Below are 55,113 nucleotides of genomic sequence, written 5' to 3'. Positions count from 1 at the left end.
CAGCTTGCGGGCGCGGCGCACGGCCTCGGCTTTTTCACGAGCTTTCTTGACCGACGGTTTCTCGAAATGCTGCTTGAGCTTCATTTCACGAAAAACCCCCTCGCGCTGAAGTTTTTTCTTCAGGGCGCGAAGTGCCTGTTCGACGTTGTTGTCGCGAACACTTACCTGCATGTGGTTGTCACCACCTTCCTAGGTTAGAGTTAAGCTGAATTGCAGGACGCGGCCTTCTAGCAAGGCGATTTGCATTTGTCCAGAAATTCCGGCACCTGCCGACATGAAGGAGGAGCAGAGCCATGGAAACAGAACGCGACCGCCTGATCGATGCCGCGCTGAACCACGCCACGTTCGAAGGGATGAGCCAGACGGCCATCGCCGAAGGGGCGCGCGACATCGGCATCAGCCCGGCCATGGCGCGGGTCCACCTGCCCGGAGGCGGGGCCGATCTGGCCGCCGCCTACCACCGCCGCAAGGATGCCGAGTTGCGCGAATGGCTGAAGGCCACGCCGCCGCAGGGCCGTTTTCGCGAAAAGGTGACGCAGGCGGTGATGCACCGGCTGCTGCTCTCGGACCGGCAGATGGCGCGCGCGGGCGCGGTGGTGCTGGCCCTGCCGCAGAACGCGGCGCTGGGCACGCGCCTTGTCTGGGACACGGTCGATGCGATCTGGAACGGGCTGGGCGACACCTCAAGCGACGTCAACTGGTACTCGAAACGCGCGACACTGGCGGCGGTCTATGGCGCGACGGTGCTTTACTGGCTGGGCGACGATTCGCCCGATCTGGCCGATACCCGCGCCTTCCTCGATCGCCGCATCGAGGGCGTCATGCGGTTCGAGACGCTCAAGGGCAGGCTGCGCGCCATCCCGGGCGTCGCGCCGCTGACCGATATTGCCACCGGCTGGATCCGCAAGCCCCAGCCCAGACCGGCCCCCGGCCGGACCGAGACAGCCACGAACGGAGACCAGGCATGATCCCAGACACCATGCGCGCAGTCGAAATCACTGCCCCCGGCAGCGCCGATGTCCTGAAAGTCGCCACGCGCGCCGTTCCGGTCGCAGGCCATGGCCAGATCCTGATTCGCACCGCTTGGGCGGGGGTCAACCGGCCGGACGTCCTGCAGCGCGCCGGATCCTACGCGCCGCCTGCCGGAGCATCCGACCTGCCGGGTCTGGAATGCTCGGGCACGGTCGCAGCCGTGGGGCCGGGTGTCACGCGCTGGAAACAGGGGGACGAGGTCTGTGCGCTCTTGCCCGGCGGCGGCTACGCAGAATATGTGATCTGCCCCGCCGAGCATGCCCTGCCGATCCCGGCGGGCCTCGACCTGCGTCAGGCAGCCGCGCTGCCCGAGACCGCCTATACCGTCTGGTCCAACGTCGTCATGCGCGGCGGGTTGAAGGCGGGTGAGCGGTTTTTGGTCCATGGCGGCTCCTCGGGCATCGGCACGATGGCCATCCAGATCGCGCATGCTCTGGGGGCCAAGGTCTGGGCGACCGCCGGCTCGGACGAAAAATGCGCGGCCTGCGCCGATCTGGGGGCGATCCCGATCAACTACCGCGAGACCGATTTCGTGGAAGTGCTCAAGAAAGCCGGGGGCGCCAACCTGATTCTCGATATGGTGGGAGGCGATTACATCGCGCGCAACATCCGAACCCTGACCGAGGAAGGCCGTCTGGTGATGATCGCTTTCCTTGCCGGTCCCAAGGCCGAGATCAACTTCGCCCAGATCATGACGCGCCGTCTGGTGGTGACAGGCTCGACCCTGAGGCCTCAATCCGACCTCGCCAAAGCCGGGATCGCGCAGGAGTTGATGACGCATCTATGGCCGCTGGTCGAAAAAGGCCGAGTGCGGCCGCTGATCGACAGCGAATTCGATCTGGCGAATGCGGCCGATGCGCATCGTCACATGGAAGGCGGCGATCATATCGGCAAGATCCTGTTGCGCGTCGCACCCTAGTCGGCGCGCGAAGCGCAGATGTCGCGGCCGGTGCCTCCGGCGGGGATATTTAAGCATGAAAGAAACAAGCGCACACCCCGACTGAGCGAACCCGGAACGGGGTGTGGCTTCTTCCATGACGGCCATCGGCGTCCCCGCCTGTTCCGTACTGCCATCAATGCCGCAGAAAGATTGCGATTCTCTTAATGCGCTTCTTTCATGTTTAAATATCCCCGCCGGAGGCACCGGCAGTGCCGTCAGCGAGGCGCTGGAACCAGGAAGTTGCCGCTGCAATCGCGGCGCACGTCAGGCTCACACCGGCGCGGCTCCAGATCTCGGGTCAAGCAAATGCGCACCTCTTGCAGGGCGCGGTCACGGCAGGTGACGGTGATGCCGTCGCGATGAAGCGCCGGGTTCAATTCGATGAAGGCATCCTCGATCACGCGGGCGGCCAGCGTGACGTCGCGGGGAAGCTCCTCCAGCACTTCCGGCATGGCGATGCTGTCGAAGGCCCGGCGCGTCGTGTCGAAATAGGCGCGGGCGCTGAGGCCCGAGCAGCGGCCATGCTTGCGCCATTGGTACCAAGCGAGGCCACTTGAGCCCATGATATCGCTGATTTCGCGTGTGTCGCGCCGCTCTGGTCCGGGCAGGTGCGTCGGGCAATCAGAAGGGAAGCCCCGCATGTTCTGGGGCCAGAGGCCATGCACGACGAAGGCCTTTTTGCGCCCGGGGCGGCATTGGTCGTCACCCGGGTCACCTTCGGACCGGCACCAGCTGGGCGACCAGCTGAGCGAGAGGACGTAATAGTCGAAGCGACCTGCGACACCCTGTGCGGAGGCGGGCCATGCGGCGGCCAGCGCCAGCAGAAGGGAAAGGGCAAATCTCATGCCGGTCAGACTAGATGTCACTGTTACTTCCTGCCACGAGATTCACACTTTATTTCGACCTCTTTTGCCCTTATATAATCCGCCAATCCCCCTGAAAATGGAATGGCAACCGCCTCCCGCCGTTTTCCCGGCCGGGAAAGATATTGTTAAGGAGTACGTCATGAACAAGCCACTGATGGCCAAGGCCACTGCTGTCTGGCTGGTCGACAACACGACTCTGAGCTTCAAGCAGATCGCTGATTTCTGCGGCATGCATGAACTGGAAGTGCAGGGGATCGCGGATGGCGATGTCGCGGTGGGGGTCAAGGGCTTTGACCCGGTCGCCTCGAACCAGCTTGACCCGGCAGAGATCGAGAAGGGTCAGAAGGACCCGGTCTACAAGCTGAAGCTGAAGCACAACCCCGCCGCCGAAGGCGAAGAGAAACGTCGCGGGCCGCGCTATACGCCGCTGTCGAAGCGTCAGGACCGTCCGGCCGCCATCCTGTGGCTGGTCAAGTTCCACCCGGAATTGGCGGATGCGCAGATCTCGAAGCTGGTGGGGACGACGAAGCCGACCATCGCCTCGATCCGCGACCGGACGCATTGGAACATCCAGAACATCCAGCCGATCGACCCGGTTGCACTGGGCCTCTGCCGCCAGTCGGAACTAGACGCGGCCGTGCAGAAGGCCGCCAAGCGCAAGGCCTCGGAAGGCGGCGTGATGACGGATGATGAGCGTCGCAAGCTGGTCTCGACCGAGACGTCGCTCGCGATGAGCGGAGATGAGCCGCGCATGCCGTCGAACATTGCCGGGCTTGAGAACTTCACGCTGGGCGGCAATGACGACAAGGCGGATGCGCCCGAGCCCGATCTGGATGCCGACAGCTTCTTCAACCTCCCCGATGCGGATGATGAGGATGAAGACGAGGATGATCGCCGCTGATCCTTTGATCCGGCAGATGAACAGGCCCGCCATTGGCGGGCCTTTTTTGTTGGATCAGCCAGTTTTGACCAGTTTTCTGCCTGTCAAGAGATCGTGAAGAACTTTTCTGCCGCTGTGGCGTTGTTGTCGTATCGTCAGATTTTCCCTCTTGGCGTGTTCTGACTTGGGCGGCGTCTCTCTCGCCGCCCATTTTTTCTGCCGCGTTCAGCCCGGGCGACGGGCGTCGGACCAGCAGGGCTGCAGATCGCCGGGGCGCGGCGTGGCCGCAAAGACGCCGCGTGCGATGGCACGGGCCAGCACGCTGGCGGCCGCATGGCCAAGCGCAAAGGGCGTCAGGTCAGGGTCGGGCAGGGGCTTCGCGCCGGTCGAGACGGCAAAGACCAGATCGCCGTCGAAGGGCGTGTGGCTGGGGACGATGGCGCGCGCCATGCCGTCCTGAGCAGCCGTCGCCAGCCGCGCCAGCGCCGCCTTGTCGAGCGCGGCATCCGTCGCGACGATGGCGATGGTCGTGGCCTCGCCCAATCGCTTGCCAAGGGCGGGCTCGGCCCCGCCCGGCAAGTTGCCGCCCTGGCCGAGGCCGCCGAATTCGCCCTCAAGCTCCCATGGCGCGGCCCAGAAATGCGCTGATGGGCCATGCGTGACCGAGCCGAGCGCGTTCACCGCGACCAGCGCGCCAATGGTGATCCCGCAGTCGAGCACCGCCGAGGCCGAACCAAGCCCGCCCTTCAGGTCATGCGTGGCGGCCCCTGTGCCCGCACCCGCTGTCCCCAGCAGGAAATCCGGGGCGGCTGCTTCCAGCGCCGCGCGGCCAAGCGCGGGATAGGGGCTCTGGTCCCAATCCTTGTCGCCACCGTTCAACAGATCGAAGATGATCGCGCCGGGCACGATGGGCACGCGGATCGGCCCGACCTGAAACCCGCGTCCCACTGCCCTCAGGCCCGCAGCCACGCCGTCGCAGGCCGCCAGCCCGAAGGCCGAGCCGCCCGACAGCACCAGCGCATCCACCCCCTGCACCAGCTTGTCGGGGGCCAGCAGATCGGTCTCTCGCGTGCCGGGCGCGCCGCCCATCACATTGTAGGCGCAGGCAAAAGCCCGGTCCGAGGTCAGCACGCTGACGCCCGAGCGCAGGCGGTCGTCCTGCGCGTTCCCGACCCGCAGCCCGGCGACATCTGTGATAAGGTTCAGTGGTCCGGGTTTCATCCTGCCCATCCTGCGGCGAAAATTTCATCGCAGTTTCGCAGAACGGCCCGCAGGATCAACCACATGTGGGAAACCCGAGGGCCGCTTGCGCGTTGCACCCGACCGGCTGGCTACCTACCTAGATACCCGAACGGATCGAAAGGATGCGAAATGACGGCTCCGATGCACAGGATTTTTGACCGGCCCCTGGATGCGCCGGTTCCCGCAGGCTTTGATCAGGCCATTTTCGGCATGGGGTGCTATTGGGGGGTCGAGCGGCTGTTCTGGCAGCTGGAAGGCGTCTGGCTGACCGAGGTGGGCTTTGCGGGCGGCCATGTCGACAACCCGACCTATAAGCAGGTCTGTACTACCGACACCGGTCATGCCGAGGTGGTGCGGCTGATCTATGACAGCTCGCGCATCAGCTATGAGCGGCTGCTGCAGATCTTCTGGGAAAGCCACAACCCCTCGCAGGGGAACCGTCAGGGCAATGACGTGGGTTCGCAGTACCGCTCGCTGATCATGTATTTCAACGATCACCAGAAGGCGGCGGCGATCGCCTCGAAGGCGGATTACAACAACCGGCTGGCCGTGGACGGCTTTCCGGCGATCACCACCGAGGTCCTGCCGGCCTCGACCTTCTGGCCTGCGGAAGAGGATCACCAGCAATATCTGGACCGTTATCCTGACGGCTATTGCGGCTTGCGCGGAACCGGGGTCAAAGCGTCTCTGGTAGAACCACATGAGCCGATCTGATGCCCACCTGGACCGCACTTACCAATGTCGTCGGCCGTGATGCCGCCGAAGCCCTTGCCGAACTTGGCGAAGACCTGATCCCGGAACCCGTCGGCAGCGGCGTGTTCGAGATCGAGGACGGATCGAACCGCTGGGAAGTCGGCTTGTATTTCACCGAAGCGCCGGACGAGATCGCGCTGGCGCTGATGGCCGCCGCCTGGGGGGCGCAGCCCTTCGTCATCTCGGAACTGCCCGAGGTCGACTGGGTCGCCCATGTGCGCCGCGAGCTGTCCCCGGTCGAGGCGGGGCGCTTCTTCGTCTATGGCAGCCATGATGCCGACAAGATCCCCGAAGATTCCGAGGGGCTGCTGATCGAGGCTGCGATGGCCTTCGGCACCGGCCATCACGCGACGACCAAGGGTTGCCTTCTGGCGCTGGACCGGCTGATCGCGCAGGGCTTCACGCCCGAACGCATCGTCGATGTCGGCTGCGGCACGGCGGTTCTGGCGATGGCGGCGGCGCGGGTCTTTCCGCAGATCGTTCTGGCGGGCGACATCGACCCGGTGGCGGTTGATACCGCCAAGGCAAACGTCATGGCCAATGGTCTGGACGGGCGCGTCGAATGCGTCGAGGCGGTGGGCTTTGACCATCCGCTGATCGAGGGCGCCGCGCCCTTCGATCTGGTGTTTGCAAACATCCTGAAACAGCCACTGATCGATCTGGCCCCGGACATGGCGCGCTATGTCGCGCATGGCGGCAAGGCGATCCTGTCGGGCATTCTGGTCCAGCAGGCCGATGAGGTCACCCGCGCCTATGCCGATCACGGGCTGGCGCTGGAGCGGCGCGATGATTTCGGCGACTGGTCGACGCTGGTGGTGGCGCGGGCTTAAGGGCGCGCGTCATCTTTTCAGCATCGGCAAAAGAAAAAGGCCCGGACGAGGATCGTCTGGGCCAAATTCGCATCAGTAGTTCCGCTTTATCAGGCGGCGCGAGCGATCCGGTCGATGTCGCCGCGGCTGAGACCGATGTCATCCAGCTCACGATCCGACAGACGGTTGAGCGCATTTTTCGTAACGCGCATATCATTCCAAGCAGTCATCGCTGCCCAGATCTTCGAGCCAAAACCGATAGAGCGCGTCCCGCTATGGACGCGGTTCGTGTCAATCGCTGACATTTCTTCACCTGTCTATAAAATGCCCATTCCGTGGGCGTCCGATCGATGAGCATGATATAGGCCGGGCAGTTTGCAAAAGCAATGAACCGGGCCGCAAGCCCGTTATGCTGGCGCTGCATAAGTGCCCGGTTTCACTAAACTTTTACGGCCCTGCGACCAAATGCTGCATCGCGGCATCAAGGTGGAAATATCCTTTCGGTTCCGGGTCGGATTCCGCAACCGAATTTCACGCGACGCGGCGGAACGGGATATTACCAGTCGCCCAGCTGTGCCTGCCACAGGGCAAGGGCTGCGACGGCGGCGGTGTCCGCCCGCAGGATTCGCGGCCCCAGACCCACACGGGTGACGAAATCGTGTGCGGAAAGGCGCTTCCGCTCTGATTCGGACCAGCCGCCTTCGGGACCGATCAGAATCGCCCAAGGCCCGCGCGCCAGCCCGGCCAGCGTCTGCGCCGGACCCGCCAGCGCCTCATCCGCCCATAGAATTCGGCGCTGGCCGTCCCAGCCGTCCAGCAGGCGAGAGAGCGGCTGCAGATCGCCCACCTCGGGCACGAAGGTGCCGCCGCATTGCTCGGCCGCCTCGACGGCATGGGCCTGCAGGCGGTCCTGACGGATGCGCTCGGAATTCGTGTGATCGGTCTGCACGGGCAGGATGCGGGAGGCCCCCATCTCGGCCGCCTTTTCGACGATGAAGTCAGTGCGGGCCTTCTTGATCGGCGCGAAGATCAGCCACAGGTCGGGCGGGTTCATCTGCGGCGCGGTCTGCGCTTGCGCCAGCAGGCTGCCGCCGCGCTTGCCCACTTGCTCGATCCGCGCCAGCCACTCGCCGTCGCGACCGTTGAAGACGGCGATTTCGTCGCCAGGGGACTGGCGCATGACGCCGGACAGGTAATGCGCCTGATCGGGCCCCAGCGGGACGGCTTGTCCCTGGGCCAGCGGGTGATCTATGAAAAGTCTGATTTTTGCCATGACAAGGCGCAGAATAATGCAGACCCACCAAGCTAGGCCAGAGGCCATCAACCGCACGGTCGCCGATGCGCCGCCCGACAACTGGGTGGACCTCTATGCGCCCGAGGCGTGGAGGCCGTGGCTGCGCCTGTCCCGCGCCGACCGCCCGATCGGGACCTGGCTGCTGCTGCTGCCCTGCTGGTGGGGGATCGGGCTGGCGATGATCGCTGACCACGCCCGCTGGTTCGACCTGTGGATCGCGCTGGCCTGCACGCTGGGGGCTCTCCTCATGCGCGGCGCGGGCTGCACCTGGAACGACATCACCGACCGCCACATCGACGGCAGCGTCGCGCGCACGCGCCTCAGGCCCATCCCCTCGGGGCAGGTGACGGTCAGGGGCGCGGTGATCTGGATGGCCGCGCAATCGCTGGCGGGGCTGGTGATCCTCTTGACGCTGGGCAAGGCCGCCATCGTGCTGGGGGTGCTGTCGCTCAGCATCGTGGCCATCTATCCCTTCGCCAAGCGCTTCACCTGGTGGCCTCAGGTCTTTCTGGGGCTCGCCTTCAACTGGGGCATGCTGCTGGCCTGGGCCGCGCATATTGGCAATCTGGCCCCGGCACCGCTGCTGGCCTATGTGGCGGGGATCTGCTGGACGGTCTTCTATGACACGATCTATGCCCATCAGGATGCCGAGGATGACGCGCTGATCGGCGTCAAATCGACGGCCCGGCTTTTTGCTGAAAATTCTCCGAAATATCTGCTGGGGTTCGCGGTCCTGACGGTGCTGCTGCTGCTGGCATCGGTCGCGGCGGCAGGTCCGCAGGGGTTTGCGGCGCTTTTGGCCTATGCAGGCGTGCTGGCCTTTGCGGCCCATCTGGCCTGGCAGTTGATGAATTTTGACCAGCATGACGGCGCGAAATGCCTGCGTCTTTTCCGGTCGAACCGCGATGCGGGACTGATCGTGGCGCTGACCTGGGCTGTTGCCGGGATCGTGTAATTGCAGATTGGGCCGATTGGCGCTAAATCCGGCAGGTCGGAAACAGCGCCAAGGTTGCCTGATGGCCAATTCCAAGACACGCCCGAAAGGGCGGTCGTCGCGCCGCAAGGGTGTGATGTTCTTGTCCAGCGTGCTTGCGCTGGCCGCTGCCGGGGCGCTGTCGCTGGCCGGTGCCTATACTGCGGCGGATTATATCGAGCGGGAATCGCTGGCCGATCTTCAGGCCGCCTTGCCCGCCGAGGATTATGGCTGGCTTGACCTCAAGGTCGACGGGCTGCAGGTCCATCTGGGCGGAACCGCCCCGAATGAGGTCCAGCGCTTCCGCGCCATCGCCCGCGCCGGGACCGAGGTTGATCCGGGCCGCATCGTCGACGACATGCAGGTCGCCGTTCAGGAACCCATCAAGACCCCCGATTTCGAAATTGAGCTGCTGCGCAACGACAATGGCATTTCCGTCATTGGCCTCGTGCCCGCCTCGGTCGACCGGGCGGCGATGATCGAGGGGCTGCGCAAGCGCACCGATACCGAGAATATCTCGGACCTGACCGAGACCGCCGATTATCCCGTGCCCGAGGGCTGGGACGATGCCTTCACCTTCGGCATGAAGGCGGCGGAACTGGCCAAGCGCGCCAAGATCTCGATCTCGGTCGGCAAGGTCGCGGTCACCGCGATCACTGACAGCGCGCGCGAAAAGGTCGCGCTGACCACCGATCTGCAACGCGCCAAGCCCGCCACGGTCGAGCTGGTGGCCGACATCACCGCCCCCCGGCCCGTGATCGCACCCTTCACCCTGCGCTTTGTGATGGACGAGCAGGGCGCCCGCTTCAACGCTTGCGCCGCCGATACCGAGGCCGCGCGCGACCGCATTCTGCGCGCCGGGCAGGCGGCGGGCATCCCCGGCACCCCGGCCTGCACGCTGGGCCTGGGCGTTCCCACGCCGCAATGGGCCGATGCTGCCGTTCCCGCAATCGAGGCGGTGGCGGCGATGGGCTCGGGCTCGGTGACGATCTCGGATACGGATGTGGCGCTGATCGCCCCCGCGACCATTCCGGCGGATACGTTTGACGAGGCGGTCGGCCGCCTTCAGACCGCGCTTCCGGGCGTCTTCACCCTGGCCGCCCAGCATGAGAAGGCCAGCGAGGCCAACACCGGCCCCGTCGAGTTTTCCGCCGTGGCGCGCGATGGTGGCGTGGTGCTGCGTGGCCGCGTCACGGATGAGCGGATGCGGGCCGCCGTCGAAAGCATCGCCCGGGCGCGTTTCGGGCATGTCGACAGCGCATTGCGCACCGATGACACCGTGCCCTCAGGCTGGACGGTCAAGGTCATCGCCGCCATCGAGGCGATGGAGGGGCTGGACACCGGCATGGCCATGGTGACGCCCGATCTGATCCGCATCACCGGCATCTCGGGCAGCCAGACCGCCTCGGATGAGGCGGCGACGCAACTGGCCGACCGGCTGGGCGCGGGCGCGCGCTATGAGATGTCGATCCGCTATGACCGCCGCAAGGATGCGCTGCTGGCGCTGCCCTCGGGCGTGGATTGCGTCGACGGGCTGAACCGGACGATGAAGGAATCCGAAATCGGGTTCGAACCGGCGAAATCGGTGATCGCGGGCGATCCTTCCCCCACGCTGACGAAACTGGCCGAGGGCATGGCCGAATGCGGTGATTTCCGCATCGAACTGGGCGGCCATACCGATTCGCAGGGTTCGGAAGGGTTCAACGCCGAACTGTCGCAGAAGCGCGCCGAAGCGGTGCTGGCGGCGATGTCCGGCCATGGCATCCCGGTCAAGCATATGACCGCCAAAGGCTATGGCGAAAGCCAGCCGATTGCGGACAATGACACCGATGCCGGGCGCGAGGCCAATCGCCGCATCGAATTCACCCTGCTGTCGGATGAGCCGGTCGATGACGGCTCCACCCCCACGGCGCAGATGGTGACCGGCGTGACCGCCGCCCCTGCCGAAGGTGAGGCCGCAGCCGAAGAAACGCCCGAAGCCGCCGAGGACGCCGCCCAAAAGCAGGCAGAGGTGCTGGCCGTCGCGACCTCGGGCGCGCATCTGGTGCTGGACCGTCATCAGGAAGGTACGCCTGCCGCGCCCCCCGCTGACAGCGAGGCCGTGACGGCGGCGGAGGCCGCCACCCGTCCCGCTGCTGCCGTGCTGTCGGGTGAGGGGCTGGAAACTCTGGCCCTGCCCGCCACGACCATCAGCGCCGAGGTGGTCGAGGGCGACGACCTGCCGCCCGAAGGCCTTGAGCACACTGAGTTTCTGGAAACCGTCTCGGCCTATGCCGCGCTTGGTGCCGAGAAAATGCCGCAGCTTCCCGATGACCTGCTTGCGCGCATCACAGGCGCAGGCAACATTGGCGGGCGGAACGACACCCCGCGACCCGCACCGCGGCCCGGACAATAGGCGACCCGCATGAGCAGAAACGAATTCATCGTCACGACGGCGGTCATCCTGTTCGCGGCCTTCCTGCTGGGATGGTTCGCAAGCTGGCTGATCAACCGCCTGACCCGGGTGACACGCGCTGACCTGAATGAGCTGGAAGCCATGGCCCAGCAGCTGCACGATTCAGAGGAAGCGCGGGAAAAAGCCATCCAGCAGCTTGAGGATCGCGAATCCGAACTGGTGGCGAAATTGTCATCGACCCGCTCGGAGCTGGATGCGACGCGCGAACAACTGACCGAAAGCCAGACCGAAATCGAAGAGCTGCGGGACTATATCAACCGCAAGCTCGCGCGGCAGAAATAGGCCGCGCATGCTGGGACGTGTCCTTGCCGCAGTCCTGACCCTGATCGCCGCGCCCGCTTGGGCCAATGACAGCGCCGCCGAACTGCCCGCAGGCGGGCTGCGGCTGGAATTGCGTCAGGACGACCAGATCCAGATGAAATCCGAGGATCTCTATCTCTCGCAGGGTCTGGTCAAGGTCGACTATGTCTTCCTGAACCGCTCGGACCGGGATCGCCGCATCATTGTGGCCTTCCCGATGCCTCCGGTGAAGGGCGCGGGGGCCATTGATCCCGAGCCGGTCGATTTCGCCTATTCATGGGACATGCTGCCCGACAATTTTCTGGATTTCAGCGTGCAGGTCGATGGCGTTGATGTCCCGGCAAAGCTTGAGCTGCGGGCCGAGCTGGAAGGTCAGGACGTCACCGAGGCGCTGACGGCGGCCGGGGTGCCCCTGAACCCGCTGAACCAGCGCACGCTGGACCGGATCAAGGCGCTGAGTGCTGGGGACAGAGCGCGGGTTGAGCCCTATCTGGGCCCGGACGGCGATCCTGCCTGGCAGATGCGCGCGACCTTTCACTGGCAGCAGATGTTCCCTGCCGGGCGCGAATTGCGCATCAGCCATCGCTATGCCCCCGTTCTGGGCGGCACCTTCATGACGCCCGAACAGTTCAACGCGCCGGAGGAGTGGATGCAGAGCTACTGCCCGGACGCTGCCTTCCTGGCCGGAGCGGCGCGGGTGACCGGGGAGACGAATGACTACGGAATGGCCCGCTGGATGAGCTATATCCTGCACACCGGCGCGAACTGGAACGGCCCGATCGAGCGGTTTTCGCTGACGGTCGCCAAGCCGGGCATCAATACGGTGGTGTCATTCTGCGGTCAGGGCGTTACCAAGATCTCACCCACCGAGTTTCGCATGGAAGCCCGGGACTTCAAGCCCCGGGACGACCTGCATGTGCTGTGGGTGGGGCCTGCGCCCCTTCCCCGCTAGGGCTCAGACGCCGGCGTCGATGATCGCGCGAGCCAGAATCGGCACGCTTTCGTCATTCAGACCCGCGATGTTCAGGCGCGAATCGCCGACCAGATAGATCGCGAACTCATCCTTGATCTTCTTGACCTGCTCGGGCGTGGCACCCAGACGCGAGAACATGCCGCGATGCTCTTCAATGAAGTCGAAGCGGTTCGAGCCCGAAAGCGTGCGCAGTTCCGACGCAAGGTTCGCGCGCAGACGCAGCATGCCGCCGCGCACTTCCTCCAACTCGGCCTTCCAGTCGGCGCGCAGGGCGTCGTCGGTCAGGATGGTGGTGACGATGCGTGCGCCGTGATCGGGCGGGAAGGAATAGGTCTGGCGGTTCAGGAAGGCCATCGCGCCCTGCGCCAGATCGCGTGCCGCCGGGTCGCTGGTCAGCGCCAGCAGAATGCCCGAACGCTCGCGGTAGATGCCGAAATTCTTCGAGCACGAGGCCGCGATCAGCACTTCCGGGATGCGCTTGACGATGATGCGGGTGCCCTCGGCGTCTTCCTCCAGCCCGTCGCCGAAGCCCTGATAGGCCAGGTCGATCATCGGGGTCGCGCCGGTCCTTTCGACGATATCGGCGACCTCGTTCCACTGCGCGACGGTCAGGTTCGCGCCAGTCGGGTTGTGGCAGCAGCCGTGCAGCAGGATGACGTCACCCTTTTTCGCCTGCGCCAGATCCGCCTTCATGCCCTCGAAATCGACACCGCGCGTCGCGTCGTCGAAATAGCGGTAGGGGACGGTTTCCACGCCCATCCATTTCAGGATCGAGGTGTGGTTGGGCCAGGTCGGGTTCGAATAGAAGACGCGCATGTCGGGGCTGGCCATGCGGGCCAGTTCAAAGCCCTGACGCAGCGCGCCGGTGCCGCCGACGGTGGCCAGCGTGGCGATGCGTTCGGGCGCGTAAAGATCGCCCAGGATCATCTTGGCCATCGCGTCGCGATAGGCAGGCTCGCCCACCAGAACGGTGTAGCTTTTCGAGGTCTCGTTTTCCTGCAGGCGCTTTTCGGCGGCCTTGACCGCCCGCATGATCGGCGTATGGCCGGTCGCGTCCTTGTACACCCCCACGCCAAGGTCGATCTTGCCCTGACGGGTATCGGCCTTGAACTCGCCCATGAGGGCAAGAATTTTATCAGGATCCTGGGGTTTGAGGTTCGACAGCATCACGCGTCTCCGGTTGCGATTTTAAGGTCCGGGAAGCTGCCCCATTCGGCCCAGCTTCCGTCATAAAGGGAATGGTTGCGGTGCCCGATCCGGTCGAGCGCCAGAAACAGCGTCGCCGCTGTCACGCCCGAGCCGCAGGTGGTGATCACCGGGCGGGTCAGATCGACCCCGGCCTCGGTGAAGGCGGCCTGAAGTTCGGCCACGGGCTTCATCGTGCCATCGGCATTGTAAAGCTTGCCGAAGGGTAGATTCTTCGAGCCGGGAATATGGCCCGCGCGCAGGCCGGGGCGCGGCTCGGCGACCTCGCCACGGAAACGCTCGGCCCCGCGGGCATCGACGATCTCGTGGTCAGCCAGTTTGCTGGCGGCGGCGACCTGCGTCACGTCGCGCACCAGCGCCGCCTGACGCTGCACGGTGATGTGGCGGTCGCGCATGACAGGGGGCATGTCTTCGGTCGGACGGTTCTCGGCCCTCCATTTCTGGAAACCACCGTCCAGCACCGCGACATCGGTCTTGCCCATCAGGCGGAACAGCCACCACACGCGTGCGGCCGAGCGGACGTCGGAATTGTCATAGATGACGACCTGATGACCATCACCGATGCCCATGGCGCGCATGCGGCTGACGAACATCTCGACCTGCGGGGCCATATGCGGCAGGGCGCTACGCTTGTCGGAAATCGCGTCGAGGTCAAAGAAGCGCGCGCCCGGAATATGCGCGGCGTCATATTCGGCGCGTCCGTCGCGGCTGGCGTCCAGATGCCAGCTTGCGTCGATCACGCGCAGATCGGGGTCGTTCAGATGCGCGGCCAGCCATTCGGTCGAGACGAGCGTTTTCGGATCATCGGTCATGCGCATTCCCCCACATTGCAGGCTGCCCCGATGTAACCCCAGCGGCGAAGTCCTGCAATGGCCGAACGCGGTCTAGCCCTGCTTCAGCAGGCGCTGTTTCTGGCGATTCCAGTCACGTTTGGCGTCGGTTTCGCGCTTGTCGTGGTTCTTCTTGCCCTTGGCGACGCCGATTTTCAGCTTCACCATGCCGCGATGGTTGAAATACATCACCAGCGGAACCAGCGTCATCCCCTCGCGCCCGATGGCCTGCCACAGCCGCGCCAACTCCTTGCGCGAGACCAGAAGCTTGCGCTTGCGCCGTTCCTCATGACCGAAAACGCCTGCCTGCTTGTAGGCGGCGATATAGCCGTTGATCAGCCACAGTTCTCCGTTTTCGACCGAGGCATAGGATTCGGCGATGTTCGACTGGCCGGTGCGCAGGCTTTTCACCTCGGAACCGGTCAGGACGATGCCGACCTCAAGATCGCTTTCGATGAAGTAATCGAAACGCGCCCGGCGGTTCTCGGCGATGACTTTGTAGTTGGGATCAGATTTCTCGGCCATGATCGGGCAGAGATAGGCGCGAGGCCCGCCCCTGTAAAGATGGGACAGCGTGGCAAGGCCCTGCAGGCAGTGTTGCGCAAGGCTCAACACCTCATGCAGAAAAAGCGATTTCCTGCGGTCTTCGGGCGTGGAAGCTTGCGGCGATGGCTTGATTGCCCCGGCTGGCCGGGTGACGCTGGCCGCAAGCATGACAAAGGGGAAAGACATGCGTCACGGTGGGCAGATTCTGGTCGATGCGCTGAAGGCCAACGGGGTCGAGAGGGTGTTCTCGGTCCCCGGCGAAAGCTTCCTTGCGGTGCTGGACGGGCTTTACAACACCGAGATCGAGAATGTCGTCTGCCGTCAGGAAGGGGGCGCTGCGATGATGGCCGAGGCGCATGGCAAGATGACCGGTCGTCCCGGCATCGCCTTCGTGACGCGTGGTCCCGGCGCGACCAATGCCAGCGCGGGCGTGCATATCGCCCGGCAGGATTCGACCCCGATGATCCTGTTCGTCGGCCAGATCGCCCGCGCCGACCGCGACCGCGAAGCGTTTCAAGAGGTCGACTACCGCGCCATGTTTGGCCCGATCGCCAAATGGGTGACCGAGATCGACCAGACCGAGCGCATCCCCGAATATATCAGCCGCGCCTTCCAGCTTGCGATGAACGGCCGCCCCGGCCCCATCGTGCTGGCGCTGCCCGAGGATATGATCTCGGGCCGGGCCGAGGTTGCCGATATCGCGCCTGCCACCCGGCCTCTGGCCGCCGTCGCGCCCTCCTCGGTTGCCGCCATTGCCGATGCGCTGGTGGGGGCGAAACGCCCGCTGGTCGTGCCCGGTGGCACGCTCTGGTCGCAGCAGGCTGCGGATGATCTGGCCCGCTTTGCCGAAAGCTGGGGTCTGCCGGTCGCCGTGCCCTTCCGCCGTCAGGGCCATATGAACAACGATCACCCGAATTACGTGGGCGATCTGGGCGTCGGCATGAACCCCGCATTGGGGCAGGCGCTGGAGCAGGCCGATTGCATCCTGTCGCTGGGCTCGCGGCTGGGCGACACGCTGACCCGCGGTTATGAGCTGATGAACCCGACCCGCCCGCATGCGCGGGTGATCCATGTCCACCCGTCCCCCGATGAGCTGGGCCACCTCTGGGCCCCCGATCCGGGGCTGGTCGCCGATCCGCGCGAAGTGGTCGCGGCGCTGGCGGCGCTGCCTCCGCGCCCGGTCGAGGCCTGGGCCGACTGGACGCAGAAGCTGCGCGCAAATTACGAAAACTGGCAGCGGCCCAAGGCGACCCCCGGCGATGTCCGCATGGAGGAAGTCGTCACCTGGCTGTCGCAGAACCTGCCCGATGATGCGATTATCACCAACGGGGCCGGGAACTATGCGGCCTTCCTGCACCGCTATTACCGCTTCCGCCGCTGGGGCACGCAGCTGGCGCCGACCTCGGGCTCGATGGGCTATGGCCTGCCTGCCGCGATTGCCGCCAAGATCCAGAACCCCGAGAAAGTGGTCGTTTGCATGGCGGGCGACGGCTGCCTGCAGATGACGGTGAATGAGCTTTCGACGGCGGCCCAGAACAATGCGGGCGTGATCGTTGTGGTGGCGAACAACGGCCGCTACGGCACCATCCGCATGCATCAGGAAAAGACCTATCCGGGGCGCGTCTCGGGGACGGATCTGGCGAACCCTGATTTCGTCGCGCTGGCCCGCGCCTATGGCGGGCATGGAGAGCTGGTCGAGACCAGCGCCGATTTTGCCGCCGCCTTCCAGCGGGCCCGCGATGCCGGAACGCTGGCTGTGATCGAGCTGCGGCTGGACCCCGAGGCGCTGACCACCGGCGCGACCCTGGCCGAAACCCGCGCGGCGGGTGAGGCTGCGAAGGAACGCGCCTAGCCCAGCGTCAGCCAGACCCCGATTGCGGCCATCCCGGCCGTGATCGGCAGGGTGATGACCCAGGCGAACAGGATCGTGCGCAGATGCGAGCGGCGCACCAGATGGCGCCGCCGCCGCTCTTCCTCGGGCAGGGGGGCACGCATGCGCTGGTTCCGGCGGTCATGCCATTCGCGGTAAAAGCCCACGCCGAAGACCCCGCCAACCGCCACCTGCGTGGTCGAGATCGGCATGCCAAAGGCCGAAAATCCGATCACCGTGGTCGCCGTCGCCAGCGTGACGCACAGCGCCCGCAGGGGGTTCAGCCGGGTGATGCGGCTGCCCATCATATGCACCAGCCGCCCGCCGAACAGCAGGATGCCGACGGCGATGCCCATGCCCGCAATCGGCAAGACCATCGCCATGGCTGAGACCGCATGCCCGTCCATCGAGGCCGCCGCGTCCAGAATGGCCATCAGCGGTGCCGCGACGTTCGAGGCGTCGCTGGCACCATGGGCAAAGCCCATGATCAGCGCCGTCGCGATCAACGGCACGGCGAACAGTTGTTTCTGCGCCGCCTGCATGCTTTGGCCGGATTTCAGCAACCCCTCGATATGCAGGCGCGCGGCCAGCCAGCCGAAGGCCGCCGCCAGCAGCCCCGCCGCCGTGCCCGCTCCGGCCGAAAGGTCCAGAAACAGCAGGACGCAGGACGACAGAAACACCCCCGCGACAATCGCGATCAGCACCGGCAGCCAGCGCCGCCCCGCCGCCATCCGGTCAGGCGCGTTCTGCACCAGCGTCTGCAGGACCGCCAGCGTACCCGCGGCAATCGCCCCGCCGACCAGAGGCGACAGCACCCAGCCTGCGGTGATCATCACCAGCACGTTCCAGTTCACGGCCTCTACACCCATCAGCGCGGCCCCCGCGCCAAGGATGGCGCCCACGATCGAGTGCGTGGTGCTGACCGGCGCATCCATCCAGGTGGCGAAGCCCACCCAGGTGCCCGCCGACAGCAGCGCAATCATCATCATCCAGCCCGCCGCCGTGGCGCTGCTGGCCTGATCGAGGTTCACGATGCCGTCGAAGAGCGTCAGCGTCACCGCCTCGCCCGCCAGCGTCGCGCCCAGAATCTCCATGATGGCGACGAGGATCAGCCCTTTGACCAGGCCGATGGCCCCGGCTCCGACCGCCGGACCAAGCGCGTTCGAGACGTCGTTCGCGCCCAACGACAGCGCCAGATAGGCGGCCACGGCAAAGCCCGCGACCAGCATCGCAATCTCGGTCCGGTCGTGGAAAAGCTGCGCGCCCAGAACTGCCGTTGCGCCGATGAACAGCATCGCCAGACCCAGCCGCAGCACCGGACGGCCCGATTGCGCCATGGCGCGTTCGCCATTGCTGATCCGACCCAGATCCTTGTCGAGAATGCGGTAATCCGTAGGGGTTCGTGCCATCGTGCCGTGCCTTCAAGGGCCCGCTTATGGCACGGACGAAGCCTTGAGGCTACGCAACAATTGCTTCAACCCGCTTTCATCGACCAGTTCGGCGGCCTCGGCGGGCGTGAACCACTTCCGGGTCCGCTGCGAAGCCTCGGGGAAGTCGTCGGCCAGCGCGCTGACGCGGACCGGAAAGACGCGCACGTCAACCGGGATCGCGAAGCTGCGGTCCTGTTCCTTGTCATAGTGATAGCGTCCGATCGGGGTCTCGCTGACTTCACCCTGCACGCCGCTTTCCTCCCAGGCTTCCTGCATCGCGGCCTGCGCCAGCGTGCGGCCCGCCATTGGCCATCCCTTGGGGATGATCCAGCGACCGGTGCCCCGGCTGGTGATCAGCAGCACGCGCGAGGTTTCCGGGCAGATGCACAGCGCCGCCACCTGCATGGCAGGCGGCCGAAGCCCCAGCATCCGGGCAAAGATGGTGCGGAAATGTCGGCTCACTCGGCAGCCTCGGAATGGCTGACCCTGCCACGCAGCGCCTTGACCTCACCCCTTTGGGTTTTCGAGGCCAGACGGCGTCGCTGGCTTCCCAGCGTCGGACGCGTGGCGATGCGCTTGCGCGGCGCAACCAGCGCCTTGCGGATCATCTCGACCAGCCGCTCACGGGCGATTTCGCGGTTGCGAAGCTGGCTGCGCGTTTCCTCGGCACGGATCAGGATGGCCCCGTCCAGCGTCCAGCGCCGCCCGGCCAGCCGCTTCAGCCGCGTCTTAACCGCCTCGCTGAGATGGGGCGAGCGTTCGGCCTCAAAGCGCAATTCGACGGCTGTCTCGACCTTGTTCACATTCTGTCCTCCGGGTCCCTGCGACCTGGAAAACTGTTCCGAGAGCTCCCACTCCTGAATCGTTATATCGTCCGAAACATGCAACATGGTTATGAATATGGACTATTTGACCGCGCTTAAAAGGGGTATCCCACGGGATCGTCAACGCAAGGTTACCATTGCAGCCGGATTGTCGCACTTGCCGAGCTGCCGGCGGCGTCGATCACCGTAATACGGGCAAAACCCGGGCCCGGGTTCGGCAGGCTGGCCGAGGATGAGGGGCTGGCAATCACCTCGGGGCTGTCATTGACCAGAAAGGTCCAGGGCCCGCTGCCACCCCTGACCTTGGCGACCAGTGGACCCTTCACCTCCAGCTCGGCCCCGTCGGGCGGGAAGGTCAGCCGCAGGGCATCGGGCGCGGCGGGGCTGGTCAGGCGGGCGCTGACCTCGCCCGGCGGGGCAAAGCGGCGCAGCGGCGCGGGCAGCGCGCCATTCGGCAGGATCAGCGTCTGCGGTGGCGCAGGCGGCAGCGCGGCCGAGGGCAGGGCGTCGAACAGATCAAACAGCACCGGGGCCGCCAGATCGCCGCCAAAGGCACCGGGCACCGGCGTACCGTCCGGACGGCCCAGCCAGATCGCGGCCACATGCGCGCCGTCATAGCCCACCGCCAGCGCGTCCCGATGCCCGTATGAGGTACCGGTCTTATAGGCCAGCGGTCGCTGCCTCACGCCCTGCGGTGCGGGCACCTGCGACAGGATATCGCCCACCTGCCAGGCGGCAACGCGGCCAAACATCGGCACCGGCATCTCCTCGGCACCCTCGGGCAGGGGCGAGAGGCGAACCCCACGCCCGCCGCGCGCCAGCCCCGCATAGCCCGAGGCCAGATCCTCCGGCGTCACCCCCGCGCCCCCCAGCGTGATCGCCAGCCCCGGAACCTCGCCCGGCACGCTCAGCCGCACGCCGCCCCGCCGCAGCGCCTGAGCAATGCGGTTCGGGCCGATTGCCTCGGCCAGCTTCACCACCGGGATATTCAACGACCAGATCAGCGACTGGCGCAGACTGACCGTGCCCCGGAAATGCTTGTCGAAATTCTGCGGCTGCCAGCGGCCAAAGACGGTGGGACGGTCCTCGATCAGGGTCTCGGGATGGGCAATCCCCTGATCGAAGGCCAGCGCATAGATGAAGGGCTTCAGCGTCGACCCGGGTGAGCGCAGGGCCCGCGCCATATCGACAAACCCGGCCGAGGCATTGTCGGTCCAGTCCGCCGCTCCGACCTCGGCCAGAATCTCGCCGCTGCGATGATCGGCCAGCACGATGGCGGCCGACAGCCTGCGCCCGGCCCCCCGCACGGCGCGCGAAGCCAGAACCTCGGCCCGCCGCTGTAGCCTCGGATCAATCGTGGTCTCGATCCGCGTTGCGGTGGGATGCTCGCGCACAAGCCGTGCGGCCAGCAGCGGGGCCAGCGCCGGAAAGGCCCGCCGCGCCGCGGGAACGGTCTCAGACAGCGCCGCCTCCGCATCCCCGGCCGAGATCACCCCGTCACGAACCGCATGCGCCAGAATCCGGTCCCGCGCCTGCCGGGCCGCGTCCGGAAACCGGTCCGGCCTGCGCTTTTCCGGCGATTGCGGCAGCGCCACCAGCAGCGCCGCCTGCGCCGGGGTCAGCCGCCTCGGCTCTTTCCCGAACCATTGCAGGCTGGCCGCCCGCACCCCTTCGACATTCGCGCCATAGGGTGCAAGGCGCAGGTACAGATCCAGGATCTGCTCCTTGCTCAGCCTCCGCTCCAGCGCCAGCGCCAGACGGATCTGGCGCAGCTTGCCCTGCCACTCGCCGGTCGGCCCCTCCTCCAGCAGGCGCGCCACCTGCATCGTCAGGGTCGAGCCGCCCGAAACGACCCGCCCATGCCGCACGGCCTGCACACCCGCCCGCAGCAAGGCCACCGGATCGACCCCGGAATGGGTCCGAAACCGCCGGTCCTCCCAGGCAATCAGCATCTCGACAAAACTCTGATCGACGGCCCCCGGCGCCAGCCGCCACCGCCCGTCCGAGACCTGAAACGCCCGCAGCAACGACCCGTCACGAGCCAGCACCTCGACCCCGGTCGGCACATCCAGACGCGGCAGCTCGGTCGCATCGACCCAGCGGTCAAACCGGTCCCGCACCGCCGCGCCAAATCCCGCCAGCAGCAACAGAAACACCAGCAAGATCGACAGATGCCGCGAACTCATGACCCCTCACATATCAAAGCGCCGCGCCAGGAACATGCCCTGCGATCTTCTCTGTTGCCCAAATACCCAAATCGCCACGCGCGCCACAAACCCGGCAATGCCAATTCAGCGCTTCGCATCCTCATCATCGCTGCCAAACAGCCCCGCCAACCCGCGAGAGACCAGATTGCCCACCTTCGGCTTCGGCTGGTGCAGGAAGGGCAGGGGCCTGCAAACCTCCATCGCGGCGATGCCTACCCGGGCGGTCAGCGCGCCATTGACCACGCCCTCGCCGAAACGCTTGCTGACCTTGGCCAAAAGCCCGCCCCCGGCGACGGTGTGGATCAGATCGTCACCGGCAGCGACCGCACCCGTGGCGATCAGATGCGTCATCACCGTGCGCGCCAGCCGCCAGCCGCCGACGGCACCGGCGCGGCCGCCATAGATCTCGGCCATGCGCCGGATCATCCGGAGGTTCGCGGTCAGCGCGGCCAGCACATCGGCCAGTGCCAGCGGGATCAGCGCGGTCGCGGCGGCGACGGTGCGGGCAGCGGCCTCAATCTCGCGCCGGGCCTGCTGATCCAGTGGTGCCAGCAGATCGGCCTCGGCCCGCTCCAGCAGCGATTGCGCGTCATAGGCCTCGCCCCGGCGCTCGCGGAACCCCTTCACCGCCCATTCCATCTCGGGCCGGTTGCGATAAAGCGCCTCCAGTTGATCGGCGACCCGCTGAGCCGCCTTGGTGTCGCCCGAAAGGATCGCGGCCCCGGCGTCACGGTTGATCGCATCGATCCGGGCAAACCTGGCCCAGGCGCGGTATTCGCGCAAGGCGACCAGCAGACAGGCGATGCTGAAGGCGGCAAACAGCGCGACGCCGATCCAGCCCAGCAGCGGATAGGTGGTCAGCAGCGACGAGATATAGCGCAGCGCCGCCACCGACAGCAGGAAGGTGAAGAGCGCCGCCCCGGTGTTGATGAAGAACTGTGTCAGCTTCGAGGGGCCGCGCCCGACCAGCCGCGCGACCAGCTGCATGGTGCGCGGCTGCGGCAGGGGCAGCGAGGCATCCTCAATCGGCGGCGCATCAGCGGGCGAGGGGCCCGCCGTCTCGCCCTCTTGCAGGACGCTGCGAGGGGCGCGCCGGTTGCGGTTGTCGGGCAGAGGGTCTGCTGCGCGCTCCTCCGGCGTGTTCACCAGCTCAGCCACCGGTACACGCGGCGTAGGATCGGCGTCGGACAGGGCCGGGGCGTCGAATTCGATCAGGACCGGACCACGGCGCTTCGGGGGCTCAGCCATCGGGATGCTCCTTGCGAAAGCGGGGCGTCATATCCGGTCTCCGATCAGGAATTCCGCCGCCCGGTCCAGCCGGATATGCGGCGGACCGTCGCCCGGTCGCGCGGTATTCGGCGCGGGCGCGAAATCCATATTGGCATAATCGCCGTCCAGCCAATGCGTGGCACCCTGCTGGGCGGGGACCAGCAGCTCGGCCGGGTTGGCGGGCAGCTCGCCCGGATAGAAGGCGGCCTGCCGCCCGTCCATCAGCGTGCCGCGTACGGCGGGCAGCTCCTCGCCATTCTCAAGGATCATCTCTTCGGTGGTGCAGCGCAGCGAGGCAATCGACATCGCCTCGGTCCGCGCGCCCGAGAAATTCGCCCGATCCCGCGCCTCGCGCAGCATGGCGGCAGTGATCGCGGTCAGGCGCGGGTGCTGGATGTGGTTCAGGTGATCGGCCTTGGTCGCGGCGAACAGGATGCGCTCGACCCGGCGGGTGCCCAGAAGCTGCGACAGCCAGCCTGCGCGACCGGGGCGGAACGCGCCCAGAATATCGGCCATGGCGCGGCGCATATCCTCGACCGCCTGCGGGCCGGTGTGGATCGCGCTAAGCACATCCATCAGCACCACCTGCCGGTCGATGCGGGCGAAATGGTCGCGGAAAAACGGCTTCACTACGCGTGACTTGTAGGCTTCGAACCGGCGCGAGAACTCGCGGTAAAGCGGCGTGCCGTTGAAATCGGGCGGCAGCGGCGTGAAGGTCAGCGCGGGCGAGCCCTCAAGCTCTCCGGGCATCAGGAAACGGCCGGGCGTACAATCGGACCAGCCCGCATCGCGCGACTGATGCAGATGGCGGGTATAGATTGCGGCGAGGTTCTGCGCGGTGGTCTCATCCAGCCGGGCCGCGGGGTCCGAGGCTGCCAGTGCCGCCCGGAACTCTTCCGCGCCGGGGCGGCCGTTGATCCGCGACATGACCTCCAGCGACCATTCGTCAAAGCTTTTGTCCATCAGCCGCAGATCCAGCAGCCATTCGCCGGGATAGTCCACGATGTCCAGATGGATGACCTGCTGCCCGCGCAGCCCCGCAATCAGCCCGCGCGGCTGCACGCGCAGTGACAGGCGCAGCTGGCTGACATGGCGCGTGCCCTCGGGCCAATGCGGGTCGGGGCCGGTCATGGCGGCCAGATGTCGCTCGAAATCAAAGCGCGGCACGGTGTCGTCGGGCTGTGGCTGCAGCCATGCGCCACGGATCGCGCCATCGGCGGCTGCGCGCAGTCCCGGCATCCGTCCCCGGTCCAGAAGGTTCGCCACCAGCGAGGTGATGAACACCGTCTTTCCAGCGCGCGACAACCCTGTCACGCCCAGCCGGATCACGGGATCAGAGAGGCCAAGCCCCTGCATCAGGTCGTCAGCAATTCCCATTCAGGCCCTCGCTTCTCGCCTGCACAAGATAGGCCCGGAACAACGGGTTGTGTAGGGGCAGCCGCATGTGACCAGCCGTCAGAGCAGCCTGCGTCCGTGGCGTCGCCGGGGCCATCGGCATCTGGCACTAGCACCCCTTCGTCAAATTCTTCGCGCCGATCCGTGACGCTGCCGGGCAAATTTGCCATAAGGCGCGGATGACCGGATTGCCCATCGACTCGGCCCTTCCTGACCTTCTTGCGGCGGTATCGGCGCAGGGCTGCGCCGTGCTGGTCGCACCGCCCGGCGCGGGCAAGACCACGCGCGTCCCGCTGGCACTGCTGCCGGTGGTCTCGGGCCGCATCCTGATGCTGGAGCCGCGCCGTCTGGCCGCCCGCGCCGCAGCCGAGCGCATGGCCCAGACCCTGTCCGAACCGCTGGGGTCCACGGTCGGCTACCGCATCCGGGGCGAGGCCGTGCCCGGCCAGCGCATCGAGGTCGTCACCGAGGGCATCCTGACCCGGATGATCCAGCAAGACCCCGAGCTTGCGGGGGTTGGCTGCGTCATCTTCGACGAATTCCACGAACGCAGCCTGAACGCCGATCTGGGCCTCGCGCTGGTCTGGGAAGCGCGTCAGGCGCTGCGACCCGACCTTGCGGTCATTGTCATGTCGGCGACGCTGGACGCGCAGCCTGTGGCCGATCTGCTGGGTGCGCCCATTGTCCGCTCGGACGGGCGGGCCTTCCCGGTCGAGACGCGCTGGCTGCCCCGGCCCCTGCCCGCAGGCACCCGCCTTGTCACCGAGGCCGCCCGCCTGATCCTAGAGGCCGAGGCGCAGACCCGCGACACCCCCGGCGGCACGATCCTGGCCTTCCTGCCCGGCGAGGGAGAGATCCGGCGCACCGCCGCCGCGCTCTCGCATCTGCCCTGCGAGGTGGTGCCGCTGTTCGGCGCCATGGATTTCGCGGCGCAGCGCGCGGCGATGTCCGATCCCGGTCCGGTGCGGCGGGTGGTGCTCGCGACCTCGATTGCGGAAACCTCGCTGACCATTCCGGGCGTCAAGGTGGTGGTCGATGCGGGCCGCGCCCGGCGCGCGCGCTTTGATCCCGGCTCGGGCATGTCGCGGTTGGTGACCGAGCGCGTCAGCCGCGCCGAGGCCGAACAGCGCCGCGGTCGCGCGGGCCGTGTCGCGGCGGGGATCTGCTACCGGATGTGGAGCAAGGCCGAAGAAGGCGCGCTGCCCGCCTTCGCCCCGCCCGAGATTGCCGTGGCCGACCTTACCGGCCTTGCGCTGGAACTGGCCGCCTGGGGGGCGGATGGCAGCGAACTCGCCTTCCTGACGCCTCCGCCCGAAGCCGCGCTGGCCGAGGCCCGCGCGCTGCTGCGTGATCTTTCCGCGCTGGATGCGCAGGACCGGATCACCCCGCATGGCAAGGCGCTGGCGGCGCTGCCCCTGCATCCGCGTCTGGCGCATATGCTGGTGCTGGCGGGCGCGCAGGCCGCCGAACTGGCCGCGCTGATGGCCGAGCGGGACCCTTTGACCGGCGCGCCCGTCGACATGGCCCTGCGGATGGCCGCGATCCGCGATGCGCGCGTCTATGCCGACCGCCATCCGTGGCCCGCGAACCCCGGCACCCTGCACCGCATCCGGGATGAGGCGCGCCGCTTGCGCAAGCTGGCCCCGAAGGGGGGCGCGCCGCTTGGTCTTGGGGCGATGGCGGCGCTGGCCTATCCCGACCGCATCGGGCTGCGCCGCAAGGGCGATCAGCCGCGCTATGTCCTCTCAGGCGGCAAGGGCGCGATCCTGCCCGAGGGCGATGCGCTGACCAATGACCGGCTGATCGTCGCGACCGATCTGGACGGCGACACCCGCGAGGCGCGCATCCGCATGGCCGCCACGCTCAACGAGGCCGAGTTGCGCGCGCTTTACACCGACCGGATCACCAGCGTCGAGGCGGTCGAATGGTCGCGGCGCGACAACCGCATCCTTTCGCGGCTGCAAGAGCGGCTGGGTGCGCTGGTGCTGTCGGACCGGGCACTGGATGCCCCCGACCCTGCCGCGATGGCGCGGGCGGCGCTGGAGGGGCTGCGGGCGAACGGGCTGAGTTTCACCCCCGGCGCGGCGCGTCTGCGGGCGCGGATCGCGCTGATGCCGCAGCTTGGACCGGTCGATGATGCCAGCCTGCTGGCCGATCCCGAATGGCTGCTGCCATGGCTGGGCAAGGTCCGCAGTCTGGGTGATCTGCGCACGCTGGACCTGACCGAGGCGCTGAAGGCCCGGATCGGCTGGGAGGGGCAGCAGCAACTCGACCGCTTGGCCCCGGCGCATTTCACCACACCGCTGGGGCGGAAGGTGCCGATTGACTACGACCACGAGACGCCCTCGATCGAGCTGAAGCTGCAAGAGCTTTTCGGCGTGGCGCGTCATCCGATGACGGGGAACCGGCCGCTGCGGATCAGCATGCTGTCGCCGGGGGGCAAGCCCATCGCCGTGACGACGGACCTGCCGGGGTTCTGGGCGGGCGGTTACGCCGATGTGCGCAAGGACATGCGGGGCCGCTATCCCCGTCATCCCTGGCCCGAAAACCCGCTGGAGGCCGACCCGACCACGCGCGCGAAACCTCGCGGCACGTGACAGGGGTGGGCCGTGGCGGGTGTCAGGCCCGCGCCTCGCGCCGGTTCTTGATGCCGCGCAGACGGAACGCCAGCGAGACCATCGTCAGGCCGATGGCGATGGCGAAGACCCCGATCAGCCAGGCGATGCTGAGCAGGCCCGCCGCCGGAAGATACAGCATCAACCCACCCCAGAGGATCGACAGCAGGCCGCTGAGGACCAGCATCCACTCTCCTTCGATCTCGCGGCGCAGGCGAATGGCCGCGACAATGCGGAAGACGCCCGCGACGATGGCCCAGGCGGCCATCCAGATGATCAGCGCCAGCGCCGTCGCTTCGGGCCAGAACAGCGCCATGACGCCGATGACGATGGACAGAAGCCCCTCGATCAGCCAGGCCCACCAGTTGTCATCCGATGAGCGGCGGCGGAAGGCGATGACGATGGCCATGACGCCGTCGATGATCGCATAGACCCCGAAGGCCACCAGCAGCACATAGACGGTCAGTCCCGGCCAGATGAGGGCGAGAAGGCCGAACAGGATGGCGGCGATCCCGCGTAGCAGCGGAACCCACCAGTTCTCGGCCATGACACGCACAAGATTTTCCATACCAAACTCCGTAATGAAAACAGAATACCGGCCGGGATAGGGGAACTGCACGAGCAAGGCGTCTGTCGCCTTGCGATCCGGCCTGTCCGCCAAAAGTAGCACCTTGAGGGCGGGTTTCCCCGGGGTGCCCTGTGCATCCGCAAGGACTGTTGCCGACTTGCCGCAGTCAGCCGAGGTGCTTGGGCAGGGTCAGACCACGCAGGATCTCGGACGCGGGCATGGGGCGCTTGCCTTCGCGCTGGGCGGTGATGATCTCGACCGCGCCTTCGCCACAGGCGATGGTGAAGCCCGAGAGCACCTCTCCGGGCTGGCCGCTGCCCTGCACGACGCGGGATTGCAGCAGCTTGATGCGTTCGCTGCCGAGCATGGTCCATGCGCCGGGGAAGGGCGACAGGGCGCGGATCTGGCGGTCGATCTGGCTGGCGGTCTGGGTCCAGTCGATGCGGGCCTCGGCCTTGTCGATCTTCTGGGCATAGGTCACGCCCTCCTCGGCCTGCGGCGTGGCGGGCAGGGGCAGGCGCGCCAGCGTCGCGACGATCAACTCGGCCCCCATCGCCGACAGCCGGTCGTGCAGCGTCGCGGTCGTGTCCTCGGCGGTGATCGGGGTGCGGGTCTCGGCCAGCACCGGCCCGGTGTCGAGCCCGGCCTCCATCTGCATGATGGCGACGCCCGTTTCACTGTCGCCCGCCATGATCGCCCGATGGATCGGTGCGGCCCCGCGCCAGCGCGGCAGAAGCGAGGCGTGGATGTTGAGGCAGCCCAGACGCGGCGCGTCCAGCACCGGCTGTGGCAGGATCAGCCCATAGGCCACGACCACCGCGACATCCACCTGAAGCGCGGCGAATTCGGCCTGATCCTCGGGCGATTTCAGCCGCTCGGGCGTGCGGACGGGCAGGCCCAGTTCTTCCGCGGCCTTGTGGACGGGCGAAGGGCGCGGCTTCTGCCCCCGGCCAGCCGCGCGCGGCGGCTGCGAATAGACCGCCACGACCTCATGTTCGGCGGCAATCGCCCGCAGCGCGGGGACGGAAAAATCGGGGGTGCCCATGAAGATGACGCGCATGATGTCCTCGCATTTGGTGCGGGTGTTCTAGCCCTGCGGCGCGGGATTGGCAAAACCCTGCAGGAAGCGGTCGATCAGCCTGACGGCCTCATCGGTGTAGCGCTGGTCGAATTTCAGCGGCGACAGGACCGAGCGTTCGCTCTGGTCAAAGCCGTGATCCGCGCCGGGCAGCACCGTGACCTCCAGCTTTGCCCCCTGAACGACCAGCCCCTCGGCCATTTCGAGGCATTTCTCGGTGTCGACGACGCTGTCCTTTTCCGCCAGGATCATCAGCCCGCGCACCCATTCGGGCCAGATCGCATCGCCCGCACCGCTGGCCAGACCGCAATAGGGGTAAAGCAGGATCACCGGCCCGATCTGGCGGGCCAGCTGGTCGCGGCGCGCGGGCCATTCGCTGAGGCCCGGCGGCGGCTCGGTCTGGTCCAGAAGCTGCAACAGCTCCATCACCGCCCAGCCACCATGCGAGGCGCCAAGGACGATCACGTCCTGCGCGTCGATGTTGGGCATCTGATGCAGCGCCTCAAGTGCGACGGCGATGTCGCCCGCACGCTCGGCCCCGGTCAGCATCTGGCCCGCGCAGACGGCGCGCCATGCCTGATGCTGGTCCATGCCGCGTGGGTGGTGGCTGTCGACGATCAGCGCGGCCCGGCCCATCGCGACGAAGCGGCCCGCCCAGAAGTCCATGTTGTCATGCACGCCGTCGCAGCCCGACATTAGCACCGCCGCCTTGTGCGGCCCCGGTCCGGGGGGCGAGATCAACCGCCACCCCGAGGCCAGCAGCTCATACCGCTCGGCCGGGGTTTCGGTGAAGGGCTGCCAGCGCGCGACGTTGCGGGCGGTGTTCGCGCAAAAGCCCAGAACCACCAGCGCCAGAAACAGCAGCAGGCCGATGGTCAGTCGTTTTGGCATCCCAGCTGCTCTCCGATGCCACAGATCGCCTTCAGCCGGTCGGTGTCAGAGGCGGTCCAGCCAGCGGGTTCCGACACGGCGACCCAGCCGTCGATATATTCATGCGCGTGGTAATTGTGCCCGAAACCGCTGGGCGTCGAGGTGCTGACCAGCATGTCCACCGCCAGTTGCAACTGCGTCACGATGGGGGTGAAGGACAGCTGCGGCGAGACATCGGGGGCCGGGGCCTCATTCATCCAGACCGGCGCGCGCCACAGCGACGACGGGTCGTAAAAGACGATGGCGTCGCTGGCGTGCTGCATGAACAGGATGCGCACGCCGCCCCAAGGCGTGCCAAGGGCGTCGGGCTTGGAATACTGGCTGGAATAGCGGATCACCTGACCATCATCGACGACCGGCAGGACGAAGGGGCTGTCCATGTCGCGCGCGGCATTGGCCTGCCGCCACAGCTCGGACGGGAAGGGAGGCCCGGCCCAAAGCGCGCCATTGATCGGCTCATTGATCATCTGCAGCGGGTTGAAGGAATACATCGACGACCACGACCCCAGCGAGATCCCGTGCATATACAGGCGCGGGCGCTGGTTCACCGGCAGCGACAGCCAGTAGTCATAGATGGCCTGCATGGTCTCGGTCGCCTGATCAAGGCCCGCACGGGTCTCAAAGATCAGGGCCAGCGGGCTTTGCAGATAAGAGTACTGCACCGCCACGGTCGCCACGTCGCCGTCATGCATGTATTCCAGCGCGTCATAGCTGGCCGGGTCCATCCAGCCGGTGCCGGTGGGGCTGGCCACGATCAGGATCTTGCGGGTGAAGGCGCCGACGCGCTTCATTTCCTCCAGCGCGATGCGGGCGCGTTCGCGCGGCGATTCGTCCTGCGCGCGGCCCACATAGATGCGCAGCGGCGGCATGGCCGGGCGGCCTGTGAAACGCTCGATCACGTCGCGGCCGGGGCCCTTGGTGATGAAATCGCGCCCGGGTTTGCCCATCAGCTCCCAGCTGATCAGCGAACTGGCCGATCCCGGCTTCCAGCTTTCACCGGGCGGCGGAATTTCCGGGTCGACCAGCTGTTGCGCCGCCGCGTAGGAGCGGTCGGCGATGCCGAAGAGCCAGCTGACCACGCCGTCGCGGGTGACCGTCACCACGACCATCGCCGCCAGAAGAAGGCCCAGCACATTGGCGCTTCTGGCCGGGATATGCCGCGCCAGACGGCGGCGCAGCAGATCAAACAGCGCCTGCACCAGCAGCCCGATCACGAACAGCGCCAGAAACACCGCCAGCGCCACCAGCATCGTCTTGGTGGTGTTGCTGACTTCCAGCAGCGGCATGCCCATGCGTTCGCGGATGCCATTCTGCCACTCGCGCGATTTCAGCACGCAGAAGACCAGCGTCGCCAACACCGGAATGGCGACCAGCGCGTGCAGGACCGCCGCGACCCGCCCGCGGAACACCGGCAGCTCCAGCGAACGCCAGAGCGACAGCAGAAACTGCATGACCACATAGCCCGCCGCCGTCGAGATCCCGGCCAGAACCCCCTGCAAGATGCCGTCGCGCGGGATCAGCGAGGGCGTCAGCGAGGCTGCCGCCAGCAGCAGCCCGACCAGCAGCGGCAAGACCGGGATGAAGAACAGGCTTCTGCGGTTCTGCACGTGATCCTCTCTCTGACGCATGTCGCTAGCGCCGGTTCAGCTTGTCGGATTTCGCGACCAGCATCTTGCGCCGCAGGGGCGACAGGTGGTCGACGTAAAGCTTGCCGTTCAGATGGTCGATCTGATGCTGGACCGAGGTGGCCCAAAGGCCGACAAAGTCCTTCTCCTCGATCTCGCCATCGGCATTCAGGAAGCGCACGGTGACGGCGCGGGGCCGCTCGATCCGGGCAAAGACGCCGGGCAGGTTCGGGCTGGCCTCGTCATGGGTGCGCATCTGGACCGAGGCGTGCAGCACCTCGGGGTTGGCCATGCGGATCGCCTGCCCGCGCTTGTCCGAGGCATCGACCACCGCCAGCCGCTGCATGATGCCGATCTGCGGCGCGGCCAGCCCCACGCCGGGCATCGCGTCCATGGTGTCGATCATGTCGTCCCAGATCATCCGCACGGTTTCGGTGATCGCGTTCACAGGCTCGGCCGGGGTGTGCAGGCGGCGGTCGGTATGAGGCAGGAAAGGGCGGACGGTCATGGCTTGGCTTCGCTGTTGCGCGCCCGCCTTTGCAGGGCCGGCACGGCAGGCAGAGTGACGTCAATGCCGGAGGGACCGGCGCGGCAGTTCCGGCACGCGACCCCGCGTCAGGGCGGGATCGGCGGATCGTGTCAGGCCTGCGCCCTTTCGCGCTTCAGCTTGACCATCTTGCGGGTGATCATCTGGCGCTTCAGCGGGCTCAGGTAGTCGATGAACAGCTTGCCATCCAGATGGTCGATCTCGTGCTGGGCGCAGGTGGCCCAGAGGCCGTCGAATTCACGCTCATGCGCCTTGCCGTCCAGCCCCAGCCAGCTGACGCGGACCTCGGCCGGGCGAGTCACATCGGCATATTGGTCGGGGATCGAGAGGCAGCCTTCCTCATAGGTATTCAGCCCCTCGGAGGACCAGGTGATCACCGGGTTCAGCATGACGATCGGGTGATGCTCGGCCTCGGGGTCCTTTTCGCAATCCATCACGAAAAGGCGCAGAAGTTCACCGACCTGTGGCGCGGCAAGGCCGACGCCCGGCGCATCATACATCGTGGCCAGCATGTCAGCGGCCAGCGTTTCGATCTCGGGCGTGATGCGTGCGACGGGCTCGCAGTGTTTTTTCAGCCTCGGATCGGGATGGATGAGAATATTTCGCAATGTCATGCGTATCATCTAGGGCAAGGGTTGGACCTGCGCAACAAGCCGTTATTCTATGCAAGGAAATCAGGAGAAAGCCATGTCCACCCCGAATTTTGACGAAGACATCGACCGGCTGGGAACGCAGTGCTCGAAATGGGACGATATGCAGGCGATCTATGGGGTCGACCCGCGCACCGGCATCTCGATGTGGGTGGCCGATATGGACTTCCGCCCGCCCGCCGCCGTGCAGAAATCGGTCGAGGACATGGCCGCGCATGGGGTCTATGGCTATCCGGGCGCGCATGGCCCCTATCTGGACGCGATCCGCTGGTGGATGAAGAACCGCCACGATTGGGAGGTTCAGCCCGAATGGATCCTGACCGCGCATGGGCTGGTGAACGGCACCGCGCTGTGCGTCGATGCCTTCACCCAGCCCGGCGACGGCGTGGTGCTGATGACCCCGGTCTATCACGCCTTCGCCCGCGTCGTTCGCGCCGCCGGGCGTGAGGTGGTCGAGCTGCCGCTGACGCAGAAGGACGGGCTTTACGCCATGGACTGGGACCGCTGGGAAGGCATGCTGACCGGCAAGGAAAAGATGCTGATCCTGTGTTCGCCGCACAACCCCGGCGGCCGCGTCTGGACGCCCGAGGAGCTGCGCGAGGTCGCCGCCTTCTGTGAGAGACACAACTTGTTGTTGATCTCGGATGAGATTCATCATGATCTGGTGATGCCGGGCGGGCAGGGCCATACGGTTCTGGCCAACGCCGCGCCCGAGGTCCGCAACCGGCTGATCACGCTGACCGCCGCGACCAAGACCTTCAACATCGCGGGCGCGCATATCGGCAATATGATCGTTTCCGACCCCGATCTGCGCAAGAAGCTGACGCAGAAAATGGCGGCAATGGGCATTTCGCCGGGGCTGTTCGGGCTGAACATGGTCGCAGCCGCCTATTCGCCCGAAGGGGCGGAATGGGTCGACGCGCTGGTCGCCTATCTGGACGGCAACCGGCAGATCTTCGACGCGGCGGTGAATGCGATTCCGGGGCTGCGCTCGATGCCGCTGCAATCGACCTATCTGGCATGGGTCGATTTTTCCGGCACCGGCATGGATCAGGCCGAGATCGAGCGCCGCATCGCGCAAGGCGCGGGCATCGCCGCGAACCACGGCCCGACCTTCGGCGAGGGCGGCCAGCAGTTCATGCGCTTCAACCTTGCCACGCCGCGCGCCCGCGTGGAGGAAGCCGGGCGGCGTCTGACTGCTGCCTTCAGCGACCTGCAATAGCGCCTGCACCAGAAAGGAGATCGACAGATGAAACGCCTGGCCTCGCTGTTCTCGGCGCTGTCGATCGCCTTTCTGATCTGGGGCGGCTATGTCTATCTGCGCGCGGGGCTGGAGCCGGTTCCGGCCCCCGAAATGCCCGATCACTACATCCCGCAGACCTCGGTCGCGCCCGAACTGACCAGCCCGGTGCAGCGCATCCTGATTGAAAAGCAGGCGCGGCGGATGACGGTGTTTCAGCAGGAAGGCCCGGCCAAGATCTACAAGATCGCGCTTGGCTTCTCGCCCGACGGCAACAAGTCGCGGCAGGGCGACGGGCGCACGCCCGAGGGTGTCTTCCGCGTTGACCGGCTGAACCCGCAAAGCCGCTTTCACCTGTCGCTGGGCATCGACTATCCGCAGCCCCAGCACCGCCGCGCGGCGCGGGCGGGCGGCTTCGATCCGGGCGGCGACATCATGATCCATGGTCAGCCGAACACGATCCCCGATGGTTTCCGGGTGAAGGGCGACTGGACCGAGGGCTGCATCGCCATCGACGATGACGAGATCGAAGAGATTTTCGCCCTGACCCGCATCGGCACCGAGGTCGAGATCCGCCCCTGATCCGCCCCCGATCCGTGGCCATTTCGCAGCAGTTTGCAGGCGTCGGATGGCCCGTCTTGCAGGCGCTTGCCCAATGATCGGCGCAGGGATAAGGCAGAGGAATGACTCTCGTTCGTTTCGTCCCGCATGTCAGCGCCACTCTGGCGCTTGGGTTGCCGCTGGTCGGCAGCCATCTGTCGCGCATGGCGATCCATGTCAGCGACACCGTTCTGGTGGGCTGGTACGGGGTCGATCCGCTGGCCGCGCTGATCATCGCCACCTCATTCTTCAACCTGATGTTCTTTCTGGGCATGGGCTTCGGGATCGGGGTGATGGGCGTCATCGCCTCGGCCATCCAGCGCGGGGACGAGGCCGAAGTGCGGCGCTCGGCCCGGATGGCGCTGTGGCTGTCGCTGATCTATTCGCTGCTGGTCATGCCGCTGATGTGGTGGTCCGAGCCGATCCTGCTGGCCCTTGGCCAGAAGCCGGTGGTGGCGGGGCTGGCGCAGGATTTCCTGCGCATCGCAGGCTTTGGCCTGATCCCGATGTTGGGGGCGCTGACGCTGAACAGCTATCTGGCGGCGATGGAAAAGCCCAAGGTGGTGATGCTGGTCACGCTGGCGGGCCTGCCGGTGAACATCTTCCTGAACTGGGTCTTCCTGTTCGGCAATCTGGGCGCGCCCGAGCTGGGCGTGCGGGGCTCGGCCATCGCGTCACTCTCGGTGCAGGTGCTGCAATTCGTGCTGCTGATCGCCTATGCGCGCTGGCTGCCGACGGCGCGGCGCTATCGCCTGTTCCAGCGCTGGTGGCGGCCCGACTGGTCCGCGATGCGGGCGGTGTTCCGGCTGGGCATGCCCATTGGCCTGACCATGGTGGCCGAGGGCGGGCTGTTCGTCGGCTCGAACATGATGATGGGCTGGATCGGCACGCGCGAGCTGGCGGCGCATGGGATTGCGCTGCAGCTGGCCTCGATCACCTTCATGGTGCATCTGGGCCTGTCGAATGCGGCGACGGTGCGGGCGGGGCAGGCGAAGGGGCGCAATGACGCCGCCTTCATGAAGGATGCGGCGCTGACGGTGACCGTCGTCTCGATCGTGGTGGCGCTGATGGCGGTGGCGGTCTTCGAATGGTTCCCGCGCCCGCTGGTCGAGCTGTATCTGGACGCGACCCATCCCGAGACCCCGGCGATTGTCGAGATTGCCGTCTATCTGATGTTCTATGCCGCGCTGTTCCAGCTGACCGATGCCTTGCAGGTGATCGCGCTTGGCCTGCTGCGGGGCGTGCAGGACACCCGCGTGCCGATGATCATTGCGGCGGTGAGCTATTGGTTGATCGGCATGCCGGTGGCCTATGGGCTGGCCTTTGTTGCGGGGATCGGCCCGGCCGGATTGTGGCTGGGGCTGGTCGCCGGTTTGTCGGTGGCGGCGCTGCTGTTGATGTGGCGTTTCTGGCGCGGGCTGGCGCGGGGGCACTGGACCACCGCCCCCACGGCGGGCTAGGTTCAGCCAAGGCACAGCAAGCGAGGTGAAGATGCGGCCCGTTTTCGTTCAGTTCCGTTGCTCGCCCGGCAAGACCTATGAGGTTGCCGATGCCATCTATGACCGCGAGGTGGTGAGCGAGCTTTACTCGACCTCGGGCGAGTTCGACCTGATTGCCAAGGTCTATGTCCCCGAGGATCAGGATGTCGGCCGCTTCCTGTCGGAGAACCTGTTCGACATCCCCGACATCAGCCGGACGCTGACCACGATGACCTTCAAGGCGTTTTGACGTCTGGGTGAAGAAGGTGGGGCTCTGCCCCGCAGCGCAAGCGCTGCCCCCCGGGATATTTCGACATGAAAGAAGCGCGCGGGCGGTCAGCCTTGGCGCAAGAGTTCGCCCAGCACCCGGTCCAGCGATTGCAGGAAGCGGGAGCGGTCGGCTTTGGAAAAGCCATGGCCGCCGCGCGTCTGGTGGAAGGGGTCGGCCGAGCGGATATCGCTCATCAGATCGCGGGCGGCGAGGCGGGGGCCGATATTGGCCTGCGTCAGGATCTCGCCATTGGGTTGGATGACCCGCGCGCCTGCCTTGAGGCAGCGGTCGGCCAGCGGGATGTCGGCGGTCACCACCGCATCCGAGGGGCCGCATTCCGCCGCGATCCATTGGTCGGCGACGTCCGGGCCCTCGGGCACCACGATCAGCGAGACCAGCGGGTTCTGCGAGGGCCGGATGCCGCCGTTGCAGACGAGGATCATCGGGATGCGCAGGCGGGTGGCGACGCGTTCGGCCTCGGATTTGACGGGGCAGGCGTCGGCATCGATGTAGAGTTTGGTCACGCGTGCTGGTCCGTTCCGGGCTGGGGTTGGGGGGCGTCATAGTCGGAAAGGCCGCGTTTGGACAGAGCGCCGCATTTGCAATGCGGGCGGGGGCCGTTAGCCTGAGCGCGAGTTGAGGCAGGAAAACGGCGGATTATGGAGCAGGACGGGGCGGAACGCGGTGCAGCCCGGCGCTTGCTGGCGCCAGAGGCGCGGGCCTTGCGTTTGGCCGCCTTGCTTTCGGTGATTGCGCATCTTTGCTGGCTGCCGATGGCGGGCTGTGCCGCCTGGGTCTTGGCGGGGCTGGTCGAGGGGCGTGGGGTTTCCTTGGGCGTGATCCTGGGGTTTGTGGCCTGCGGGCTGGCGCGCGGGGGCCTGAACCATCTGGCTGAGGGGGTGGCGCAGCGCGCGGCTTTGGGGGCTGTGACCCGGCTTCGGGGCGAGTTGTTGCAGGTTGTCTCGGGTCGGGCGGTCCTGCCGCGTGCGGGGGCGCTGGCGCTGGTGGCGGGCGATCAGGCGGCGGCCATCGTGCCCTATGCCGTGCGCTACGGCATGGGTTTTGCGCGGGCGGCGGTCGTGCCTTTGGTCATTTTGCTGTGCGCATTCGCGGTCTCATGGGCGGCGGGGCTGATCCTTCTGCTGACCGGGCCGGTGATCCCCGTCTTCATGGCGCTGGTCGGCCATGCCGCCGGGCGCGCCAGCCGCGCGCAGTTTCAGGAGATGAGCAGCCTTGGCGCCCTGCTGGCCGATCGCGTGGCCGCTTTGCCCGACATCCGGCTGTTGGGGGCGGGTCAGCGGCTGCGGGACGAGTTCGGTCGCGCCGCCGAGGCGTTGCGGGCGCGCACCATGCAGGTGCTGGGCATCGCCTTCCTGTCCTCGACCGTGTTGGAGTTGTTTGCGGCGCTTGGCGTGGCGATCATGGCGGTCTTCTGCGGCTTTTCGCTGCTGGGGCATTTCGGCTTCGGCATGTGGGGCGCGCCGCTGAGCGTGGGGCAGGCGCTGTTTCTGCTGATGATCGCGCCCGAGTTCTATCAGCCGCTGCGCGATCTGGCGGCGGCCTGGCATGACCGCGCCTCGGCCGATGCGGCGGCGGCGCTGATCGCGCAGGAGATGGCCGAGGCTCCGGCCATGCCTGGTTTGGGGGCGCCTGCGGTGCCTCTGGCGGTTGGTGGCATTGCGCTGCGGGGCCTGCGTCATCGCGGGATCGCCTATCCTGACCTCGACTTGCGGGCGGGCGAGGCGCTGGTGCTGACCGGGCCGAGTGGCTCGGGCAAAAGCACGCTGCTGCGCCTGCTGGCGGGGCTGGAGGCGCCCGAGGCGGGGCAGGTGCTGGTGGCGGGGCAGGCGCTGGACGCGCAGAACGCTGATGCATGGCGGGCGGGCTTGGGCTGGATGCCGCAGGCCGTGCATTTCCTTGATGCCTCGCTGGAGGAGAATCTGCGGATGGGACGCGCGGGCGATCTGGACGCCGCCCTGCGGTCGGCGGCGGCGGATCACCTGCCCGAGGGGCTGCCTGAGGGGCAAGCCACCCGGCTGGGAGAGAGGGGCGCGGGGCTTTCGGGCGGCGAGGCGCGGCGGCTGACGCTGGCGCGCGCGCTTTATGGCGCACCCGGCTGGATCCTTGCCGATGAACCCACAGCCGATCTGGATGCCGGCACGGCCGAACGGGTGGCGCAGGGCCTGCTGGCGGCGCATCGCGGCGGGGCCGGGCTGATCGTGGCGACCCACGACCCCGCGCTGATCGCGGCCATCGGGCGTGAATATCGGTTGGGCGCGCCATGATGTGGCGGATCTGGCGGGTGATGGCGGCGGGCGGCCATATGGGGCGGGCGATGCTGCTGGCGGTGGTCGTGCTGCTGGCCGGGGCGGGGCTGCTGGTGCTCTCGGGCTGGTTCATCAGCGCGACCGCCCTGGCAGGGTTGGCGGGTGCGGGGGGCATGTTCGACGTTTTTCGCCCTGCGGCCTCGATCCGCGGGCTGGCGCTGTTGCGCACCACCTCGCGCTATGGAGAGCGGTGGCTGGGACATGACGCGACGCTGCGCGGCGTGGCGGCGCTGCGGCTGATGGTGCTGGGCGGGCTGGCCCGTGCGCCCTGGCGGCAGCTTCAGCGCCAAAGGCGCGGCGCGGCGCTGGCGCAGGTCGTGGCCGATACCGATACGCTGGATGCGCTGCCATTGCGGGTGGTGATGCCGCTGGTTGCGGGGCTGATCGCGATTGTGGCGGTGGGCGGGCTGATCGGCTGGCTGGCGGGTGGGGTGATGGCGCTTTGGATCGCAGGCACCCATCTGGGCGGGGCCATTGCGGCGGGCCTTTGGGGCGCGCGGCGGGGGCCTCGGACAGCGGCGCAGGAACTGGCCGCGCGCGCCGCCTTTGGCCGCTACACGCTGGACCTGATCGCCGCGCGGGATGATCTGGCGATCCATGGCCGCCTGCCGCACCAGCTGGCACAGGCCATGCAGGCCGAGGCGCGGGTGGCCGAGATGGCCGCGCTTCAGGACCTGGACGAACGGGATGCGGCGCTGATCCTGGATCTGACCCGGGCGGCGACGATGGGCGGCGCGCTGGCTTTGGGCGCGATGGGTGTCGAGAGCGGCGCATTCGGCCCCGCTATTGCCGGGGCGTGTTTCTTTGCCGCGCTGGCACTGGGCGAGGCGACCGCCCCTTTGCGCCGGATGGTCACGGAATATGGCCGCATCCGCGACGCGGCGCAGCGCGTGGGGCCGATGCTGGAGATCCCCGCCCCGCAAGGCACGGCGCAGACGGGCGCGGTGCTGCCCCTGACCATCGGCGATCTGACCCTTGGCGCGGGGCAGGTGCTGGCGGTCTCGGGTCCCAGCGGGGCGGGGAAGACCACCTTGCTGGAGCGGATCGCGGGACTTGGCCCGGATGCGGAGCCGCCGATCCGGCTTGGCGGTATCCGGCCCACAGACTGGGACGAGGGCGAGCTGCGCGCCCGGTTGACCATGGTGCCGCAGCGCCCGGCGCTGATCGCCGGAACCCTGCGCGACAATCTGGCGCTGGCCGCGCCCGTTGCTGAGGATGCCGAACTGCTGGCCGCTCTGCAGGCCGTCAGGCTGGATCACCTGCGGGGCGGGCTGGATCTGTGGCTGAAGGACGGAGGCGCGGGGCTTTCGGGCGGCGAGCAGCGGCGGCTGGCGCTGGCCCGTGCGATCCTGCGCCAGCCGCAACTCCTGATCCTTGATGAGCCGACCGAGGGGCTGGACGCGGCCACCGCCAGGGCGGTGCTGGCGGGCATCCGTCAGGCCCTGCCACAAGCCGCGATTGTCCTTGCGTCACATCGTCCCAGTGATCTTCAGGGGGCTGATTTCCGTATGGAATTGTCCTAACCTGTCCCGACGCAGCAGGAGAAGATCATGGACTTCGGTGTTGTCGAGCTTTCGCGGTTGCAATTTGCCTCAACCGCTCTTTTTCACTTTCTGTTCGTTCCGCTGACCCTTGGACTGTCCGTGATCGTCGCGATCATGGAGACGGTCTATGTGATGACCGGCCGCCCGATCTGGCGGCAGATGACCAAGTTCTGGGGCTCATTATTCGGGATCAACTTTGCCCTTGGCGTGGCCACGGGCATCACCATGGAGTTCCAGTTCGGCATGAACTGGGCCTACTATTCGCACTATGTCGGCGACATCTTCGGCGCGCCGCTGGCGCTGGAAGGGCTGATGGCCTTCTTCATGGAGGCCACATTCGTCGGCCTGTGGTTCTTCGGCTGGGACCGGCTGTCGAGCCGCGGGCACCTGATGGTGGCCTGGCTGGTCGCCATCGCCACCAATTTCTCGGCGCTGTGGATCCTGATTGCGAACGGCTGGATGCAGAACCCCGTGGGGGCCGAGTTCAATCCGGTTACCATGCGCATGGAGCTGGTCAGTTTTTATGACGTCGTCTTCAACACCGTCGCGCAGGCGAAATTCGTCCATACCGTCAGCGCGGGCTATGTGACGGCCTCGGTCTTCGTGCTGGGGGTCTCGGCCTGGTATCTGCTGAAGGGGCGGCATATCGAACTGGCCCGCCGCTCGATCGCGGTCGCCTCGGCCTTCGGGCTGGCGGGCGCGCTGTCGGTGGTCGTGCTGGGCGACGAGTCGGGCTATGACACCGGTCAGAACCAGAAGATGAAGATGGCCGCCATCGAGGCGATGTGGAAAACCCAGCCCGCGCCTGCGGCCTTCACCCTGATTGGCCTGCCCCAGCAAGAGACGCGCGACACGAAATGGGCCATCCATATCCCCTATGTGATGGGGCTGATCGGCACCCGCTCGCTGACCGAGCAGATCCCCGGCTTCGACGAGCTTGAGGCGGAATCGGAACAGCGCGTGCGTGACGGGCTGACCGCATATGACCTGCTAATGCAGATACAGGAGCACACCGCCACCGGCGTCGACCCCGCCCTGATCGCCGAATTCCGCCAGCATGAGGAAAACCTGGGCTATGCCTATCTGCTGAAACGCTACATCGACGATCCGCGTCAGGCGAGTGATGCCCAGATCAAGCAGGCGGCGGCCGATACGGTCCCCACCGTCTGGCCGATCTTCTGGGCCTTCCGCATCATGGTCGGGCTGGGCTTCAGCTTCATCCTGCTGATGGTCTATTTCTTCTGGCGCGCCTCGTTTCGCAACATGCGCTTTCCGGGCTGGGCGCTGCGCCTGGCCGTCGTGATGATCCCCGCGCCCTGGATCGCGGTCGAGATGGGCTGGATCGTCGCCGAATTCGGCCGCCAGCCCTGGACGGTCGACGGCGTGCTGCCGACCGCCATGTCGGTCAGCAATCTCAGCGTGGCCGAGGTCGGGCTGACCCTGATGGGCTTCTTCCTGCTCTATTCGGCGCTCTTCGTGGTCGAGATCGGGTTGATGCTGAAATACATCCGCAAGGGCCCGCATGACGATGTGACGCTGACCGATGACTGGATGGCCCGCCATCGCGCGCGCCTGTCCCCGAGCAAGGAGATCGCAAGATGATCCTTTATGAGTTGATCTCATTCGAGGCCCTGCGCGTCATCTGGTGGCTGCTGATGGGCGTGCTTCTGATCGCCTTCGCCATGACCGACGGTTTCGACATGGGGGCAGGGACGCTGCTGCCCTTCGTCGCCCGCACGGATATCGAGCGGCGGGTGGTCTTCAACACCATGGGCCCGGTCTGGGAGGGCAATCAGGTCTGGTTCATTCTGGGCGGTGGCGCGATCTTTGCCGCATGGCCGCCGCTTTATGCCATCAGCTTCTCGGGCTTCTATCTGGCGATGTTCCTGATCCTTGGCGCAATGATCCTGCGCCCGGTCGCGTTCAAATATCGCAGCAAACGCAAGGACCCGCGCTGGCGGGCCATGTGGGACAGGGCGCTCTTCATCGGCAGCGCGGTGCCTGCGCTGCTTTTCGGTGTGGCGGTCGGCAATGTCCTTCTGGGCGTGCCGTTCCACCTGACCCCCAGCCTGATGCCAGTCTATGAGGGCGGGCTTTTTGCCAAGTTCTTCGGCCTGCTGCGCCCGTTTGCGCTGCTTTGCGGTGTCGTCTCGCTGGCGCTGCTGGTCCTGCATGGCGCGGGCTGGCTGGTGCTGAAAACGACCGGAGACCTCCAGTCCCGCGCCCGCCGCTATGGGGTACGTGCGGGGCTTGTCGTGCTGGCGGGCTATGCGCTGGCGGGGCTCTGGCTGTATTTTGGCGTCACCGGCTATGCTTTCGTCACGCCACCCGCGCATGACGGCCCCTCGAACCCGCTGATCCATGAGGTCCTGCGGCAGGGCAGTTGGCTGGCCGCCTATGGCGAACGCCCGTGGATCCTGATCGCCCCGGTCTTGGGCTTTCTGGGCACGCTGCTGGCCATTGGCGCACTGCGCTCGGGGCGGGACACGCTGCCGATCCTCTGTTCGCAAATGGCGATCTTCGGCATGATCTCTTCGGTCGGGCTGGTGATGTTCCCGTTCATCCTGCCGTCCTCGACCCATCCGACCAGCTCGCTTTCGGTCTGGGACGCCTCGTCCTCGCATCAGACGCTGTTCGTGATGCTGGTGGCCGGGGTCATCTTCCTGCCGCTGATCATCGCCTATACCGCCTGGGTTTACCGCGTGCTCTGGGGCAAGGTCACGCCCGAGAGTATCGATGAAAACGACACCCACGCCTACTGAAAGGACAAGCTGATGTGGTATTTTGCCTGGATGCTGGGCCTGCCTCTGGCGGCGGGGTTCGCGGTCCTGAACGCCATGTGGCTGGAACTGGACGAGGACCGCCGCCTCATGCAGGGCGATACCGACCAGCCGCGCCGCAAGTGAGGGCCTGATCGGGGCTTGCAGCGGATCGCCGAATCCGCTTCACCTTCCCGATATGAGCAGATTTCGTTTCGCCCCTATCGCCGCCGCCCTTCCCGCGACCATCCCCTTCACCGGGCCCGAGACGCTGGAGCGCCGCCGCGGCGCGCCTTTCCTCGCCCGGCTGGGGGCCAATGAAAACGGCTTCGGCCCCTCGCCGCTCGCGGTCGAGGCGATGGCCCGCGCGGCCTCGGAGATCTGGAAATACGGCGATCCCGAAAGCCATGAGCTGCGCCACGCACTGGCCGCGCATCACGGCGTCGCGCCCGAAAACATCATGCTGGGCGAAGGCATCGATGCGCTTCTGGGGCTGCTGGCGCGGCTGATGATCGCCCCGGGTGAGGTCGTGGTCACTTCGGCGGGGGCCTATCCGACCTTCAACTATCACGTCGCGGGCTATGGCGGCACCCTGCGCACCGTGCCCTACCTCGACGACGCCGAGGACCCCGACGCGCTTCTGGACGCGACGGTGGAGACCGGGGCGCGGCTGACCTATCTGGCCAATCCCGACAACCCCATGGGCAGCTGGCACGACGGCGCGCGGATCGAGGCGATGGTCCGTGCCCTGCCCGAAACCGCGCTCCTGATCCTCGATGAGGCCTATGCCGAATTCGCCCCCGCCTCGGCCATTCCGCACATCGAGGCCGAAAACCCGAACGTCATCCGCTTCCGGACCTTCTCCAAGGCCTACGGCATGGCCGGCGCGCGCGTGGGCTACGCCATCGGCCCGGCCGAGCTGATCGCCGGGTTCGACCGCATCCGCAACCATTTCGGCATGAACCGCGCGGCGCAGATCGGCGCGCTGGCGGCACTGGCCGATCAGAACTGGCTGCAAGAGGTGGTCGCGCAGGTCGCCGCCGCTCGCGATCGCATCGGCACCATCGCTGCCGCAAACGGCCTCCGTGCATTGCCCTCGGCCACGAATTTCGTTGCCGTCGATTGCGGCCGCGACGCAAGCTACGCCCGCGCCCTCCTCGACGCGCTTGAGGCACAGGGCATCTTCCTGCGCATGCCGGGCGTCGCGCCGATGAACCGCTGCATCCGCATTTCCTGCGGCCCGGCCACCGAACTCGACCACCTTGCCGAGGCGCTGCCGAAAGCACTGGCCACCCTCGACTAGACCCCAAGCACGAATTTCTTCGTTGCCCAAATACCCATGCGGCCGCGCCCCCTGGCCCGGCCGCGCGGACTTTATCCCAGCGGCAGGGCCGTCGTCGCCTTCAGCTCTTCCATCGACAAAAGCGCCGTGACGTTGTGGATCTTCACCTCTGAAATCAGCGCCTGATAGAAGCGGTCATAGGCGCGGGCGTTCCGCACCTGAACCTTCAGGATATAGTCGATGTCCCCGGCCAGCCGGTGCGCCTCGATCACCTCGGGACGTGCGCGCACCGCCTTCAGGAACTTCTGCGCCCATTCGACATCATGCTCGCTGGTGCGGATCAGGACGAAGAAACAGGCCTCCAACCCCAGCTGATCGGGGTCCAGCAGGGCGACCTGCGCGCGGATGACGCCCGCGTCTCTCAGCTTGCGAATCCGATTCCAGACCGGCGTCTTCGAGGCCCCCACGCGGGCCGCGATATCGTCCAGCGACAGGGTCGCATCGGTCTGCAGCAGAGACAGGATTTTCCGATCTGTCCCGTCCAGCCGGATAGGTGTTTGCCCGTCTTGGCTCATTGTAAAATCTCGTTCCCTTGGCTGTCCCGGTGTTGGAACCTGTTTCTTATTTTTATCGCCCACTCGTCAATATGGCGAATTTTTTTCTATATTAGGGGAAGATTTTTCATGAGGTTCCGCCATGTCCAAAGGCTTTACTCCCTCCGCCGCGACCCCCGCCGTCATCACCGCGAATGACCTGCGCCAGGGCCATTGCGTGTGGATGCTGGATGGCGGCTGGACCTCGGACCCGGCCGAGGCGCAGCTTTACGAGGATGAGGCGATTGCCGATCTCGCGCTGCTCGACGCCATTTCGCAGGACAATCTGGTGGTCGGCCCCTATCTGGCCGAGGCCCGCCGTGGTCCCGATGGCCGTCCCGAACCTACCCATTTCCGCGAGGCTTTCCGCCGTCGCGGCCCGTCCAACTACTTCCATGGAAAGCAAGCCGAACTTGAGGCCAGCAATGTTTGACGTCAGACCCCAGCACAATGAATACCTGCGCCACCGCTCGGCCCAGTTTCGCCGTCAGGTCGAGCGTCGCCTTGATGGCAGCCTGACCGAAGAGGAATTTCGTCCTCTGCGCCTGATGAACGGCGTCTATCTGCAGCTGCATGCCTATATGCTGCGGGTGGCGATCCCCTATGGCACGCTCAAGCCCGACCAGATGCGCACGCTGGCGCTGCTGGCCGAGAAATGGGACAAGGGCTACGGCCATTTTACCACGCGCCAGAACATCCAGTACAACTGGCCCAAGCTCGTGGACATTCCGGACATGCTGGACGCGCTGGCCGATGCCGGTCTGCATGCGATCCAGACCTCGGGCAACACCATCCGCAACGTCACCACCGACGCCTTTGCTGGTGCTGCCGCCGATGAGGTCACCGATCCGCGCCCCTATGCGGAACTGCTGCGCATGTGGTCGACCGACCACGGCGAATTCCAGTTCCTGCCGCGTAAGTTCAAGATCGCGATCTCGGGCGGCGACAAGGACCGCGCCGTTATCGCGGCCCATGACATCGGCTTGCGCCTGCGCCAGAACGAGGCCGGAGAGCTGGGCTTCCAGGTCTGGATCGGGGGCGGCCTTGGCCGCACGCCGCTGCTGGGTCAGGTGGTTCGTGAGTTCCTGCCCGAAGCCGACCTGCTGCCCTATGTCGAGGCGATCATCTCGGCCTATAACCTCGCTGGCCGCCGCGACAACAAATACAAGGCCCGGATCAAGATCACCGTGGCCGAGCGTGGGCTTGACGTCATGCGCGAGGAAATTGAGGCTGAATTCCTCAATCGCCGCGCCGCCTTCACCGGCGTCGATCAGGCGCTGCTGGATGAGTTGAAGGCCGTCTATGCCGCGCCCGAATTCCGCCATGAGGGTGAGGGCGATTTCGAGGCCACGCGCGCCGCGAATGCCGCCTTCCGCAGCTGGACCGACACCAACCTCTCGGCCCATCGGATCCCGGGCTATGCCAGCGTTACCGTGACGCTGAAGGGTCGCGGCACGACGCCGGGCGACGCTTCGGCCGAACAGATGCGCCTGCTGGCCGATCTCGCGCAGCAATACGGCCATTCCGATATCCGCATCGCGCATGACCAGAACGTCGTGCTGCCGCATGTCCACAAATCCGACCTGCCCGCGATCTATGCGGCGCTGAAGGACGCGGGGCTGGCGACCGCGAATGCGGGGCTGATCAGCGATATCGTCGCCTGCCCGGGCATGGACTACTGCACGCTGGCCACCGCCCGCTCGATCCCGATCGCGCAGGACATTGCCGAGCATTTCCGCCAGCGCGAGCTGGAAGACGACATCGGCAAGATCGACATCCGCATCTCGGGCTGCATCAACGCCTGCGGACACCACCACCTGGGCCATATCGGCATTCTGGGTCTGGATCGCGCAGGGGTCGAGAACTATCAGATCACGCTGGGCGGCGACGGCTATGACATCCCGGCCATCGGCCAGCGCGCCGGTGCGGGCTTCCCCGCCGAAGAGGTCGTGCCTGCCATCGACCGCCTGATCGACACCTATCTTGACCTGCGCGAAAGCGAGGAAGAGCGTTTCATCGACGCCTATCGTCGCCTGGGAGTGGCTCCGTTCAAGGCGGCGCTGTACCCCGCCGATGCTTGATCAGACGCTGGACGGGCGTGCCGTACGGCTGAACGACCGCTACAAACACCATGCCGCGACCGAGGTGTTGCGGCGTGCGCTGCGCGACCCCGATCTGGGGTCGACGTCGCTGGTGTCCTCGTTCGGGGCGGAATCGGTGGTGCTGTTGCATATGGTCTCGGTCGTGGCGCCGGGGACTCCGGTCCTGTTCATCGACACGATGATGCTGTTTCAGGAAACGCTGGATTATCAGCTGGAGGTCACGCGCAAGCTGGGCCTGACCGATGTGCGGGTGATCCGCGCCTCGGAACGCGAGGTGGCGCTGAACGATCCCGACGGGACGCTGCATCAGTTCAACACCGATGCCTGCTGCGATTTCCGCAAGACCATCCCGCTGGAGCGCGAGCTGTCGAAATTCGACGCCTGGATCACCGGTCGCAAGCGTTTTCAGGGCGGCGAGCGCCAGCAGCTTGAGTTCTTCGAGGCCGAGCCGCCCTCGCGGCTGCGGATCAATCCGCTGGCGCATTGGCGTTCGCAGGACGTGCAGGATTACATGATCGAGAACAACCTGCCGCGCCACCCGCTGGTCGCCAAGGGCTATGCCTCGATCGGCTGTGCGCCCTGCACCTCGCCGGTCAAGCCGGGCGAAGACCCCCGCGCCGGTCGCTGGCGCGGCAGCCAGAAGACCGAATGCGGCATTCATTTCATCGGCGGGCAGATGGTCCGCGCAGGAGCGAAAGCATGAGCGATTTCATCCTTGTCCGTGACGATGGCTTCCACCCCTATGACGGGGCCGAGCCGGTGCTGCTGACCTCGGACACTGATCCGGCCACGCTGGCGGGCCATCTGGACCAGCCGCTGATCGCCATCGACTTCCCGGCGATGACCGACGGGCGCGGCTTTACGCTGGCCCGGATGCTGCGCGAGCAGGGCTATACGGGGCGTTTGCGCGCCGTCGGCGGGCTGATCGCCGATCAATATGCCATGGCGCGGCGCGTGGGCTTTGACGAGGTTCGCATCTCGGCCGCGCTGGCCGCGCGACAGCCCGAGGCGCAATGGCTGGACCGGGCCGACTGGAAGGACTGGGACCATCGGTCGCGCCTTGCGGGCTGAACCGGGCTTTCAAACCGCGCAGTCATCGACTAGATAAGTCAGGAATTCGACATGACACTGGATCTTTCCGTGGCCGAACTTGCCGTCAAACCCGCCAAGACGCTTCCCGATGCGCAGACCGTCACCTCGGTCAAGCACTGGACGGACCGTCTGTTTTCCTTCCGCGTCACGCGTCCGGCCAGCCTGCGCTTCCGCTCGGGCGAGTTCGTGATGATCGGCCTGCCGGGCGAGAACGGGAAACCGATCCTGCGCGCCTATTCCATCGCCTCGCCCAACTGGGACGATGAGCTGGAATTCTATTCGATCAAGGTCCCGGACGGGCCGCTGACCTCGAAACTGCAGCACATTCAGGAGGGCGACGAGATCATCCTGCGCCCGAAGCCCGTCGGCACGCTGGTGCTGGATGCGCTGCTGCCCGGCAAGCGGCTGTGGTTCTTGGCGACCGGCACGGGGCTTGCGCCCTTCGCCAGCCTGATGCGCGATCCCGAGACCTATGAGCGCTATGAGCAGGTCATCATGATGCACACCTGCCGCACCGCCGATGAGCTGACCTATGGCCGCGAGCTGGTCGAGAACCTGCGTCACGACCCGCTGCTGGGCGAGATCTATGGCGAGGAATTCGCCAGTCGTCTGCTGTATTACCCGACCACGACCCGCGAAGAGACCCCTCTGATGGGCCGGATCACCGACAACATGACCTCGGGCAAGGTGTTCGCCGATCTGGGCCTGCCGCCCATGGATCCGGCGAATGACCGCGCAATGATCTGTGGCAGCCTGGCGTTCAACGTGGACGTCAAAGAGGTGCTGGAAGGCTTCGGCATGCGCGAGGGCGCCAACAGCGAACCCAAGGAGTTCGTTGTGGAAAAAGCCTTCGTGGGGGATGGTATCTGAAGCCGCCCCGCCGGGGGTTTCACACCCCCGGACCCCCGTGGGATATTTGGCATGAAAGAAGGGTGGCGTTGACAGTCGGGGTGAGGACGCCCATTTTCCCGGCCCGAATCATCGCGAAGGAATCCGCATGCCTGTCGTCGTCGTCGAATCTCCGGCCAAGGCCAAGACGATCAACAAATATCTTGGCGACGATTATACCGTTCTAGCCTCGTTCGGTCACGTTCGCGACCTTCCCCCGAAGGATGGCAGCGTCGATCCGCAGGACGATTTCGCCATGAAATGGGAGGTCGCAGCGGACAGCCGCAAGCATGTCAAGGCAATCAAGGATGCACTGGCGAGCGATCCGAACCTGATCCTGGCCACCGACCCCGATCGCGAGGGCGAGGCGATTTCCTGGCATCTGCTGGAGACCCTGGCGCCCGCGCTGAAGAAGGGTGGCGAGGTCAGCCGCGTGACCTTCAACGCGATCACCAAGAATGCCGTGACCGAGGCCATGGCGAACCCGCGCAAGATTGACCAGCCGCTGGTCGACGCCTACCTGGCGCGTCGGGCGCTGGATTATCTGGTGGGGTTCAATCTGTCTCCGGTCCTGTGGCGCAAGCTGCCGGGGGCGAAATCGGCGGGCCGCGTGCAGTCGGTCGCGCTGCGCATCATCGTCGACCGCGAGATGGAGATCGAGGCCTTCAAGGCCCGCGAGTACTGGACCGTCCATGCCCGTCTTGCGACGCCGCGCGGCAATGAGTTCGACGCGACGCTGGTCACCTATGGCGGCAAGAAGCTGGAGCGCTTCGATCTGGCCAATGCCGAGGATGCGGGTCTGGCCGTCGCGGCCGTGGAAAGCCGCGACCTGAAGGTGACCTCGGTCACCGCCAAGCCCGCGAGCCGCAATCCCTGGCCGCCCTTCATGACCTCGACCCTGCAGCAGGAGGCCAGCCGCAAGCTGGGCCTTGGCGCGCGGGCCTGCATGTCGGCGGCGCAGCGCCTCTATGAGGCGGGCTACATCACCTATATGCGGACCGACGGCATCGACATGGCCCCCGAGGCCGTGATGGCCGCGCGTGAGGCGATCAAGGCGCGGTTCGGCGGCGATTATGTTCCGGCAGCGCCGCGCATGTACAAGAACAAGGCGAAGAACGCGCAGGAAGCGCATGAATGTATCCGCCCGACGGATATGTCGCTGTCGCCCGACCAGTTGAAGGTCTCGGAAAAGGATCAGAAGGCGCTTTATGACCTGATCTGGAAGCGCACCATCGCGAGCCAGATGGAAGCCGCGCGGATGGAGCGCACCACCGTCGAGATCGGCAGCGCGGATGGCCAGGTCGGCCTGCGTGCCAATGGTCAGGTGATGCTGTTTGACGGCTTCCTGAAGGTCTATGATCAGGGTCTGGACGATGATGAGGGCGAAGACAGCGCCCGCCTGCCGCAGATCCATGAGGGCGAGGCGACGCCCAAGCGCTCGGTCACGCCCGAGCAGCATTTCACCCAGGCGCCGCCCCGCTATACCGAGGCCACGCTGGTCAAGCGCATGGAAGAGCTGGGGATCGGGCGACCCTCGACCTATGCCAGCATCGTGACGACCATTCAGGACCGCGATTATGTCCGCAAGGACAAGAACCGGCTGATCCCCGAGGACAAGGGGCGGCTGGTCACGGTCTTTCTGACGAAATACTTCCCGCGCTATGTCAGCTATGATTTCACCGCCGATCTGGAAGGTGAACTGGATGAGATAAGCGCCGGTGACCGCGGCTATCGCGAGGTGCTGCGGCGCTTCTGGCGCGATTTCTCGGCCGCGCTGGAGGACACGAGCGAGCTGCGCATCTCGGAGGTGCTGACGGCGATCGACGAGGCGCTGGCGCCCGCGCTGTATCCGCCGCGTGCCGATGGTGGCGATCCGCGCGAATGCCCGCTGTGCCATGTCGGGCGGCTGCATCTGAAGACCGCGCGTTCGGGCGGGGCCTTCATCGGCTGCGCGAATTATCCCGAATGCCGCTATACCCGGCCGATTTCCGGCGCCGAGGGTGAGGCTGTGGGCGACACTGTTCTGGGTCAGGACGGCGAGGATGAGATCAGCCTGAAGAACGGCCGTTTTGGCCCCTATGTGCAGCGGGGCGAGGCCACGGCCGAGAACCCGAAGCCGCCGCGCGCCTCGGTGCCGAAAGGCTGGGACCTGTCCTCGGTCGATCTGCAGCGGGCGCTGGACCTGCTGGCGCTGCCGCGTGTGGTCGGCAACCACCCCGAGGATGGGGTCGCGGTCGAGGCCGGGATCGGGCGCTTCGGTCCCTATGTCAAACATGGCTCGAAATACGCGAACCTGCCGGATGTCGAGGAGGTCTTCACCGTCGGCATGAACCGCGCCGTCGAGGTGCTGGCCGCCAAGGTCACGCGCGGTCGTGCGGCGGCGGCTGCGCCGCTGAAGGAGCTGGGCGAGCATCCCGAGGGCGGGGCGATTCAGGTTCTGTCGGGGCGCTATGGGCCTTACGTCAAATGGGGCAAGGTCAACGCCACCTTGCCGCGCGATCTGGAGCCGGGCGACGTCACGGTCGAGCAGGCGCTGGAGCTGATTCAGGCCAAGGCCAGCAAGGGCGGCAAGAAGGCCGCACCGAAGAAGGCGGCGGCGAAGAAAGAGCCTGCGGCGAAAAAGCCCGCCGCCAAGAAGGCAGTGGCCAAGAAACCGGCAGCGAAAAAGCCTGCGGCCAAGAAGGCCACGGCGAAAGCCGCTGATACTGCCGCCGACAGCGAGTAATCGCATGCTTTGATCCGTTTCAGAACCGGCGCTTCGGCGCCGGTTTTTCGTTGCGTATTGACTTGGCAACGAATCGTGGATATTAACCATCCATGATTGGAGACGGCGATGAAACTGGGTGACGGGGTCGAACAGGCCATCCATGTGACGGGCTTTCTGGCAGCTTTGCCGGGCGGCGCGGTCATGTCGGCGGCGGCGCTGGCCGAGTTTCACGGCGTCTCGACCAGCTATCTGCTGAAGCATCTGCAGGCGCTGTCGGGGGCAGGGGTGCTGGAGACGGTGCCCGGTCCTCAGGGCGGCTACCGGCTGGCGCGTGCGCCCGAACGGATCAGCCTGCTGGACATCGTGCTGGCGGTCGAGGGGCCGGAGCCCGCGTTCCGCTGCAAGGAGATCCGCCAGCGCGGACCGGGGGCCCAGACCGTCAGCGCCGCGCTGCTGCGCAACCCCTGTCAGATCAACGCCGCCATGCTGCGCGCCGAACAGGCGTGGCGGGCGGAACTGCGTCGCGTCACCATCGCCGATATTCAGGGCGAGGTGGCTGCGATGGACGATGGAACCATTGCCGCGCGCGGCTGCGCCTTCATTGAGCAGCACGGGCGGGGCCTGAATCGGAAGGACGAAAGATGAAAGCCAGACTCAACGCCTATCAGAAAGCCCCCGCGACGATGAAAGCCGCCGCCGATCTTGCCGCCAATATCAAGGCAGGCTTCGGGTTGGAGCCGCGTTTCATCCACCTGATCGACCTGCGCGCCTCGCAGATCAACGGCTGCGCCTATTGCGTCGACATGCATTGCAAAGAGGCCCGCGCCGACGGCCTGTCGCAGCAATGGATCGATCTGGTCAGCGTCTGGCGCGAGTCGCCCCTTTACGACGCGCGTGAGCGTGCGGTGCTGGAATGGACCGAGGCCGTCACCCGGGTCGAGCAGACCGGCGCGCCCGATGCCGCCTTCGAGGCGCTGAAGCCCTTGTTCTCCGAGGAGGAGATCATCGGCCTGACCACCCAGATCGCGATGATCAATTTCTGGAACCGCGTGGCGATCAGCATGCGCTCTCAACACCCGGTTGAGCGCAAGGCCGCCTGAACCCGGCATTTCCTTTTGACCCCACGACCCAGCTTGTTACCCTTCCTCGCAAATCTGTGATGTAGGAGGGGCAAAGATGAGCTTGGCGAAAATCCTGAAACTGGGCGCGATGGCGGTGGCGATTGCGCCCCTTTCGCTCTCGGGGGCCTTTGCCGATGGCGCGGCGTTCTTCGACCCGCTGGACCGGATCCATCCGGTCTGGGCGGAAAACGGCATGGTCTCGGCGCAGGAGCGGCTGGCGGCCGAGATTGGCCGGGACATTCTGGCCAAGGGCGGCAATGCCGTGGATGCGGGCGTCGCGGTGGCCTTCGCGCTGGCGGTGACGCTGCCGCGCGCGGGCAATATCGGCGGCGGTGGCTTCATGCTGGTCCATGACGCCAAGACCGGCCAGACCCATGCCATCGACTATCGCGAAATGGCGCCCTCGGGCGCGTCGCGCGACATGTTCCTGGATGAGAAGGGCGAGCCTGACAGCGACAAGTCGCTTTACAGCGGCGCGGCCTCGGGCGTGCCGGGGACGGTCGCGGGCATGCGGCTGGCGCTGGAGAAATACGGCTCTCTGCCCTGGGCCGAGGTGATTGCCCCGGCGATCCGGCTGGCCGAAGAGGGTTTCCCCGTCACGCCGGAACTGTCCGACAGCATCGAGAGCGAGCGGGAATATCTGGAAAAGCATCCCGCAACCAAGGCGATCTTCTTCAAACCCGACGGGCAGGTCTGGCAGCCGGGCGAGACGCTGGTGCAGGCCGATCTGGCGAAGACGCTGAAGAAGATCGCCGAAGAGGGCCCGGACGGGTTCTATAAGGGCGAGGTGGCCGAGGCGGTCGCGCGCTCGGTTCAGGCGGTGGGCGGGCTGATCACGCCCGAGGACATGGCCGCCTACAAGGTCGTCGAGCGGGAGCCGGTGCGCGGCACCTATCGCGGCTTTGAGGTCGTCTCGATGCCGCCGCCCTCCTCCGGGGGCGTGCATCTGATCCAGATCCTGAACGCGCTAGAGGGCTATCCGATTGGGGCATTGGGGCAGAACTCGGCCCAGACGATCCATCTGATGGCCGAGGCGATGAAGCTCGCCTATGCCGACCGCTCGGAATATCTGGGCGATCCGGATTTCGTCGATGTGCCGGTCGCGGCATTGACCAGCAAGGATTATGCGGCAGCGATGCGCGCCAAGATCAGCGCCGAATTCGCGACGCCCGCCGCGCAGATCAAGCCTGCCGACCTGACGCCCTACGAATCCGATCAGACCACGCATTTCTCGATCATCGACAAGGACGGGAATGCGGTCTCGAACACCTATACGATCAACTTCAACTATGGCTCGGGTCTGGTCGCGGACGGCACCGGCGTGCTGATGAACAACGAGATGGACGATTTTTCCGCCAAGCCCGGCACGCCCAATGGCTTTGGCCTGATCGGCGGCGATGCCAATGCCATCGAAGGGGGCAAGCGGCCGCTGTCCTCGATGACGCCGACGCTGGTCTTGAAGGATGGGAAGATCTGGCTGGTCACTGGCTCGCCCGGCGGGGCGCGGATCATCACGACGGTGCTGCAGGTCATCATGAACATGGTCGATCACGGGATGAATGTGGCCGAAGCCTCGACCGCGCCGCGCGTCCATCACCAATGGCTGCCCGACGAGCTGCGGGTCGAGGAGGGCATCAGCCTTGACACCCTCCGCCTGCTGGAGGCCAAGGGCCATGCCATCGTGCTGAAGGACGCCATGGGCTCAACCCAGTCGATCATGCGCGACCCGGAGAGCGGCTCGCTTTACGGCGCGTCGGACCCGCGCAGGCCGGATGCGGCGACGCTGGGCTATTGAAGCAGATAGTCGCGCAGGGCGAGGGCGTTGTTATGCGCCTCGTCCTTGGCGGCATAGATCAGCGTGACCGGGCCTTCCGAGATCCGGTCACGCAGCGCCTGCACAGCCTCGGGATTGGCGTCGAGTTCGGCGAAATAGGCGCGGCGAAACGCGTCCCACAGCGACGGGTCGTGATGAAAGCGATGGCGCAGCGCATCTGACGGCGCGACATCCTTCAGCCATTCGGTCAGTTGCAGCTTTTCCTTCGAGATACCGCGCGGCCACAGCCGATCGACCAGCAGGCGCTGGCCATCGGATGGGGCAGCGGGGGCGTAGGCCCGTTTGAGCGCAATCTCGGGCATGGCGTCATCCTTCGCAGAAGGAAGCCCGAAGGCGGGCAAGAGTTCCCTTGTCAGTCGCCTTCGAGGTTCAGAAGCGAACGCACGAGTTCCGAGGCGTTCCGCGCCTGCATCTTGCGCATCATATTGGCCCGGTGCGCCTCGATCGTGCGCGGAGAGCGGGCCAGCGTCTGGGCGATTTCCTTGCTGGTGAAGCCGTTGACCAGATATTTCGCGATCATCTTTTCGGCGGCGGTCAGGATCTCGGGACTGGCGCTCTCGGATTCCAGCGGCACATAGGTCCAGATCGCAAGGCGGAACGGGTCGGTGGGGTCAAGGGTGCGGCCGCGCCCCTCCATCCACACGATCTGGCCGTTCTTGCGGCGCATCAGGCGTTCATCGCGGCAGATGTCGTCGCTGGCGAAGGCCTTGCGGGACCGCTCGCCGACCTGTTCGAAATCGGTCTGGCCGGGATAGAGCAGGCGCATGGATTTGCCCTCGATTTCCTCGGGGCGCCAGCCGAAGACCCGCTCCACCATCGCATTGGCGCGAAGCACGATACGCTCGGACAGGACCAGCGTGGCGACCGGGGCATGCAGGAAGCCAAGGCTGTCCTGCGCCTCGGGCAGGGGCGGATCGGTCGGCATTATTTGTCCCGTTACCTAGTCGTCTAAGTATTCCTACGGATGGCGCGCGGCTTTTCAACCCGACAGAATTGGGTTCAAGCGGATGAGGAGTCCGTGTTCGAGGATTCAGAACAGAGTGGGGCGAATGGGAAAGAAAGTCTACGGCAGCGCCGCCGAGGCGCTTGACGGGCTGTTGCAGGACGGGATGCTGATCGCTGCGGGCGGGTTCGGCCTGTCGGGCATTCCGGAACTGCTGATTGCCGC

Annotated in this window: 55 protein-coding genes (2 of these 55 running past the window's edge); 31 read left to right on the top strand and 24 right to left on the bottom strand. The window is 66.2% G+C overall.

Translation table 11 applies throughout. The features are described from left to right. On the bottom strand, positions 1 to 171 hold the 5' portion of the coding sequence (gene rpsU / locus IQ24_RS09980) for a 30S ribosomal protein S21 (protein ID WP_011748553.1). The gene continues 36 nt to the left of window position 1, outside the view; 171 of the gene's 207 nt are visible here — the first part of the coding sequence; its start codon is at positions 169 to 171; its stop codon lies beyond the left edge, outside the window. A gap of 122 nt (positions 172 to 293) precedes the next feature. Here rpsU and IQ24_RS09975 point away from each other — a divergent pair, with 122 nt between their 5' ends. Further along, positions 294 to 968, top strand: a complete 675-nt coding sequence (locus IQ24_RS09975) for a COQ9 family protein (RefSeq protein WP_145397804.1) — start codon at positions 294 to 296, stop codon at positions 966 to 968. Next, complete coding sequence (locus IQ24_RS09970; protein ID WP_145397803.1) at positions 965 to 1,951, top strand: NAD(P)H-quinone oxidoreductase; 987 nt, start codon at positions 965 to 967, stop codon at positions 1,949 to 1,951. Before IQ24_RS09975 ends, IQ24_RS09970 begins: the two co-directional genes overlap by 4 nt. Positions 1,952 to 2,187: 236 nt before the next feature. On the opposite strand, the gene IQ24_RS09965 is transcribed toward IQ24_RS09970, so the two are convergent. Continuing rightward, a complete protein-coding gene (locus IQ24_RS09965) occupies positions 2,188 to 2,838 on the bottom strand; it encodes a ribonuclease T2 family protein (protein WP_338419468.1) in 651 nt (216 codons plus the stop codon). 139 nt (positions 2,839 to 2,977) lie between these two features. Between IQ24_RS09965 and IQ24_RS09960 the strand changes: the two genes are divergently transcribed. Continuing rightward, positions 2,978 to 3,739: a DUF1013 domain-containing protein gene (locus tag IQ24_RS09960; protein WP_145397802.1), complete on the top strand. Its 762-nt coding sequence runs from the start codon at positions 2,978 to 2,980 to the stop codon at positions 3,737 to 3,739. 204 nt (positions 3,740 to 3,943) lie between these two features. Here IQ24_RS09960 and IQ24_RS09955 read toward each other — a convergent pair whose 3' ends face one another. Further along, positions 3,944 to 4,939, bottom strand: a complete 996-nt coding sequence (locus tag IQ24_RS09955; RefSeq protein WP_145397801.1) for a P1 family peptidase — start codon at positions 4,937 to 4,939, stop codon at positions 3,944 to 3,946. 150 nt (positions 4,940 to 5,089) lie between these two features. On the opposite strand from IQ24_RS09955, the gene msrA reads away from it, so the two are divergent. Beyond that, entirely contained in the window at positions 5,090 to 5,674 is a 585-nt protein-coding gene (gene msrA / locus IQ24_RS09950) for a peptide-methionine (S)-S-oxide reductase MsrA (RefSeq protein ID WP_145397800.1), read from the top strand. Beyond that, positions 5,674 to 6,543: a 50S ribosomal protein L11 methyltransferase gene (locus IQ24_RS09945; RefSeq protein ID WP_145397799.1), complete on the top strand. Its 870-nt coding sequence runs from the start codon at positions 5,674 to 5,676 to the stop codon at positions 6,541 to 6,543. Before msrA ends, IQ24_RS09945 begins: the two co-directional genes overlap by 1 nt. An 89-nt stretch (positions 6,544 to 6,632) precedes the next feature. On the opposite strand, the gene IQ24_RS09940 is transcribed toward IQ24_RS09945, so the two are convergent. Together IQ24_RS09940 and IQ24_RS09935 are read right to left on the bottom strand one after the other, a co-directional pair. Further along, positions 6,633 to 6,827, bottom strand: a complete 195-nt coding sequence (locus IQ24_RS09940; protein WP_145397798.1) for a DUF1127 domain-containing protein — start codon at positions 6,825 to 6,827, stop codon at positions 6,633 to 6,635. Positions 6,828 to 7,078: 251 nt separating this feature from the next. Then, positions 7,079 to 7,795 carry a 16S rRNA (uracil(1498)-N(3))-methyltransferase gene (locus IQ24_RS09935; protein ID WP_145397797.1) on the bottom strand — a complete coding sequence of 239 codons (717 nt, stop codon included), beginning with the start codon at positions 7,793 to 7,795 and terminating at the stop codon, positions 7,079 to 7,081. 16 nt (positions 7,796 to 7,811) lie between these two features. On the opposite strand from IQ24_RS09935, the gene ubiA reads away from it, so the two are divergent. From ubiA to IQ24_RS09915, 4 genes are all read left to right on the top strand, one after another. Then, the gene (gene ubiA / locus IQ24_RS09930) at positions 7,812 to 8,771 is read left to right on the top strand and encodes a 4-hydroxybenzoate octaprenyltransferase (RefSeq protein WP_145397796.1); all 960 of its coding nucleotides are present in this window, start codon (positions 7,812 to 7,814) and stop codon (positions 8,769 to 8,771) included. 61 nt (positions 8,772 to 8,832) lie between these two features. Next, complete coding sequence (locus IQ24_RS09925; RefSeq protein WP_242008060.1) at positions 8,833 to 11,184, top strand: OmpA family protein; 2,352 nt, start codon at positions 8,833 to 8,835, stop codon at positions 11,182 to 11,184. 9 nt (positions 11,185 to 11,193) lie between these two features. After that, on the top strand, positions 11,194 to 11,526 hold the full coding sequence (locus tag IQ24_RS09920) for a hypothetical protein (RefSeq protein ID WP_145397795.1): 333 nt from the start codon (positions 11,194 to 11,196) through the stop codon (positions 11,524 to 11,526). A gap of 7 nt (positions 11,527 to 11,533) precedes the next feature. Continuing rightward, complete coding sequence (locus IQ24_RS09915) at positions 11,534 to 12,496, top strand: DUF4424 family protein (RefSeq protein WP_145397794.1); 963 nt, start codon at positions 11,534 to 11,536, stop codon at positions 12,494 to 12,496. A gap of 3 nt (positions 12,497 to 12,499) precedes the next feature. Here the strand turns inward: IQ24_RS09915 and IQ24_RS09910 are convergent, their stop codons facing one another. The 3 genes from IQ24_RS09910 to smpB all read right to left on the bottom strand — a co-directional run bounded on the left by IQ24_RS09910 (position 12,500) and on the right by smpB (position 15,078). Further along, complete coding sequence (locus tag IQ24_RS09910) at positions 12,500 to 13,684, bottom strand: amino acid aminotransferase (RefSeq protein ID WP_145397793.1); 1,185 nt, start codon at positions 13,682 to 13,684, stop codon at positions 12,500 to 12,502. Further along, the gene (gene sseA, locus IQ24_RS09905) at positions 13,684 to 14,535 is read right to left on the bottom strand and encodes a 3-mercaptopyruvate sulfurtransferase (RefSeq protein WP_145397792.1); all 852 of its coding nucleotides are present in this window, start codon (positions 14,533 to 14,535) and stop codon (positions 13,684 to 13,686) included. The genes IQ24_RS09910 and sseA overlap by 1 nt, the downstream gene beginning before the upstream one ends. Before the next feature lie 72 nt (positions 14,536 to 14,607). Then, complete coding sequence (gene smpB / locus IQ24_RS09900) at positions 14,608 to 15,078, bottom strand: SsrA-binding protein SmpB (protein ID WP_145397889.1); 471 nt, start codon at positions 15,076 to 15,078, stop codon at positions 14,608 to 14,610. A 205-nt stretch (positions 15,079 to 15,283) separates the two neighbouring features. Between smpB and IQ24_RS09895 the strand changes: the two genes are divergently transcribed. Then, entirely contained in the window at positions 15,284 to 16,951 is a 1,668-nt protein-coding gene (locus IQ24_RS09895; RefSeq protein ID WP_145397791.1) for a thiamine pyrophosphate-binding protein, read from the top strand. Here IQ24_RS09895 and IQ24_RS09890 read toward each other — a convergent pair. The 6 genes from IQ24_RS09890 to IQ24_RS09865 all read right to left on the bottom strand — a co-directional run bounded on the left by IQ24_RS09890 (position 16,948) and on the right by IQ24_RS09865 (position 24,076). Next, positions 16,948 to 18,378, bottom strand: coding sequence for an inorganic phosphate transporter (locus tag IQ24_RS09890; protein ID WP_145397790.1), 1,431 nt, complete (start codon positions 18,376 to 18,378; stop codon positions 16,948 to 16,950). The genes IQ24_RS09895 and IQ24_RS09890 overlap by 4 nt on opposite strands. Before the next feature lie 24 nt (positions 18,379 to 18,402). Further along, complete coding sequence (locus tag IQ24_RS09885; protein WP_338419467.1) at positions 18,403 to 18,861, bottom strand: NUDIX hydrolase; 459 nt, start codon at positions 18,859 to 18,861, stop codon at positions 18,403 to 18,405. Then, positions 18,858 to 19,289 carry an alternative ribosome rescue aminoacyl-tRNA hydrolase ArfB gene (arfB, locus tag IQ24_RS09880; protein ID WP_145397789.1) on the bottom strand — a complete coding sequence of 144 codons (432 nt, stop codon included), beginning with the start codon at positions 19,287 to 19,289 and terminating at the stop codon, positions 18,858 to 18,860. Before arfB ends, IQ24_RS09885 begins: the two co-directional genes overlap by 4 nt. Before the next feature lie 65 nt (positions 19,290 to 19,354). Further along, complete coding sequence (gene pbpC, locus IQ24_RS09875) at positions 19,355 to 21,409, bottom strand: penicillin-binding protein 1C (protein ID WP_145397788.1); 2,055 nt, start codon at positions 21,407 to 21,409, stop codon at positions 19,355 to 19,357. A gap of 105 nt (positions 21,410 to 21,514) precedes the next feature. Continuing rightward, on the bottom strand, positions 21,515 to 22,678 hold the full coding sequence (locus IQ24_RS09870; RefSeq protein ID WP_145397787.1) for a YcjF family protein: 1,164 nt from the start codon (positions 22,676 to 22,678) through the stop codon (positions 21,515 to 21,517). A 27-nt stretch (positions 22,679 to 22,705) separates the two neighbouring features. Continuing rightward, positions 22,706 to 24,076 (bottom strand): YcjX family GTP-binding protein, encoded by a 1,371-nt coding sequence (locus IQ24_RS09865; protein ID WP_145397786.1) that lies wholly within the window; start codon positions 24,074 to 24,076, stop codon positions 22,706 to 22,708. A 197-nt stretch (positions 24,077 to 24,273) separates the two neighbouring features. On the opposite strand from IQ24_RS09865, the gene hrpB reads away from it, so the two are divergent. Then, positions 24,274 to 26,691 carry an ATP-dependent helicase HrpB gene (hrpB, locus tag IQ24_RS09860; protein ID WP_145397785.1) on the top strand — a complete coding sequence of 806 codons (2,418 nt, stop codon included), beginning with the start codon at positions 24,274 to 24,276 and terminating at the stop codon, positions 26,689 to 26,691. 22 nt (positions 26,692 to 26,713) lie between these two features. On the opposite strand, the gene IQ24_RS09855 is transcribed toward hrpB, so the two are convergent. The 6 genes from IQ24_RS09855 to def (IQ24_RS09830) form a co-directional block, all read right to left on the bottom strand. Then, positions 26,714 to 27,277 (bottom strand): HdeD family acid-resistance protein, encoded by a 564-nt coding sequence (locus IQ24_RS09855; RefSeq protein WP_145397784.1) that lies wholly within the window; start codon positions 27,275 to 27,277, stop codon positions 26,714 to 26,716. Between the two features lie 166 nt (positions 27,278 to 27,443). Continuing rightward, positions 27,444 to 28,337, bottom strand: a complete 894-nt coding sequence (gene fmt, locus IQ24_RS09850; RefSeq protein ID WP_145397783.1) for a methionyl-tRNA formyltransferase — start codon at positions 28,335 to 28,337, stop codon at positions 27,444 to 27,446. Between the two features lie 27 nt (positions 28,338 to 28,364). Further along, positions 28,365 to 29,246 (bottom strand): dienelactone hydrolase family protein, encoded by an 882-nt coding sequence (locus IQ24_RS09845; protein ID WP_145397782.1) that lies wholly within the window; start codon positions 29,244 to 29,246, stop codon positions 28,365 to 28,367. Further along, complete coding sequence (locus IQ24_RS09840; protein WP_242008059.1) at positions 29,231 to 30,892, bottom strand: alpha/beta hydrolase; 1,662 nt, start codon at positions 30,890 to 30,892, stop codon at positions 29,231 to 29,233. The genes IQ24_RS09845 and IQ24_RS09840 overlap by 16 nt, the downstream gene beginning before the upstream one ends. A 25-nt stretch (positions 30,893 to 30,917) precedes the next feature. Next, positions 30,918 to 31,418, bottom strand: coding sequence for a peptide deformylase (gene def / locus IQ24_RS09835; protein ID WP_145397780.1), 501 nt, complete (start codon positions 31,416 to 31,418; stop codon positions 30,918 to 30,920). Positions 31,419 to 31,549: 131 nt separating this feature from the next. Further along, on the bottom strand, positions 31,550 to 32,071 hold the full coding sequence (gene def, locus IQ24_RS09830; RefSeq protein WP_145397779.1) for a peptide deformylase: 522 nt from the start codon (positions 32,069 to 32,071) through the stop codon (positions 31,550 to 31,552). A gap of 73 nt (positions 32,072 to 32,144) precedes the next feature. On the opposite strand from def (IQ24_RS09830), the gene IQ24_RS09825 reads away from it, so the two are divergent. The 4 genes from IQ24_RS09825 to IQ24_RS09810 all read left to right on the top strand — a co-directional run bounded on the left by IQ24_RS09825 (position 32,145) and on the right by IQ24_RS09810 (position 35,675). Continuing rightward, positions 32,145 to 33,329 (top strand): MalY/PatB family protein, encoded by a 1,185-nt coding sequence (locus IQ24_RS09825; protein WP_145397778.1) that lies wholly within the window; start codon positions 32,145 to 32,147, stop codon positions 33,327 to 33,329. Between the two features lie 27 nt (positions 33,330 to 33,356). Next, positions 33,357 to 33,929, top strand: coding sequence for a L,D-transpeptidase family protein (locus IQ24_RS09820; RefSeq protein WP_145397777.1), 573 nt, complete (start codon positions 33,357 to 33,359; stop codon positions 33,927 to 33,929). Positions 33,930 to 34,030: 101 nt separating this feature from the next. After that, a complete protein-coding gene (locus IQ24_RS09815; protein ID WP_145397776.1) occupies positions 34,031 to 35,407 on the top strand; it encodes an MATE family efflux transporter in 1,377 nt (458 codons plus the stop codon). A 31-nt stretch (positions 35,408 to 35,438) separates the two neighbouring features. Next, the gene (locus tag IQ24_RS09810) at positions 35,439 to 35,675 is read left to right on the top strand and encodes an Lrp/AsnC ligand binding domain-containing protein (RefSeq protein ID WP_145397775.1); all 237 of its coding nucleotides are present in this window, start codon (positions 35,439 to 35,441) and stop codon (positions 35,673 to 35,675) included. A gap of 86 nt (positions 35,676 to 35,761) precedes the next feature. Here IQ24_RS09810 and IQ24_RS09805 read toward each other — a convergent pair whose 3' ends face one another. Beyond that, the gene (locus IQ24_RS09805) at positions 35,762 to 36,220 is read right to left on the bottom strand and encodes a YaiI/YqxD family protein (protein ID WP_145397774.1); all 459 of its coding nucleotides are present in this window, start codon (positions 36,218 to 36,220) and stop codon (positions 35,762 to 35,764) included. A gap of 198 nt (positions 36,221 to 36,418) precedes the next feature. On the opposite strand from IQ24_RS09805, the gene IQ24_RS09800 reads away from it, so the two are divergent. From IQ24_RS09800 to IQ24_RS09775, 6 genes are read left to right on the top strand one after another with little or no spacing between them, the layout of a single operon-like run. Further along, complete coding sequence (locus IQ24_RS09800) at positions 36,419 to 37,981, top strand: ABC transporter ATP-binding protein/permease (protein WP_242008058.1); 1,563 nt, start codon at positions 36,419 to 36,421, stop codon at positions 37,979 to 37,981. Further along, complete coding sequence (locus IQ24_RS20495; protein ID WP_158637505.1) at positions 37,978 to 39,546, top strand: amino acid ABC transporter ATP-binding/permease protein; 1,569 nt, start codon at positions 37,978 to 37,980, stop codon at positions 39,544 to 39,546. Before IQ24_RS09800 ends, IQ24_RS20495 begins: the two co-directional genes overlap by 4 nt. A gap of 27 nt (positions 39,547 to 39,573) precedes the next feature. After that, positions 39,574 to 41,169 (top strand): cytochrome ubiquinol oxidase subunit I, encoded by a 1,596-nt coding sequence (locus IQ24_RS09790; protein ID WP_145397771.1) that lies wholly within the window; start codon positions 39,574 to 39,576, stop codon positions 41,167 to 41,169. Then, positions 41,166 to 42,329 carry a cytochrome d ubiquinol oxidase subunit II gene (cydB, locus tag IQ24_RS09785; RefSeq protein ID WP_145397770.1) on the top strand — a complete coding sequence of 388 codons (1,164 nt, stop codon included), beginning with the start codon at positions 41,166 to 41,168 and terminating at the stop codon, positions 42,327 to 42,329. The genes IQ24_RS09790 and cydB overlap by 4 nt, the downstream gene beginning before the upstream one ends. A 12-nt stretch (positions 42,330 to 42,341) precedes the next feature. After that, positions 42,342 to 42,473, top strand: a complete 132-nt coding sequence (gene cydX, locus IQ24_RS09780; protein ID WP_145397769.1) for a cytochrome bd-I oxidase subunit CydX — start codon at positions 42,342 to 42,344, stop codon at positions 42,471 to 42,473. Positions 42,474 to 42,525: 52 nt separating this feature from the next. Beyond that, positions 42,526 to 43,629, top strand: coding sequence for a pyridoxal phosphate-dependent aminotransferase (locus IQ24_RS09775; RefSeq protein WP_145397768.1), 1,104 nt, complete (start codon positions 42,526 to 42,528; stop codon positions 43,627 to 43,629). Between the two features lie 71 nt (positions 43,630 to 43,700). Here the strand turns inward: IQ24_RS09775 and IQ24_RS09770 are convergent, their stop codons facing one another. Next, positions 43,701 to 44,183 (bottom strand): Lrp/AsnC family transcriptional regulator, encoded by a 483-nt coding sequence (locus tag IQ24_RS09770; RefSeq protein ID WP_145397767.1) that lies wholly within the window; start codon positions 44,181 to 44,183, stop codon positions 43,701 to 43,703. 121 nt (positions 44,184 to 44,304) lie between these two features. Here IQ24_RS09770 and IQ24_RS09765 point away from each other — a divergent pair, with 121 nt between their 5' ends. The 9 genes from IQ24_RS09765 to ggt all read left to right on the top strand — a co-directional run bounded on the left by IQ24_RS09765 (position 44,305) and on the right by ggt (position 53,906). Then, positions 44,305 to 44,634 (top strand): DUF2849 domain-containing protein, encoded by a 330-nt coding sequence (locus tag IQ24_RS09765; RefSeq protein WP_145397766.1) that lies wholly within the window; start codon positions 44,305 to 44,307, stop codon positions 44,632 to 44,634. Further along, entirely contained in the window at positions 44,627 to 46,282 is a 1,656-nt protein-coding gene (locus tag IQ24_RS09760; protein ID WP_145397765.1) for a nitrite/sulfite reductase, read from the top strand. The genes IQ24_RS09765 and IQ24_RS09760 overlap by 8 nt, the downstream gene beginning before the upstream one ends. Continuing rightward, the gene (locus IQ24_RS09755; RefSeq protein WP_145397764.1) at positions 46,275 to 47,006 is read left to right on the top strand and encodes a phosphoadenylyl-sulfate reductase; all 732 of its coding nucleotides are present in this window, start codon (positions 46,275 to 46,277) and stop codon (positions 47,004 to 47,006) included. Before IQ24_RS09760 ends, IQ24_RS09755 begins: the two co-directional genes overlap by 8 nt. Continuing rightward, entirely contained in the window at positions 47,003 to 47,374 is a 372-nt protein-coding gene (locus tag IQ24_RS09750) for a DUF934 domain-containing protein (RefSeq protein ID WP_145397763.1), read from the top strand. Before IQ24_RS09755 ends, IQ24_RS09750 begins: the two co-directional genes overlap by 4 nt. Positions 47,375 to 47,425: 51 nt before the next feature. Further along, a complete protein-coding gene (locus IQ24_RS09745; RefSeq protein ID WP_145397762.1) occupies positions 47,426 to 48,265 on the top strand; it encodes a ferredoxin--NADP reductase in 840 nt (279 codons plus the stop codon). A 127-nt stretch (positions 48,266 to 48,392) separates the two neighbouring features. Next, positions 48,393 to 51,008, top strand: coding sequence for a type I DNA topoisomerase (topA, locus tag IQ24_RS09740; protein WP_145397761.1), 2,616 nt, complete (start codon positions 48,393 to 48,395; stop codon positions 51,006 to 51,008). 108 nt (positions 51,009 to 51,116) lie between these two features. Next, positions 51,117 to 51,635, top strand: a complete 519-nt coding sequence (locus IQ24_RS09735; RefSeq protein WP_145397760.1) for an RrF2 family transcriptional regulator — start codon at positions 51,117 to 51,119, stop codon at positions 51,633 to 51,635. Then, complete coding sequence (locus tag IQ24_RS09730) at positions 51,632 to 52,090, top strand: carboxymuconolactone decarboxylase family protein (RefSeq protein WP_145397759.1); 459 nt, start codon at positions 51,632 to 51,634, stop codon at positions 52,088 to 52,090. The genes IQ24_RS09735 and IQ24_RS09730 overlap by 4 nt, the downstream gene beginning before the upstream one ends. Before the next feature lie 76 nt (positions 52,091 to 52,166). Continuing rightward, positions 52,167 to 53,906 carry a gamma-glutamyltransferase gene (ggt, locus tag IQ24_RS09725; protein ID WP_199756536.1) on the top strand — a complete coding sequence of 580 codons (1,740 nt, stop codon included), beginning with the start codon at positions 52,167 to 52,169 and terminating at the stop codon, positions 53,904 to 53,906. Here the strand turns inward: ggt and IQ24_RS09720 are convergent. Both IQ24_RS09720 and IQ24_RS09715 read right to left on the bottom strand, forming a co-directional pair. Next, entirely contained in the window at positions 53,900 to 54,247 is a 348-nt protein-coding gene (locus tag IQ24_RS09720; protein ID WP_145397758.1) for a DUF488 domain-containing protein, read from the bottom strand. The two genes, ggt and IQ24_RS09720, sit on opposite strands and share 7 nt — an antisense overlap. Positions 54,248 to 54,297: 50 nt before the next feature. Beyond that, positions 54,298 to 54,870 (bottom strand): LuxR C-terminal-related transcriptional regulator, encoded by a 573-nt coding sequence (locus IQ24_RS09715; protein WP_145397757.1) that lies wholly within the window; start codon positions 54,868 to 54,870, stop codon positions 54,298 to 54,300. Between the two features lie 124 nt (positions 54,871 to 54,994). Here IQ24_RS09715 and IQ24_RS09710 point away from each other — a divergent pair, with 124 nt between their 5' ends. Next, on the top strand, positions 54,995 to 55,113 hold the 5' end (the start) of the coding sequence (locus IQ24_RS09710) for a CoA transferase subunit A (protein ID WP_145397756.1). It continues 589 nt past the right edge of the window; only the first 119 of its 708 coding nucleotides appear in the window; its start codon is at positions 54,995 to 54,997; its stop codon lies beyond the right edge, outside the window.

It is taken from the genome of Paracoccus sulfuroxidans, assembly GCF_007830335.1.
Lineage (GTDB): Bacteria > Pseudomonadota > Alphaproteobacteria > Rhodobacterales > Rhodobacteraceae > Paracoccus > Paracoccus sulfuroxidans.
Note: the sequence above shows the minus strand (reverse complement) of the source record. Positions and strands in the feature narration are given on the sequence as shown.

What these genes read in the sequence shown, in the direction of transcription:
- IQ24_RS09975 (WP_145397804.1), top strand. Translation starts at nt 294, where the DNA reads ATGGAAACAGAACGCGACCGCCTGATCGATGCCGCGCTGAACCACGCC.
- IQ24_RS09970 (WP_145397803.1), top strand. Translation starts at nt 965, where the DNA reads ATGATCCCAGACACCATGCGCGCAGTCGAAATCACTGCCCCCGGCAGC.
- IQ24_RS09960 (WP_145397802.1), top strand. Translation starts at nt 2,978, where the DNA reads ATGAACAAGCCACTGATGGCCAAGGCCACTGCTGTCTGGCTGGTCGAC.
- IQ24_RS09955 (WP_145397801.1), bottom strand. Translation starts at nt 4,939, where the DNA reads ATGAAACCCGGACCACTGAACCTTATCACAGATGTCGCCGGGCTGCGG.
- msrA (WP_145397800.1), top strand. Translation starts at nt 5,090, where the DNA reads ATGACGGCTCCGATGCACAGGATTTTTGACCGGCCCCTGGATGCGCCG.
- IQ24_RS09945 (WP_145397799.1), top strand. Translation starts at nt 5,674, where the DNA reads ATGCCCACCTGGACCGCACTTACCAATGTCGTCGGCCGTGATGCCGCC.
- IQ24_RS09940 (WP_145397798.1), bottom strand. Translation starts at nt 6,827, where the DNA reads ATGTCAGCGATTGACACGAACCGCGTCCATAGCGGGACGCGCTCTATC.
- IQ24_RS09935 (WP_145397797.1), bottom strand. Translation starts at nt 7,795, where the DNA reads ATGGCAAAAATCAGACTTTTCATAGATCACCCGCTGGCCCAGGGACAA.
- ubiA (WP_145397796.1), top strand. Translation starts at nt 7,812, where the DNA reads ATGCAGACCCACCAAGCTAGGCCAGAGGCCATCAACCGCACGGTCGCC.
- IQ24_RS09925 (WP_242008060.1), top strand. Translation starts at nt 8,833, where the DNA reads ATGGCCAATTCCAAGACACGCCCGAAAGGGCGGTCGTCGCGCCGCAAG.
- IQ24_RS09920 (WP_145397795.1), top strand. Translation starts at nt 11,194, where the DNA reads ATGAGCAGAAACGAATTCATCGTCACGACGGCGGTCATCCTGTTCGCG.
- IQ24_RS09915 (WP_145397794.1), top strand. Translation starts at nt 11,534, where the DNA reads ATGCTGGGACGTGTCCTTGCCGCAGTCCTGACCCTGATCGCCGCGCCC.
- IQ24_RS09910 (WP_145397793.1), bottom strand. Translation starts at nt 13,684, where the DNA reads ATGCTGTCGAACCTCAAACCCCAGGATCCTGATAAAATTCTTGCCCTC.
- sseA (WP_145397792.1), bottom strand. Translation starts at nt 14,535, where the DNA reads ATGACCGATGATCCGAAAACGCTCGTCTCGACCGAATGGCTGGCCGCG.
- smpB (WP_145397889.1), bottom strand. Translation starts at nt 15,078, where the DNA reads ATGGCCGAGAAATCTGATCCCAACTACAAAGTCATCGCCGAGAACCGC.
- IQ24_RS09895 (WP_145397791.1), top strand. Translation starts at nt 15,284, where the DNA reads ATGCGTCACGGTGGGCAGATTCTGGTCGATGCGCTGAAGGCCAACGGG.
- IQ24_RS09890 (WP_145397790.1), bottom strand. Translation starts at nt 18,378, where the DNA reads ATGGCACGAACCCCTACGGATTACCGCATTCTCGACAAGGATCTGGGT.
- arfB (WP_145397789.1), bottom strand. Translation starts at nt 19,289, where the DNA reads ATGTTGCATGTTTCGGACGATATAACGATTCAGGAGTGGGAGCTCTCG.
- pbpC (WP_145397788.1), bottom strand. Translation starts at nt 21,409, where the DNA reads ATGAGTTCGCGGCATCTGTCGATCTTGCTGGTGTTTCTGTTGCTGCTG.
- IQ24_RS09870 (WP_145397787.1), bottom strand. Translation starts at nt 22,678, where the DNA reads ATGGCTGAGCCCCCGAAGCGCCGTGGTCCGGTCCTGATCGAATTCGAC.
- IQ24_RS09865 (WP_145397786.1), bottom strand. Translation starts at nt 24,076, where the DNA reads ATGGGAATTGCTGACGACCTGATGCAGGGGCTTGGCCTCTCTGATCCC.
- hrpB (WP_145397785.1), top strand. Translation starts at nt 24,274, where the DNA reads ATGACCGGATTGCCCATCGACTCGGCCCTTCCTGACCTTCTTGCGGCG.
- IQ24_RS09855 (WP_145397784.1), bottom strand. Translation starts at nt 27,277, where the DNA reads ATGGAAAATCTTGTGCGTGTCATGGCCGAGAACTGGTGGGTTCCGCTG.
- fmt (WP_145397783.1), bottom strand. Translation starts at nt 28,337, where the DNA reads ATGCGCGTCATCTTCATGGGCACCCCCGATTTTTCCGTCCCCGCGCTG.
- IQ24_RS09845 (WP_145397782.1), bottom strand. Translation starts at nt 29,246, where the DNA reads ATGCCAAAACGACTGACCATCGGCCTGCTGCTGTTTCTGGCGCTGGTG.
- def (WP_145397780.1), bottom strand. Translation starts at nt 31,418, where the DNA reads ATGACCGTCCGCCCTTTCCTGCCTCATACCGACCGCCGCCTGCACACC.
- def (WP_145397779.1), bottom strand. Translation starts at nt 32,071, where the DNA reads ATGACATTGCGAAATATTCTCATCCATCCCGATCCGAGGCTGAAAAAA.
- IQ24_RS09825 (WP_145397778.1), top strand. Translation starts at nt 32,145, where the DNA reads ATGTCCACCCCGAATTTTGACGAAGACATCGACCGGCTGGGAACGCAG.
- IQ24_RS09820 (WP_145397777.1), top strand. Translation starts at nt 33,357, where the DNA reads ATGAAACGCCTGGCCTCGCTGTTCTCGGCGCTGTCGATCGCCTTTCTG.
- IQ24_RS09815 (WP_145397776.1), top strand. Translation starts at nt 34,031, where the DNA reads ATGACTCTCGTTCGTTTCGTCCCGCATGTCAGCGCCACTCTGGCGCTT.
- IQ24_RS09810 (WP_145397775.1), top strand. Translation starts at nt 35,439, where the DNA reads ATGCGGCCCGTTTTCGTTCAGTTCCGTTGCTCGCCCGGCAAGACCTAT.
- IQ24_RS20495 (WP_158637505.1), top strand. Translation starts at nt 37,978, where the DNA reads ATGATGTGGCGGATCTGGCGGGTGATGGCGGCGGGCGGCCATATGGGG.
- IQ24_RS09790 (WP_145397771.1), top strand. Translation starts at nt 39,574, where the DNA reads ATGGACTTCGGTGTTGTCGAGCTTTCGCGGTTGCAATTTGCCTCAACC.
- cydB (WP_145397770.1), top strand. Translation starts at nt 41,166, where the DNA reads ATGATCCTTTATGAGTTGATCTCATTCGAGGCCCTGCGCGTCATCTGG.
- cydX (WP_145397769.1), top strand. Translation starts at nt 42,342, where the DNA reads ATGTGGTATTTTGCCTGGATGCTGGGCCTGCCTCTGGCGGCGGGGTTC.
- IQ24_RS09775 (WP_145397768.1), top strand. Translation starts at nt 42,526, where the DNA reads ATGAGCAGATTTCGTTTCGCCCCTATCGCCGCCGCCCTTCCCGCGACC.
- IQ24_RS09770 (WP_145397767.1), bottom strand. Translation starts at nt 44,183, where the DNA reads ATGAGCCAAGACGGGCAAACACCTATCCGGCTGGACGGGACAGATCGG.
- IQ24_RS09765 (WP_145397766.1), top strand. Translation starts at nt 44,305, where the DNA reads ATGTCCAAAGGCTTTACTCCCTCCGCCGCGACCCCCGCCGTCATCACC.
- IQ24_RS09760 (WP_145397765.1), top strand. Translation starts at nt 44,627, where the DNA reads ATGTTTGACGTCAGACCCCAGCACAATGAATACCTGCGCCACCGCTCG.
- IQ24_RS09755 (WP_145397764.1), top strand. Translation starts at nt 46,275, where the DNA reads ATGCTTGATCAGACGCTGGACGGGCGTGCCGTACGGCTGAACGACCGC.
- IQ24_RS09750 (WP_145397763.1), top strand. Translation starts at nt 47,003, where the DNA reads ATGAGCGATTTCATCCTTGTCCGTGACGATGGCTTCCACCCCTATGAC.
- IQ24_RS09745 (WP_145397762.1), top strand. Translation starts at nt 47,426, where the DNA reads ATGACACTGGATCTTTCCGTGGCCGAACTTGCCGTCAAACCCGCCAAG.
- topA (WP_145397761.1), top strand. Translation starts at nt 48,393, where the DNA reads ATGCCTGTCGTCGTCGTCGAATCTCCGGCCAAGGCCAAGACGATCAAC.
- IQ24_RS09735 (WP_145397760.1), top strand. Translation starts at nt 51,117, where the DNA reads ATGAAACTGGGTGACGGGGTCGAACAGGCCATCCATGTGACGGGCTTT.
- IQ24_RS09730 (WP_145397759.1), top strand. Translation starts at nt 51,632, where the DNA reads ATGAAAGCCAGACTCAACGCCTATCAGAAAGCCCCCGCGACGATGAAA.
- ggt (WP_199756536.1), top strand. Translation starts at nt 52,167, where the DNA reads ATGAGCTTGGCGAAAATCCTGAAACTGGGCGCGATGGCGGTGGCGATT.
- IQ24_RS09720 (WP_145397758.1), bottom strand. Translation starts at nt 54,247, where the DNA reads ATGCCCGAGATTGCGCTCAAACGGGCCTACGCCCCCGCTGCCCCATCC.
- IQ24_RS09715 (WP_145397757.1), bottom strand. Translation starts at nt 54,870, where the DNA reads ATGCCGACCGATCCGCCCCTGCCCGAGGCGCAGGACAGCCTTGGCTTC.